Source organism: Spirosoma sordidisoli (assembly GCF_004138325.1).
Lineage (GTDB): Bacteria > Bacteroidota > Bacteroidia > Cytophagales > Spirosomataceae > Spirosoma > Spirosoma sordidisoli.
In genome coordinates this window covers 115344-165782 of record NZ_SBLB01000011.1, presented here as the reverse complement: position 1 = coordinate 165782, position 50439 = coordinate 115344, and the positions used below count along the sequence as shown (strand labels likewise).

Below are 50439 nucleotides of genomic sequence, written 5' to 3'. Positions count from 1 at the left end.
GTCCGGATCGGCTGCGGAAGATCAGGTGGGTCTGGTTGGTGTTGGCCCAGGGGGTGTTGGCCTGCCAGCTGAGGCTGACCTGCCGGTTGGCGGGTCGGGTGGTGAGCCGCACGCTGGAGGCCGCTTCGGTGACGTCGAGTCGGGTGAGCTGTCCGGTGGTGCTGGTGTAGAAGAACTCGACGCGGTAGCGGTAGGGGTTGGCCTGGGTGTTGAGGGGGGCGCTGGGGGTACCGCGGTCGACGAAGACGGTGTCGGGGTTTGGCAGCAGGCTGGTATTGATGGTGGCGATGGTGGCGAAGTCCTGGGCGTCGAGTCCGGTGGCCCGCTGGAGCCGGTACTGGTAGGGTCCTGGTAGGTCGCCGGGGTTGAGTCCGATGGGTCGGCTCCACCGGACGGTGATCTGTCCGTTGGTGTCGCGGGTGGAGTCGACGGTGACCTGGGTCATGACGGGGGCCAGCAGGGGGAGTTCGAGGCAGGCCTGGTTGGAGGCTATGCTCTGACCCCCATTGATGAACTCACCATTGCGGTCGGGATACTCGGCCACCAGCCGGTACGAATAGCTGACGCCCCGGCGCAGGGCGCTGGTATCGACGTATGACGTAGCTGTGATGGGTACCCGAATAATCTCCCGATAGCCGGTGCTGGCTGCCAACCCGGTGCTACAGGGCGGAATCTGAATGTTTTCGCAACCTTCTTTGCGGTATATGATCAGCTGTGTACCCGGAGGGCCACAGGTATACGGATCCCAGCTGAGCTGGATGGCTCGTCCGGTAGCGGTGGCGGTAGGTCGGGCGGTGAGGTTCTTGACCGATGGGCCTACGACCTGGATGCGCAGGGTCTGGAACGACACCAGCGAGTTGGTGCCCCGGGGCGGCACGTCGTTGACCTTGAAGGTGACGTCGTAGGGGGCTTCCCGAATCTGGTTGCAGTTAGTTTGCCAGCGGAAGTTGACCGTGGCGGGTTGTGCCAGGGCCGTGTTGGCCGGAATAAGCTGGGCATACTGCGGAGCGATGAGTTCGCCGGGAGCCAGCGGACGACCGTCCTGGCCCACGTTGAAGACACCCCCAAAGGCGGTGATGATGACCCGCTGTCCATCGGGATCGGTAGCCGTTACGGGCTGGTTGATCAGCGTACCAGCCTCCACGCAGAGGTCGGGCAGGGGGTTGATGCGGGGTCGGCGGTTGGGGTTGTCGACCACGATGATCTGCATGTCGCGGGTGGTCTCGCCGATGAGCACGCCGTTGCGCCACTCTTCGACGATGAAGGCGAAGTTGAACTGGCCTTCTTCGCCGGGGGCATCCCAGCAGAGCTCGCCCGTGCGGGAGTCGATCTGGAAGGTGGGGGTGCCACCCGTCTCGGAGGTGCGGCTGAAGCGGGTCGGGTCCTGGTAGGCCGGAATGAACCGACCGCGGCAACCGGCATCCTGCAGCCCTTCCTGCGGTACGCTCAGCCGATAGGCCAGGCTGTCGCCGTCGGCATCGAAGGCGGCCGGGTTGTGGCAGAAGCGCTGCCCCACCCGGGCCGAATCGAGGGGCGGATTGAGCATGATCGGCGTCGAGTTGAGACCCAGGTTGGGGGTAATCAGAATGGTGCTCGACACAAAAAAGCGAATCTGGTCCGACTGGCTGGCGGGGGGCAGGTTTTTGGTATCCCGGTTCCGGTTGGGTACCGTTACGGAGATGGTGTAGGGGTTAGCCGCCGGGTAGGTATGAACAACCCGATAGGTGTTGATCGATGAGGTTCGGTTATTGATAAAGACGCGGGGCAGGCGTTGAACTTCCTGAAAGGTGCCATCGCCGAAGCAGATGGTATACCGTTCTCCCTGGGCAGCGGCCCCGGCTCCGGCTGGTGTTTCGTCGTAGTAGGCCGTAAAGGTAATTTCGTAGGTGAGTGTGGTCTGCGAAATCCGTCGGGTAGTGATTTCCCCAGCCCGCACGTGCGTAGCCTGGCTAACGGTGGGCCAGAGGACCGCGCCCAAAAAAAGGGCAAACAGCCCGATCGAGTATAAGAAGCGCATAGAGTTATTCCATTTCACTTACAACGAATTCAGTTGCCGAAAGTGTAAATATTCGGCTGAAATTACTGCTTTTCTGCTGGTAAAAAATTGAGGCTGTGCGGAGACGGTATACGCGCAGGTATGTATCCGTTTTCGGCTCCGTCCGTTAAACTTTGTAAAACCCCGGCTTGTTGAGCAGGGTTGGCCAAAAGAACTGCAAAAAGATACCGACCTGCTGCGCAAACGCCCGCTGATTGTCGAGGTCGGCGAGCAGGGGTTGGCGCTGGCGCAGGTTGATCGCCATTTTGCCCAAAAAAATAATGGGAATCAGGGTTATATAGTGCAGAATCAGCACGAGGTACGCCCCCGGGCCGTACTGTTTCCGGACCCACAGGAGCTGCGATACCTGCACCTGCGGTTTGAACCGGTTGATATGAGTGACCACGTGCTGCTGGTGATCGGTACTGCTGCCGTACTCCAGATGAATGAACGCTGAGTCCGGTAACAGCAGCAGGCGGCCCTGTTTGCCCAGCCGGTAGCCCCACTCCACATCTTCACCGTACATGAAAAAGGACTCGTCGAGCCCGCCCGCGCGGGCAATCGTGTCGGGCCGCGTCATCAGAAAAGCCCCCGAAATCCATTCTACCTGAGCCGGGTCAGGGAACGAGGGGTCGGGCAGTCGTCGTTTCAGCCAGTTTTCGGCCGCCTGAGTCGGGGGGATAATGTAGAAAGCCCGGCGCATCTGCCCGAAGGTGGTGTACAGGTTGGGGCGCAGCTGCCGGTCGCGGCCGAGCTGGTGAGCGCCAACAGCCGCTACATCGGGTTGTTGGTCGAGCACCCGGACGCAGCGTTCCAGCAGGTTGTCGATCAGCAGGGTGTCAGAGTTCAGGAGCAGCACGGTACGGCCCGTGGCCTGGCGAATACCAAGATTATTGGCCCGGGCAAAGCCGGCGTTGTAGCCCATGTCATACCAGCGTACCTGCGGAAAAACGGCCTGGACCTGCGCCTGACTGTCATCGCCCGACTGGTTATCGACCACAATGACCTCGAATGTAATGCCATTGGTATGCTGATACACCGACTGCAAACAATCTATAATGAGCCGGGGAGTTTTATAATTGACAATGATGATCGATAAATCGGGCAAAACGAGAGACGTTATGAGTGACGAGCGATACCGGTATTAACGAACGAACGGGATCGCGGGGGCAAAAGTACGATCATTCGGTACTCACTCATCGCTGCTTACTCATAACGTGTGACCTAATAAAGTACCCAGGTATCTTTGCCGCCCCCGCCCTGCGAGGAGTTGACCACGAGCGAACCCTTCCGAAGTGCCACGCGGGTAAGCCCACCCGGAATCACGTTGACGCCGTCGCCGTAGAGAATATACGGGCGCAGGTCGACATGACGGCCTTCGGCATGATCGCCTACCAGACAGGGAACCCGGGACAGGGATATGGTTGGCTGGGCAATGTAGTTACGCGGGTTTTCCCTGATCTTCTGGCGAAACAGCTCATGGTCTTCTTTGGTGGCCTTGGGGCCGATCAGCATACCGTAGCCACCCGCTTCGTTTGCTTCTTTGACAACGAGCTGTTCGATATTGTCCAGCACATACTGGCAGTCTTCTTCTTCGCGGCAGATGTAGGTCCGTACGTTGGGGATGATGGGTTCCTCGCCGAGGTAGTACTGAATGATGCGGGGCACGTAGGCGTAGATCACCTTGTCGTCGGCCACGCCGGTACCGGGCGCGTTGGCCAGCGCAATGCGGCCTTTCTTGTACACCTCGAAAATACCCGGTATGCCAATCATCGAGTCGGGATTGAACGCTTTGGGGTCGAGGAACGTATCGTCGATCCGGCGGTAGATGACGTCAACGATCTGGAATCCTTTGGTGGTCCGCATTTTCACGTACCCGCCCGATACGACCAGATCGCGCGCTTCGACCAGTTCAACGCCCATCTGCTGAGCCAGGTACGAGTGCTCGAAATAGGCCGAGTTGTAAATGCCCGGTGTTAGTACAACCACCGTCGGATTGGGCCGGTCGGCAATGTACTGCAGCATCTGGAGCAGCCGCATCGGGTAATCGGATACGGGCCGAACACCCGTCTGGGCCAGTACTTCGGGGAAGGTCTGCTTGGTCAGTTCGCGGTTTTCGAGCATGTATGACACCCCCGACGGGCAGCGGAGGTTGTCTTCCAGCACCATCATCTGCCCGTCTTCACCCCGGATCAGGTCGGTGCCGGTAATGTGGCACCAGATACCTTTGGGCGGCTTTACGCCCAGGCAGGTCGGCAAAAACGACTTGCTCGATTCGATCAGATCGCGCGGTACAACCCCGTCGTTCAGGATGCGCTGTTCGTTATATACATCATCGAGGAACAGGTTGAGGGCTTTAATCCGCTGGATGAGCCCTGCTTCGAGCCGGTCCCACTCGGCCGATTCGATCACGCGCGGAATAATGTCGATGGGCATGATCCGTTCGGTGCCTTCGCCTTCTGAATAGACGTTGAAGGTAATGCCCATGCTCATCAGCGCCCGTTCGGCGGCATGCTGACGACCAATGATGTCTTCGCGCGATAGTTGTTCAACGCGTTGTTGAAACGGTAGGTAACCAGCCCGCACCAGCTCGTCGCGTTCAAACATTTCGTCAAAGAAATTCTCGGTCTGGTAATCTGAAAACGAGAAGTTGGCTGATGTCTGCCCCTGCGATTGGGTCATGCCATTGAGCGTCTGCGATTGTTCCTGCATGGCGGGTTTTTGATTAGTAAAGCAACAATATATGGCAAACCGTTCGCATCGCCAAACGAACCCTAAGTCGTGCTGGTTTTGTGCAAATTTTTACTGCCCATAGTACAGCCTGCCTGAATCTATTAAATAATGTTAATGTGATAGATTAAGTAAATTTTGCCTGTATTCTTGTGCCGATCATCAATCAACCTCTAGTGTATGAAAAACGTAGTCTGTTCATTAACGCTGCTGGTACTGGGTATATCATCGGCTACGGCCCAAACGGAAAAAGGGCGCTGGACGGTCGGCGCTCAGGTCGGGAACATCTCCTATTCGCCCGGCGAGAAACCGTACCGGATAACTAATTTTTCGGTATCGGTGTTGCCATCGGCCGGGTACTTCGTAGCTGACAATCTGGTTGTAGGTCTCTCTGTACCAGTTAACTACCAGCATTACCAGACGCGGTTTGCGACAGTCGGTAACACTCAGTATAGTATAACAAATACGCAGCTGGGTCTGGCTCCTTTTGTACGCTACTACGTTGGCTCGGCCAGACTTCGTCCGTTTATCGATGCTACGGTTGGCTATACACAGCAATGGTACCGGGCCCGCAATCTCAACGGAGTTAGTGAAAACCTGTACAAACAGGGTTCGTTTGCTTATGGCGGATCGATAGGCGCGGCCTATTTTATCAACAATACCGTCAGCCTCGACGCATCGCTTGGCTACCGCAAAAACAACGTAGTCAATACCAGCCTGGTCTCGACCGGTTATCGGGAACCGGGCACGATCGGACTCAATGTGGGCTTCCGGATTTTTCTGGGGCGCTGACAAACCGCTAAGCCCCGGTACAGGTCTCCTGCTAACTACCTGTACCGGGGCTCCTGCGCGGTGTGTTGTTCAGGGGAGCTACCAGAGGTAGTGAACGGGATTTTTGATTCGTTCGTCGTAGATTTTTTTTACGGCAGCCATCTGCTCGGGCGAGGGGGCCGGCCGATCGGCTGCCTGTATATTGGCGATCAGGTGCTCCGGCTTCGACGCGCCGGGAATGACGCAGCTGACGGCATCGAAGGTGAGAATCCAGCGCAGGGCGTCAACGGCGAGGCCATTCGGGAATACGGTCTTCAGCTCGTTGACCGCGGCCAGGCCAGTCTCGTAATCTACCCCCGAGAAGGTTTCCCCTTTGTCGAACGCGTCGCCCTGCCGGTTGAAGGTGCGGTGGTCATCCTGGGAGAAGATGGTATTTTGGTCAAACTTGCCCGTCAGCAGGCCACTCGCCAGCGGTACCCGAACGATAACGCCTATGTTACGCCGTTTGGCTTCGGTGAAGAACAGTTCAGCGGGCCGTTGCCGGAACAGGTTGAAGATGATTTGGACGGTAGTGACGTTGGGGTACTCGATGGCTTTCAGCGCTTCTTCTACTTTCTCGACGCTGACGCCCAGGTTCTGAATTTTACCTTCATCTTTCAGTCGATCAAAAACGTCGAACAACTCCGGCCGGTAATAGGCTTCGGTGGGGGGGCAGTGGAGTTGGATCAGGTCGAGGGTTTCCAGGCCCATGTTACGCAGGCTATCGTCGACAAACTTCCGCAGGGCAGCAGGCTGGTACGCTTCGTTGACGTGGGGTTGTAGCCGGCGTCCACACTTGGTCGCCACGTAGATCCGCTCCGACCGCGACCGCACGAGTCGACCAACGGCTTTTTCGCTTTCCCCATCGCCGTATACATCGGCCGTATCGATGAAATTGATACCGGCATCGGCGGCCGCGTTCAGGATGTGATCAGCGTTCTCGTGGCTGAACGGGTCGCCCCATTTGCCACCGACCTGCCAGGTGCCTAAACTGATTTCAGAAATAGAAAATCCGGTTTTCCCCAGGGTTCGGAACTGCATAGGAAATGAGTTGATGGTTGATACAATCTAAAATGTCTCCGGCATCAATACCGGGGAACTGATGTGTTGATTTCAATGGCCCCAGCATGAATGCCGGGGCAAATGTGTTGATTTCAATGTTCCCCGGCATGAATGCCGAGGCTAGTCATGGTTCGTTATGGTCGGGGCCCGTCGCTGTTCTGTCCATGACTAGCTCCGGCATTTATGCCGGGGGACCAATGTATTGATTTCAGTGTTCCCCGGCATAAATGCCGGGGCAAATCATGGTTCGTTTTGATCCAGATCTGTCGCTGTTCTGTTCATGACTAGCTCTGGCATTTATGCCGGAGGTTATTAATTCAATGTCCCCGGCATAAATGCCTGGTCTATTGATGGTTCGTTATGGTCGGAGTCCGTCGCTGTTCTGTTCATGACTAGCTCCGGCATTTATGCCGGGGGACCAATGTATTGATTTCAATGTCCCCGGCATTTATGCCGGAGAAAAAAATACACCAAACCGGTCGCCCAGCTCCGTCAGGCTCTGGATGACCGGGTCGAGCAGGGGAATGCCGTTCGAGAGCCGCTCGGCTTCCATTTCGCGCTCGGGGTCGCCGGGAATCAATACCCGCTTGCCTTCCACCGCCTGGGCCTGACGGAACCGCTGAATCCAGGTGTCCATATGGATTTTGAATTCACTGGCTGGCCGAAACGCATCGATACGCATGGCCCCGAAGAAGTGGCCCGTCCCTTCGCCGACGCCTTCATTGGCCTGCATGAACCCCGCCGTTGCAAACGGAGGAACCCACGGACCGTAGTTGGCGCCTGACAGCACACCCGAAAAAATATCGACAACGGCACCCAGCCCGTACCCTTTGTGGCTGCCGTGTTCGCGGTCGGTACCGAGGGGCAGCAGGGCGCCACCGTTCCGAATGGCATTGGCGTCGGTAGTGGGCTGGCCGCTGGCATCCTGCGCCCAGCCCAACGGAATGTCCTGGCCTTTGCGCTGCAGGATTTCAAGCTTCCCGTAGGCTACGGCCGTACTGGCAAAATCGGCCAGAAAGGTCGGCTCGGTAGCGGCTGGTATGGCCACGGCAATGGGATTAGTGCCCAGCATTTTTTCGAGCGCGAAAGTGGGCGCTACGAGCGGAGCCGCGTGGGTCATAGCCTGTCCAATCATGTCATGGTCGGCCGCCAGCAGGGCATGGTAACCCGCTATGCCGAAATGGTTGGAATTGCGAACCGCTACCCAGCCCGTTCCGGCCGTGCGGGCTTTGTCGATGGCAACCTGCATGGCCCACGGCCCTACTACCAGCCCCAGGCCGCGGTCGCCGTCGACAACGGCCGTAGACGGTGTTTCGTGAACGACCCGAATGTGCGGTTGTGGATTGAGCCGGCCGACGTCGTAAAGCCGTACGTAGCCCGGCAGGCGGGCTACACCGTGTGAATCGACCCCGCGCAGGTCAGCCGAGACGAGCACGTCAGTGGCCAGGCGGGCATCGGCCTCTGAGCAGCCGATGGCTATAAATATCTGTTCGGTGAACTTACGAAGTTGGTTGGCAGTAATCATGGGCGCAAAAGTAGCCAAAAGGGCCGGGCGTACCAGCCTGCATACCGTTAAGTAGGTGTCCGGAACAATCGGCACCGATTCCCGTTCTAACCCATTAAGTCCGGGATAGCCCGGATGAAACGTCTATTATAACTCAAGTTAAAACGTATGAAGATCAAATCATTTGCTACTGCACTTGCTCTTGCCGTTGTCTGCGCCACCACTCAGATGAGCTGCGATTCGAAAAAAGAAAACAAAGCCGAAGAGGTGCAGGACGCTAAAGAAGACGTCATCGAAGCACAGCAGGAAGGCGACACCGCCGAAGTGCGCGACGAGCAGACGGAGCTGGATTCAGCCCGGAAAGAGTACCGGGAAGCCGTTCGCGACTCGGTAAAAGACAAGAACAACTAAGGCATCCATGCCCCTGTAAAACCGGTCTCTGGCCGGTTTTTTTATGCCCGTTCCGGCATCAGCATGGCGCAGCGGGTTTCTTAAAAAATAAAAAATAGCTGACTTTGCCTGGCCCTTTCGCGTTATTGCAAACAGGACAACCTGTTTACTGTATGACGTGGCGCTCTGCTCGATTGCTGATGTTTTGGGTCTTTGGCTTAGTTGCCCTGACCGACTCCGTTGCTCAACCCCGCGATACCCTGACTACCGAACAGCTACTCGAACGGCGTGGCGGGTCCTTTGCGGCCCGGCTTCGACCGTCGCGGTACCTGGCGCTGGACGTGAACCCGACGCTGGGCGGTTTCCGGCGATACCGGTTCTTTGAGGGCGACGAGATTCGGTTCAAAGCGCGAGGTCAGAAATTCAGGGAAACGCTTTACGAGGTAACGGACAGTACGTTTGTGGTGCTGATGGCCAACGAGGTCATGAACCGCGACGAACCGGTGGCGTTTCGACTCGGGGAGGTGCAGAAAATATACGTTGACCGGCGCATACCGTTTATTACAGCGGCTGGTCGGCTGCTGCCTATTGCGGGGGGTGTTTACCTGCTGTCGAGTGTGGTCAACAATAACTTTCGGGCCCAGTCGGTCCTACCCGTTGCGGGGGGTATGGCGGTGGCGGGGGTTATTTTTAACCGCCTGAGTTCTCCCCGGATGCGGATCAATAACAACCACCGGCTGAAGGTATTACGCACATATTAATGCCTGGTCAGGCCGATTATTGATGAGCCAAAGGGTTAAAAAAAGCCAGTTGGCTCTTTATTCTATAGACCCTATTCTAGATTCATGAACGTTTTCAGAGGTGGCAATTGGCTGCTGCTGGCTGTGTCGCTGGCATTGGGTGGCCTGGTAGAGCCCGCGCCCCCCGATGAGCCGAAGCCAGTCACAGAACGGCGAGCCTACTACCCGCGGGTGATCCGGCTTCAGCACAAACCCAACCGACCGGGGCAGCTACTGGCCTCATTCGATACCGATGGGAACGGCGCCATGCTCTACACGAGTGCCGATGAAGGGCGTTCGTGGAAACCCCTGGCCGACCTCCGCGATACGACGGATACCAAACACTGCTGCAGCGGCCTGTGGGAGGTGCCGCAGCCACTCGGTACGGTAGCCGCCGGTACGTTATTCTGGGCGCCGTCAATGGGATGCTCCCGCGACCCGCGCTGCCGCTCATCGATCAACATTCACCGCAGTACCGACGGGGGTAAAACCTGGCGCTTTCACTCGACGCTGGCTACCGGCAAGGTCGGCCTGTGGGAGCCCGAGTTTATCGTCGACGCCAACGGAAATCTGGTAGCTTATTACTCGACAGAAGAACACCGCGCCGAGGGGTTTAACCAGCTCCTGGCCCATAAAGTCTCGACCGACGGGGGCCGAACCTGGGGTCCCGAAGTCCGCGACGTCGCCATACCGGATCAGCCCAACAAACCGATGCGCCCCGGCATGGCCATTGTGCGCAAACTGGCCGCCGGGTATGCCTGGCCCGCCCGCTACGTCATGGTTTACGAAATCTGCGGCATGGGCTGCGACGTGTTTATCCGGTTCTCGCGCGACGGTCTAACCTGGGGCAACCCGGCCCAGCCCGGCACCCGTATCGAATCGCTGGAGGGCCATCACCTGGCGCATGCTCCCTCTTTTACCACCCTGCCCGACGGGCGTTTACTCGTGGTAGGCCAGTTGCTGCTCGATGCGGCCAATAAGCCAGCCCCCGCCAGCGGAACGGTGCTGCTGGTGAGCAACCCGGCGGGCGCTGGCCCCTGGACCGAAACGCCCGCGCCGGTTCCCGTGCCGAAGGCGTATGATAATCCGTGCCCCAACTATTCATCGCAGCTCCTTCTGTCGGCTGATAAAAAGCGGCTGATCGAGGTGGCGCTGCGGTACAATGGGGATGTATGTACAGCGTATTCCTACTCTATTCCTTTCTCCCTGAACCGATAACCTATGATTAGTCTGATCACCGCGTCCGTTCGTAAGTGGTGGCTGCTGTCGGCTGTGCTGCTGGCCGGTCTGTATAGCGCTCATGCGCAACGCACGTTCACCAATCCGATTAAACCGTCGGGCCCCGATCCGTGGGTACTGCAAAAAGACGGCTGGTATTATTACATGAACACCACCGGCGCAAACCTGACCCTCTGGCGTACCCGCAACATAGCCGATCTGGCAACGGCCGAAAAAAAGGTTATCTACACCCCTCCGCCGGGTCAGCCGTACTCGAAAGAGCTTTGGGCCCCCGAAATCCACGCCCTCAAAAATGACCGGGGGCAGGAGCGCTGGTACGTCTATTTCTCGGCCGACTCGGCCAATAATCTGAGCCACCGGGTCTGGGTCATCGAGAATGAAGCCCTGGATCCGTTTGCGGGCGAGTGGGTGATGAAAGGCAAGATCGGCGATCCGGGCGACCATTGGGAAATCGATATGTCGGTGATGGAGTTCAACGGCCAGCTATACGCGGCCTGGTCGGGTTGGGAGGGGCCTACCAACGGTCAGCAGGACATATACATCGCCAAACTCAAAAACCCCTGGACACTCGACGGCGACCGGGTCCGGATTGCGCAGCCCGAACTGCCCTGGGAGCGCCATGGCGATGTGCCGCAGGCCTGGCAGAAAAATGGGGAAGTACCCAAAATCTACGTCAACGAAGGGCCGGAGTTCCTGCAGCACGACGGCAAACTGTTTCTGGTCTACTCGGCCAACGCCTGCTGGCTCGACTACTGCCTGGGGCTGCTGACCTACACCGGTAAGGGCGACCTGCTCGACCCCAAAAGCTGGCAGAAAAGCCCGCAGCCTGTGTTCGTTCAGGCACCCGAAAACGGCGTCTGGGCACCAGGACACGGTGGTTTCTTCCAGACCGCAGGCCGTAATGGAGAGCCCGTTCAGCACTGGATGATTTATCATGCCAACCCGTCGGCTACGGATGGCTGCGGTAATAAACGCGCCCCCCACATTCAGCCGTTTACCTGGAATGCCGACGGCTCGCCCAATTTTGGGAAGCCAATGCCTAAGATACCCATGCCTGTTCCGGGAGAATAAGGCCCGCTTCTGCTTTCAACCCCACAGGTGCATGACGCCCCTGACACATCTTACCCATATTTTACGCCTATAACCTATGCGAACATTCATTCTTCCGGCGCTGGTGGCCGCCCTGCTGCTGCAGGCCAGCTGCCAGTCGTCGACAAAAACCAAGGAAGCCGATACGGAGCTGGCCAATACCCCCGCAGCCGGATCGCCCGATGCCGATACGGCGTCTTCTTCGGCGGCTGTTGCCTTCAAACTACCCGATGCCAACGCCTTTGCGGGGGAGAAAGACGGCAAGGCAATTCAGCTTTATACGCTGAAAAACAAGACCATGCAGGTGGCCATCACCAATTACGGAGCCCGGCTGGTTGGGCTGCTGGTGCCCGACAAAGCGGGCAAGCTGGTAGACGTAGTGCCGGGGTTCGCGTCGGCAAAGGCCTATCAGAGCGAGGGTGGGGCGTTTTTCGGCCCCATTGTTGGCCGGTTTGGTAACCGCATCGGCAAAGGCACGTTTACCCTCGATGGTAAAACGTACAAGACGGAGCTGAATAACAACGGCAACACCCTCCACGGCGGCCCAAGCGGCTTTCATAACCAGGTCTGGACGGCCAGCCAGTCGGGCGATACCAGCCTGAAGCTGACGTACGTATCGAAAGATGGGGAAGGCGGTTTTCCGGGAACCGTTACGACCAACGTTGTCTACACCCTGACCGACAACGGCCTGCGCATCGACTATACCGCAACGACCGATAAAGCCACGCCCTATAACCCGACGAGCCACGGCTTTTTCAACCTCAACGGCGAGGGTAGCGGCACCATCAACAACCACGTGCTGATGATCGATGCAGACCGCTACTCGGTGGTCGACAAAGGCCTGATTCCGCAGGGAGAGCCCGCTCCGGTGGCGGGTACGCCATTCGATTTCCGGAAGCCAACGGCCATTGGGGCGCGGGTGAACGAGAAAAACGAGCAGCTGACGTTCGGCAGTGGCTATGACCACAACTTCGTGCTGAACAAAAAAGGAAGCACCGGCCTCACAAAAGGAGTGGAGATCACCGGCGATAAGTCGGGCATCAAAATGGAAGTGCTGACTACCGAGCCGGCCGTTCAGTTCTACGGCGGTAACTTCTTCAAAGGAAGCGATATCGGTAAATACGGTAAGCCCATCAACTACCGCGATGCCTTTGCCCTTGAAGCCCAGCACTACCCCGACTCGCCCAACCACCCGACGTATCCGAATACCATTCTGCGTCCCGGCCAGACATACAAACAAACGACCGAATACCGCTTTTCGGTGGCGAACTAAAAGTACCGTCGCTACGATCAGGTGGCGACGGTAAAATTTATCCGATAGCAAAGGCCCAATTGCAGCGTCGTCTGTCTTTTACGGATGATGTGATCTTTTAACCCGGTAAACTAATTCATGCGACAGTTATCAGTCCTCTTATTACTATTCATATCGGTTCTGACCTACGGACAGGAAACGAGCGCGCCCGGTCGGTGGTCGGCGGCCAAAGCCAATGCCTGGTACGCCAAGGAACCGTTTCTGGTGGGTGCCAACTACGTGCCTGCCAATGCGATCAACGAACTGGAGATGTTCCAGGCCGAAACCTTCGACCCGGCCACCATCGACAAAGAGCTGGCTATGGCCGAAGGAGTCGGCATGAACACCATGCGGGTCTTTCTGCATGATCTGCTCTGGCAGCAGGATGCCGAAGGCTTCAAAAAACGGCTTGATCAGTTTCTGGGTATCTGCGCCAAACACAGGATCCGACCCATGCTGGTGCTGTTCGATTCGTGCTGGGACCCGTATCCGAAGCTCGGCAAACAGCGCGACCCGGTGCCGGGTATTCACAACTCGGGCTGGGTGCAAAGCCCCGGTGCCGATGCGCTGACCGATGTGTCGCAGCATCCGCGGCTCGAAGCCTACGTGAAAGGCATAGTAGGCGCGTTCAAAAATGATAAACGGATTCTGGCCTGGGATACCTGGAACGAGCCCGACAACGCCAACGACAATAACTACGGCCGCAACGAGAAGAAGATCGAACTGGAGAACAGCCGCAAAATCGGGATCATTACCCGGCTGCTACCGCAGGTGTTCCAGTGGTGCCGGGCGGCCGGGGCTACGCAGCCGCTGACATCGGGCCCCTGGATTTTGTGGGATGGACACGACTGGAGCAACCCGGCGAAATGGACACCCATGGAAAAGGTACAGTTCGAGAACTCGGACATCATCACCTTTCACCAGTACTCGACGGCCGATGCCCTGACGAAACTACTCCCGGTTCTGCAGAAAATGGGTCGTCCCGTGATTTGTACCGAGTATATGGCGCGGGGTGTCGATAGTAAGTTTCAGACCCATCTGCCCATTGCCAAACAGGCCAAAGTTGGTATGATCAACTGGGGCTTCGTAGCGGGTAAAACCCAGACCTTTTTGCCCTGGGACAGCTGGCAGAAACCGTACGTAAACGGTCGCGAGCCATCCGTGTGGTTCCACGAAGTATACAAGCAGGACGGTACCCCCTACGACCCGGCCGAAACGGCCGCCATTCGGCAGGCTACCAAAAAGTAACGAATAATAAATAGATACCTGGCAACAGGTATTCATATGGGTCATGTTTTCTGTAAATTATTTTACTTACAGAAAATATGACCCATTTCTATGAGAATCAAATGTTTACTAGTTGCTCTGTTTGTATTGTTGGGTAATTGTGCTGACGTCATGGCACAGACGGCCGGCATTCGGATTACCTATGATTACCTGCACCCCGACCGAACCAGCTGGGTATACGTTCGGCCAGCGGGGGATACGCTGCGGGGCACCGGCCGAAACATCCGCGTTCGGCAGGAGACGCCCGTTTCTGTATCCGTTGTGAACTGCAACGTGGAGGTCATCCAGCCTGAAGTCAGCATCCGGCGGGGCGCCCGTGCCGACTCGGTAGTAGCAACGGGTATCAGCGATTTCTTTTCCCGCATCTCCGGCGTACTCGTGCCCGGCATGGGTCTCGATCTGCGAAACCTGTTGACCCCTAAAGCTCGGGGCGAAAAAGCGGGTAGCTCACTTATCTACGCGCCCATGCAGATCGACCTGTCAACGGCCGATCAGCTCGCCAACGCCAGTTTGGTAGATCTGGAAGGCCAGCTGCGTGACCGGCTGACCGAAGCCGAACGCTGGCGCTCGATCCAGACCCGGCTCCGGGGACTGCGCTACAACACGACCCTCCCTAAACCAGAATTGACCCGACAGGCCGACGAGCTGGTCCGGCAGCTGACGCCTACCGCGCTGCCGCTCCTGACCGACGGGAATACCGCCCGCCAGGTGTTCCGGCAGCTCGCCCTCGAAAATGCCGAATACATGAAATACGTACTCACCCTGTTTAAACGCCAGGCTACCCGTCAGCCGGTGTCGCGGGGCGATACGGATACGCCCTCGTTTAACTCGTTCGCCATTGCCGAGTCGGCCCGTATCTACGAAAAAACAATTACCGACGAACTGGCCGACCAACTCACCGCCACCCTGTACGAGGTGGTGACGCATTATTCGACCCTGCGGCAAAACACCTTTACGGCCTCCTGCAACGCCACGGTCAACAAGGGCAGCGAGGCTCTGCTGATTCAGTTTTACGATACAACCGTTCCCGACAAACGGAGGCTGGCCCGGTCGGAGCAGTTCCAGATCGATGCGCCGGGGCGGGTACAGCTTGTCACCAGCTTTGGTCTGTCGTTTATGGGCTACAGTCAGCCACCTCAGGCGTATGGGTTAATCGATGGGAAAATCAGCGCTACCGACCTCGACCGGTTTTCGCCGGCCATAACCGGCCTCTTTCACGTGTTCAAGCGCTCAACGAGTACCACCCGCCTGGGGGCTCACCTCGGAGCTGCCGTACCACTCAGCGATGCCAAGGCGGTTGGGTTTCTGATTGGGCCATCGCTCGCGCTGGGTGGCACCAACGTGATCTGCCTGAACGCGGGAATCTTTACCGGGCGCACCACCCAGCTCAGCAAAGGGCTGGCCGTGGGTGACAAATACAGCTCGACGAGCCTGCTGACCGTTAATCGATACGCGCTGGGGTATCAGGTTGGGGTTTCGTTCGTGTTTGGGCAACGGCGGTGAAGGCTGATCAGAGTATAACCCGCAGGCCCAGGTTGGCGGTCCGGTAAACCCCGGTGTTCTTACCGGCCAAATATTGGGTTACGAACCCCGTAATTCCCAGCCGCAGCGAGGGCTGAAACTGCAACCCTGTTCCTATCTGCGAACCGCGACTGGTCTGGCTGAACACTCGTTCGGCGTTTTTCGACAGACCAATGGCGTGATTCATGAGGCCCATCAGCCCCAGCCGGGGCGTAAGCTGAAACTGCAGCAGGGCCGTAAGCGGTATGGCTACGCTACCCGAAATCGACTTTTTGGGAATATTGTAGGTCAGACCCGGCTGGGCATACAAAAACAGCCGTCGACTCAGTTCAAATACATAAACGACCTGCAGGCGCAGACTGGTCAGGTTTTCATCGGGTTTGTAGATGGGCTGGTATACCGATCCCTGAACCAGCAGCTTTCGGTTGCGGGCAATGGGTTTCCAGCGAAAGCGCAGGCCCACGTGGGTAAACGCCTGATCGTTGACCAGGGCCGAATCGCGGCCGAAGACCCTGAACGGCGACGACTGCGGGTCAATATCGACCCGCAGGGAGGAGTACTGCAGATCGACCCCAACGTTGAACCGGCTGCTGGCCGAGGTGCCGTAGCTGATTTGCAGCAGGTTGACAAACTGGCTCAGCCGGGCGTTCAGATCCTGCCGCTCGGCATTGGAGGAGAACAGCTCGTTGGTCGTGAAGAGGCTGCCGAAATTATTGACCTCAACAAATCCTTTGGGCAGGATGATGGCCGACACGGTCGAATAGAAAAACGGATCGTTGTAGAGCGAATCGAGTTTCTGAGTACGGGTTTGCTGGGCGTAGCCTGTGCCTGCCATCAGGATCAGCGCTAACGCAAGAATATAGTTCATCATAACAAGGGGCAGAGGCTGCCCAGACTGAGTTAGTTCTCGGGACATAATCTGATCTGGGCTTTTCGGGAGGTGTTCGCTACGTCGGTCAGGTAGAATACGCCGTCTCTGGCCCGGCTACCCATCAGCACTGATTCGGGGTTGAGATTGCCAAATCTTCGTACTTCCATGATAACCAGGCCGGTATACAAGTCAGTATTTTTTCCTTCTTTGAGCGGGCCGCTGCTGCTGCTTAGCTCGAACTTCAGGGTGTACTCATAGCCCGGAAACCCGTCGCAGAAGCGGTATTTAAAATTCGGGTCGTTATTGTTGGGGTAGAAGTTTTTGAAGGTGTCATAAAAAGCAGGATCGCAGGCGCTGGCTGCGCTGGCATAATAAACCGTACCGAAAACACGGTAGCTTCGCTGGCCTATTGTTTCTTTCTGGTCATAACTGCGCTGGTTATCCGAACAGTCTTTGGTAGTGCACCCGCTAACGCCAGCGTTACAGTTTTCGTACAGAAACTGGAAGAAGGTGCGGCTGGTAGTCCCCAGTGTAGGGGCATGGGTAATGTTGAAGCGCTGATAGACCCAGGGATTACAAAGCCGCGACAGGAAATTAATGCCGGTGAGGTTGGTGGTGCCGGTACTGATGTTGCCCGCGTTTAAGCCGTCGCCCCCGGCTACCACATCGAACTGCACCCCCGGGCCGGCCCCGTTCTCATTGACTAACTGCACCAGACCAGACTGGGTGTTGGCCGGCACTTTCAGGGTAATCTCATCGGCCGCGATCCGGATAAACTGATCCCTCGCCACAGTCCCACTGGTGAAGCGCACCTGGCTAACGGTTCCGAAGTTAGTGCCCCGCAGCGTCAGTGCCGACCCCGGAATAACCCCGGTTGGTACGCAGCGGCTCTTGTCGATGGTAGGCAGGATCAGGTTCACCGTAAACGCGTTGCCGCTGCAGCGCTGGCCCGCGTCGCCGTTCACGCAGATGGTACCGGTAACGGCGTTTTCGGGTACCCGCACCCGTAACGAACCGCTGTTCTTGTCCAGAATCTGGGCCGGGGTCGATCCTCCTCCGCTGAACCGGACCTCAGTAACTGCATCCAGGTATTGACCCGTAATAGTCACCTCGGCGCCACGGCTTCCGTTGGCGGGGCTGAACCCGCTGATGACCGGCGCCCGGACCACGCTGAACCCGTCGCGCTGTTCGGCATCAACGAGGTTGGTTACCCGAATGGCACCGTCGCTGGCTCCATCGGGCACTTTGGCAATGATCTCGTCGTCGAAGTTCAGCTTAGGGTACTCGGTGGCCTCGCGCCCGCCAAAGGAAACCCTGGCGCCGTAGAGGTAATCACCCCGAATGGTGACCAGCCCGCCAACCACCTGCCGCCTGGGGCTGAAGTCGTCGATGCGGGGCTTGCGAACGATGGTGAAGTTTTCGCCGGAATGTTCGTCGCTGCCGGCTTTGTTGTGGGCGTAGATACGCCCGCGCAGGGCTGCGTCGGGTACTGTTACGGTGAGCTGGGTACCCTCGGCATTTTCGCTGAAGGCCGATTTAGCTACCGCCTGCCCGCCTATTTTAACGTCGTCGATCCGCTTAAGGCTGGTTCCCTTAATGATCAGCGACTGCCCGGCCCGGGCCCGGTTCGGGTTGATATCGGTAATGTTGGGTTTGCCGATAATCTGAAACTCGCTGGGACTCTCGGTGCTGTATCGGGTGTTGAACACGCGGATTTTTCCCGTACGGGCGTCGGGCGGAATCCGGACGGCCAGCCGCACCCGGGTGGGTGTCTCAACGTTTTCGGCGTTCTGAGACGATCCCTCGAAACGCACCGCGCACTCGTCGAAGTTCTGGCCCGACAGAATCACTTTCTCACCGACGAAGCCTTCGTTGTTGTTGTATTCCGACGCGACGCTGGTAACGCCCGGCGAGAGGATGACGTTGAAAACGGGGGTGTCGGTATACTCGCCCGATTCGTTGTTCCAGACCCGAATAGCCCCGTCTTTGGCAAAGGCGGGCACGCGGAAACTGATCTCGTCATCGTCGTTTTTCTCCAGGGCGACGGCCGTAGGGGTCTGATCGGTGGCGAAGAAGACGCGGGCTCCGAGCAGGTAATTACCCCGTATGGTAACCAGACCGCCCACAGGCGCCCGGGTTGGGCTTAGTTCAGTGAGTACGGGTTTGAGAACTACCGTCAGGTTACGGCCCGACGTGCCGCTGCCAGCCCGGTTGGTCAGGATAAGTCGGCCGGTGGTGGCATCGGCAGGGACGGTAAGTTTGAGTTCACTGCCTTCGGTGCGGCCGGTGATGGTGGCCGCTTTGCCGTTGAGGCTGGCCTGGGTAATGCGATGCAGGTTTCGACCCCGTACGGTGATGTCTTTACCACGGCCCTGGCGGTCAGGATCAGCCGTCAGCTCGGCCGGCGCCAGCAGCATAAGAAACTTCTGAGGAGCTTCGGTCGTGCCGCCGGGCGAGGTAACGGTCAGCGGGGTCTCGCCCGACTGGCTGCGCTCGGGTACGGTCAGTTCGAGCTGGGTGTTGCTGAGGACGCGCAGGCCGGTAGCGGGCGTGCCGCCGAAGCTGACGGTGGTTACGTCGAGCAGGTTCCGGCCCGTGAGGGTGAGCTTGTCGCCCCGGATGCCTTCGGTCAGGCTGAGGCCGGTGGCGTCGATGAGCGGGGGCGGAATAATGATCAGGCTATCGGGCGTGGTTGCGCTGAGCTTGTCGAATACCGTCACCGTCAGCCGGCCCGAGCTGGCGGTAGGGGGCAGGCTGAAGCGGATCTGGTTATCCTGAACGGACGTTTTGGTCTTATCGATGGGCTGACCGTTGAGGCTCACGACGCCATCGAGCAGGTTTTTGCCCGAGAGGGTGATTTCCTGACCAACAATGGCTCGTTTGGGCGAAAAGCCGGTTAGCTCGGGCGTGGCGGCCACGATGAAGTTGGCCTGGCTGGTTCCGCCGGCCGTTTCTACACTAATCGGTACCGGGCCGCGGCCGAGCGAGGGTACCTTAACGCTGATTTCGGTGGCCGACCCGGTGCCGACCAACTCGGCGGTGGTGTTGCCAAACCGAACGGCTTTGAGCTGATCCAGGTAGTCGCCCCGGATGCGGACGGTCGTTGCCGGCAGTCCGTTGGCGGGTTCGACGCTGCTGAGCTGGGGCAGGGGCTGGAGTACGGTAAAGGGGAGGGGGCTGGAGGTGCCGTCGGCGTTCTGAACCCGAATCGTGGTGGGCCCGATCGGCAGCCGGGGCAGGGTGAGTGTAATGGCGTTGTCGGCGCGGGTTTTGGTCGGTACGGTCTGGCCGGCGATGGTGACGGCAGGGTCCTCGCCGAACTGGCTGCCCGAGAGGGTGATGTCGGCGCCGATGGGCGCGGCCGTGGGGCTAACGGCGGTCAGCTGGGGTGGGTACTTCTTTTCTTTGCAGGAGACTGTACAGAATAGGATCAGCAGGTTGACCAGGATCAGTAGGACAGACTTGTTCATAGGCAGGTGGGGAATCAACAGGCATTACATGGACGTAAAGGCGTCACTTACAGTCACTACAAATCGTGGGGGTTGGGTAGGAGAAATACTTCAAATCTTTCTTGCACATCTTGAAGAGGGCGCCGTCCTGTACCGAATAGGCGTAGATGTCGCCGGTCTTTGTCATGTTCCCGACGTAGGTGACGGGTTTACCGTTGTTCCCCGCAACAACGATTACCGTACCCGTGTAGGCCGTATTCTGGCTGTTGCGTTCCAGCTTCAGCAGGTCGTCGGTGGCGATCAGGGCAGCCCCGGTCGTGTACCGGTACGCTACGTAGGTTTCGAACAAGCGCCCTTGTAGTTGCTCAGGCACGTAGCCTTTCATGTTGCAGCGGGAGGAGAAATATTTGAAGCCGATCTCGTAGCCGCGGTTGGGCGAACAGTAAAAAAACGAAGCCGGATCGCAACCGTCCGAAATAACTCCCGTCGTTATGGACCCTACATTGGTGGCAACATTACCGGTGTTGATGGCATCGCTGCCCGACAGTTTGCTGATGCTGTAGGGCTTGCCATGACCGTATTCGTTGTTCACCCGGACAGACGTCGCCGTGGCCTCGACCGGGACTTTGATCATACAGCTGCCCGACTCGTTTGACAAAAAGCTGGCGGCATTTACCGTGGCGGTAACTTCTCCGTTGCCGTTCATAAAATCGATGCCCGTCACCGACGAAAAATGAGTGCCGCGCAGGGTGAGTGGCCCGCCGGGAATCAATCCATTCGGAACGGGCGTCTGGCTGATGGTTGCCTGCGGAGCGCCGGTAAACCGACCTTCGTTCGATAGCCCGCCCGCGGTCTGTATCGTAATCGCTACGGGTTGGACAGACCCGAACTCCGGCGTAATAACAGTGACTACATTGTTGGCATTGCTCTTTACCGGAACCGTCTGGCTCCCGAATTTGACCGCTGTGATGTTTTGCAGGTTCTGGCCTCGTATGCTGATCTCGGTGCCGGCGCATCCTTTTTCGGGCACAACGCTGGTTATCGTGGGCGCTGGCTGCGGAACCGTGACGGTAAAAACGGACAGGCTGCAGAACTGCCCCCCGCTGTTGCGCAGGCAGATGCTCCCCGTAACCGCATTGGCCGGTACGACCACCCGCAGCGAGTTACCCGATGTCTGAAACGCAGCCGCCGAAGAGGTTCCGTTGCCGAAGCGCACCTCCGTTACATCGTTCAGGAAGGTGCCGCTGATGAGTACTTCACTGCCGGCCTGACCCGACGATGGGCTGAAGCCGGAGACGAAGGGCAGGGGCTGGAGTACGGTAAAGGGGAGGGGGCTGGAGGTGCCGTCGGCGTTCTGAACCCGAACTGTAGTGGCCCCAATCGGCAGTTGGGGCAGGGTGAGTGTGATGGCGTTGTCGGCGCGGGTTTTGGTCGGTACGGTCTGGCCGGCGATGGTGACGGCAGGGTCCTCGCCAAACTGGCTGCCCGAGAGGGTGATGTCGGCGCCGATGGGCGCGGCCGTGGGGCTAACGGCGGTCAGCTGGGGCGGGTATTTCTTTTCCTGGCAGGTGCTGAACAGACCGATAGCCAGTCCGAGTACTACTACGAAACGGTTCATGGTGTGGAGGAGGGTGTGATAAGCTGAAACGCAATACAATTAATACGTACCTGACCTTCTCATCGGGAGAAAGAGTAGTCAACTACCTGGCAATGAGCAGAAATTCACTATTGGATTCGTCGGAACCGAAGGAGCCCATTTTTACACTGGCTCCTATGCGGGTGATCGCACTCTGGCGTTCGATGTAGGATTTCAGGTCAGAAGCGGGCAGAATGCGGTAGTCGCTGCCGGCGGCCTCGTTCAGCTTTTGAATAAAAAACCGGGCGAAAGGGGAGTGTTTTCCTTTCTCGCCGTCGGCCACGGTTTCTTTACCGCCCGACGTCAGGTATTTACGGGTCTGGGGTTTCAGTTTGGTGAGGATAAAGGGCGTTTGTCCGCCCAGCTCTTCTACGTCGGCCCGGACTCCGCGTTCGGGGCCATCGCGTTTTAGCTCGTTGGGGTTTTGGGTGGCGAAATAGCTATCGAACGTTCCGCCGTAGCATACGTCGAGGGTGAGCAGTACGTGACGGCAGCGGAATTTGGCGAGTAAGTCCTGCAGGTAGGCGAAAGACAGGTGGTTGGTATACCCATCGTCGCCGGCTTTTGAATTGGTCATGACGGCGTATCCCTGCTGCAATACAGGATCGAAATCGCCATGGCCGGCAAAGAAAATGAAGAGCTGATCGTAAGGCCCGTATGACTGGCTGGCCAGCCGCCGGATCTGTCGAACACAGCTGTCTTTCGTTACGTTGGCGAGCAATGTGGTCCGGAAACCGAACTTATCGCGCAGCAGGGCTTCGATTTCGCGGGCGTCGAAGGTGGGGTTTGTGAGGGGGCGGTAGGCCGGATCGGTAAAGGTATCGTTGGCAATCAGCAGGGCGTAATCGACCCGGGCAGCCTGCGCCGACCCACCCCGAATCTGGTATGATCCGGGTGCCGACGTAGCCTGAATGAGTTGAGCATAGACACCGTCACCACTGAGTAAATTAAGCGTCAAAAGCAGGGTAAAAATCACAGAACGCATGTAGGAACCTGGTAATGGGTTGATTTACTGAAGGAAATGTACCTAATTAGACGGCGAATGATCCACACATAACCGCAACTTTACTAAATGGTAGGTAGACTGCTGGGACTGGTATTATTACCGATGGTAGTGGCCGGTCAGAAAATAGAGAACCTGCGCCACGAAGCGTTCGGGTCCGATGTCGTGATTCAGTATCAACTGACCGGCACCCGGCCCAGCCAGCAGTTTCTGGTCAAGGCAATTTGTCAGAACGGTACGCAAACCATTGCCCTGAACCATACGGAGGGAAATGGCGTGGGACGGGTACGGGCTCAGGACGGACCCGATCGGCAGATCGTCTGGCACGTGACCGACGACGTTCCCGAGCTGGTGGGCGATCATATTACGTTCACCCTGACGGCCGTTCCCGTCGAAGGCAGCGCGGCCGTGAGCCGGGGCGCCGAGGAGGTGGCGGCTCCGCTGTCGCTGGCCGACCGGCGGGCGGTGTTATACAACGAGCTGACGGGACAGACCGACACCTACCTGGAGCAGGTCTATAATGAAGTAACGGCTTTTAAAAACTTCGGGGAACGGGCTTTCGAGAGCCGCACCGATCTTATCCGGCTCGATCAGCAGATCCAGAGAACCAACGAAGCGTATGAGAAGCTGTTGCTGAATAAAGAACCCTTCAAACAGCGGATTCGTAGTCTGTGGGGCAATGAAAAGTTGAATGCCGACGCCGATCAGTTTTTCAGCCGGTCGCTCGATCAGATGCACCGAACTTTTCTGCTGCCCTTCAACGAAACCCTCAGACAAATCAACGACGTGGCCAGCGGTAAATTCAAACCACGCGAACGAACGGAACGCATCCAGCGCATCCGCATTGAACTCGAAATCCGCATCTCGCAGCTCCTGGCCGAAATTGAGTCGGTCAAGGGCGATGCCAAAGGCTTCTACACCAACCTTCGTTACTAATTTCTACTATGTCCCGATCTCTCCTGGTTGATTCGCTCGGCGCTACCATCGCCGTTTTTCTGGTATGCGGCCTGCTCAAACTGGCTGTCTTCAGCATTGGGTTCCTGGACCCCGTTCATAGCGCGCTGCATCATGTCGGGCTTGAGTTCGACAATCACATCCATGGCCAGACCCGCGCCCCGCTGGGGCCCTCGTCTTCGTCGATCTGCCTGGTCGATATCGGCAAAGCCAACCGGTCCGGGATTGCTGCCATGCTGACTGCCATTGCGCGGCAGAACCCCCGGCTGGTGGCGGTCGATGTGGTATTCGACCGGAAAAAAGCCCCGTCGGATACCAGTCTGCAACGGGCGCTGGCCCAGCTCCAGCAACAGCGTAAGCTGGTTATGGCCTCGTGGCTGGCTATCGAAGGAGAAGCGGGCCACGCCCGCAGCGAACTCCACGAGTCTGACGCGCCGTTCCGGCTGGGACCAACGGGCTATACCAATTTCGTAGCCGAAGAGTCGGACGGGGTGGTGCGTCATCACCTGCCTGCTCTGCCCCCCCTGGGCGACGCCCCCGGCGATACGCTGTCGTTTGCCGCCCGGATCGTGTCGATCGTGGCGCCGGCTACCTGGCAGCAGTACGGTAACCACCGGGCCGCCATGAAGGCCAACGAACCCGACTGGATTCTGTACCAGCAGGACCAGCGGCTGTTTAGCCGGTTCGACAGTACGGATCTGGCCCCCGGCAGCGCCCGGTTGCCCGAGCTGCGCAACAAAATTGTCCTGCTGGGGTCGATGGCGGGCGCGGCCGACCCGTACGTATCGGAAGATGTTCATCAGGTGCCGCTGGGCGACGGGACTCGTTTGACCGGGCTGGAGATTCACGCTAATATTCTGGCAATGCTGCTGGACGGCACCCATCTGCGAAAAATTCCCGACTGGGTACTCTGGCTGGTATCGTTCCCGCTCTGCTGGGTGCTGATGATGTTTTTTGCCTGGCAGTTTCAGCGGTATCATATCTGGTTTCATCTCGTTTTCAAAACCGTACAGTTCATCACCGCAGCGCTGATCGTGCTGGTGGCGCTGTTGCTGTTCCGGTTCGGGCATATCGAAATGAACACGCTGCCGTTGCTGGCTCCGATGGCTCTGGCCGTCGATGTGCTGTATTTCTACGAAGGGTTTGCCCGCTGGCTGACCAAACGATCCTGGCTTCCCAAACGCATTCCGTATACAACCTATTTCGACGATAGTCATGCACACCACTAAGCTCCTCTTCCTGCTGGTCGTCCTGCTAAGTCCGGCGGTTCTTTCGGCTCAATCAACGAAACAAACCGCGCCCGCAGCGAGTCGGGTACTTTATGCCGACGGCCCCGTTTCGTACCGCACATCGGCCCGCTCGCCCTGGGTATCCATCGGCCCGGCCAGTCAGAACCCGGCGCTGGCGGCTGCGTATACCATAAAACTGAACGAGCAGAGTATTCTGGTGCTGGAACAACCCGGCAAAGCGCCCGTCGTGATCCGCAACCGGCCGGGTGAGTTTACCGTGACCACCCTGTTGCAGTCGTCGGCCAGCGACGGGATCGGGCTGGCGCTGGCCGACTATTTCCGGTATCTGTGGCGTAACCTGACCCACCATCACGAAACGATCGACTCGTACGCGCAGGGGTATATGAAGCGCAAAGGGGTGGTGAGCCGGGGCTGTACCGTACCGCTCATGCTGACGCCCGACTACGGCGCGGTGCTGGCATCCGATACGTCGATGCAGTTTGGCTGGAAGCGCGACCCGGCGGCCCGGCGCTATACCCTGGCCATCTATGACAACTACGACGAAAAAGCCAACACCCTTTTCACAACCGAAACCGCCGATACTACCCTGGCTTTTAGGCTCGACAAACCTTTCATCGAAAAAGAGGTAACCTACTACTGGTCTGTTTATCCGGTCGGTAAGCCCAACTGCGCCCGGTATACGTTCTCGCTGCCAAAACCCGATGCGTTGCGTACGCTGGAGACGAAACTGGTAGCCCTGGACCAGGAGATGCAGACCAGTGCGGCCCTGGCTGCGTTCGTCAGAGCTACCCTGTACGAAGGAAACCGGTTTTATCCGGAAGCGTACCGGGCCTATTTTCAGGCGTACCGGCTGGCCCCGGCCAACGTGCTGTTTCGCGATGGGCTGGCGCTGTTTCTGGCCCGGCGCGGCATGACCCAGCAGGCTCATGCGCTGCTGGCCAGCCGCTGAATAAGAGGCTAAGGCTGATCAAGACCGGGGCTGACGGACCTCATGGGGTGGGTAGGCAGAGCTACTTATTTTTACCGATACAGACCTATTTGTTATGATCATAACTCTCACGCTCAACCCGGCGGTGGACATCAGCATGACCGTTGATCGGTTAATCCCCGAACAGAAGCTGCACTGCTCCCAACCCAGCTACGATGCCGGCGGGGGCGGTATTAACGTATCGAAAGCAATCCGTCGTCTGGGTGGCCAGTCGCTGGCGGTCTTCACCTCCGGTGGAGCCACGGGTATTCGGTTGCAGGAGCTGGTGGAACAGGAAGGTATTTCGTACCAGATCATCGGTATTCAGGAGCCGAGCCGCGAGTGCTTTGTGGTGGCCGAAACCGCCACCAACCAGCAGTTTCGGTTTGGAACGCCGGGGCCGGTACTGACGGGTGCCGAAGTCAGCGCCTGCCTGGCCCACGTGCAGACCCTGGCCGAACCCATCGACTATCTGGTAGTCAGTGGCAGCCTGCCGCCTGGTTCGCCGGCCGACCTGTATGCCACGATTGCCCGGTTCGCCAAAGCGCGGCATGTCAGGTTGGTGCTCGATACCTCGGGTGAACCGCTGCGGGCGGCTCTGGACGAAGGGGTATTTCTGATAAAGCCGAACCTGGGCGAGCTGGCGCGGCTGGTCGGCGTCGACCGGCTCGAAACGGACGAGATCAACCAGGCGGCTATGAATCTGATCAACGAAGGAAACTGCGAAGTGGTGGTGGTATCACTGGGGCCGCGCGGGGCGCTGATGGTCACCGCCGACGGGCATGAGTTTGTGCAGGCACCGCCCGTTAAAAAGATGAGTACGGTAGGGGCGGGCGACAGTCTGGTGGGCGGCATGGTTCACGCACTGGCCCAGGGAAAATCTTATGCCGACGCGCTCCGCCAGGGCGTGGCCTGCGGAACGGCCGCTACGATGAACCCCGGCACGGAGTTGTTCTACCGGGCCGACGCCGACCGGCTTCTGGACTGGATCAATCAACAACGTCAGATGCAGTTGTCGTAGGTAGTACAGGGGCAACCCGTAACAACGATTTGGGGCAGAAGAAGGAGCCGATGGCCTCTTTTTCTGCCCCAAACCGTTGATTGGTTACTGAAAGGCGGGCAGTTCAGTCATGTAGCGCCGTATGTCAGTCTTGAACGTCCGGAAGTCGGCGTGGAAACTGTCCATTTCGTTGCGCAGATACTGGTGGTCGAGCCGGGTTTCGGCGTCGAGAATACGACCCAGCCGTACGCCTTTGGCGACCTCGCTTTCCAGGGTGTCGATTTCGTGCAGCAGCCGTTTACTCAGTCGGCGGAAGTGGTGCAGCTGGCTGAGTTCGGCCGTCCAGGTCGTGTCGGCTTCGGCGCCGGCAACGGTGATCTCATTCAGCGTTCCCAGCAGCTCTTCCCAAAAGTTCACCTCCTGCAGGGCCAGTTCGAGCTCGTTGCGCCAAATGCGGTGCAGGAGGTGAACCTCGGTTAACTGGCGATATTTTGCTGGTTTCATACGCGGGGTCGGTTAGAGATAGGTAGCAACGGACAGGCTGTCCAGACTCGACGGCTGGACCGATACCGCTGGCTGGGTCACATCGGCGGTGCTCACGGTAACCGTATCGTACAGGGTAAGGAGGGGCACCCGGGGGTGGTAGGCCATCGACCGCGTTACGCTGTTGGTCAGCAGCACATCCAGTATGGTTTTGTGGTGGGGGAGCATCACCAGCAGATCAACGGCATGGGCGTCGAGGTAGGCGTAGATGCCGTGGCGCACCTCGTCGTCGTGAATGGTATAGCGAAGAGTAGACAGGTTTTCCAGCGCTTTTTCGACATACCGGCGGTTTACCTCACTGCTGTGGCTGTCGGGCTCGGCGGGATTCTCGATGGTGAGCAGGGTAAGCGCGGCTGCTTTCCGGGCCGCCAGATCAGTCAGGAACCGGAGCGACTCGGCATCGTTGACGGAGCGGTAGTCGGTGGCCAGTACGACCTGTTCGACCGGGCGAATAGGGGCCGACAGAGGTACGACCAGCACGTTGGTGGCGGCATGCCGAACCAGCCCGGTAGCGACGTTGCCGATAAACTCGCTGAAGCCAGCCCCCGTTGTGCCGGCCACGACGAGATCGAACTGTTCGTCGGCCAGCAGCTGTTCCACAACCCCTACCGGCCCGCCCAGCGCTACCAGCTTCTGATAAGTGTGGTAGCTCGGTACGGCTGGTTGCGTGAGCGATTGTTGCAAGTCGTGTAACGCCTGCTCGGCGGATTCGCGCTGTTCGGCCAGCAGAAAAGCCCCGTTATGGCTCAGGTCCGGTTCGAGCGGGAGCGCGTGCAGGAGCGAAAAACTGGCCGCCGTGTCGGCAAACAGCGCCTGCGTAAAGGCGATGGCATGGCGTGAGGCCGCCGAAAAATCGGTTAATAACAGGATCTTATACATGGTTGTGAGGAAAGGTGAGTTGATCGGCTTGTCGTTAGAGGGCGTAATCCAGGTTGGAGAGGTCGTCGATAGCCTGTGGCTTATCGCGGCTTCCGCTGTCGTAGAGGGTCAGCGTAGGTACGGCTGGCGCAAAGACCAGCGATCGGGTTACGCTGTTGCTGGCCAGAATGTCGGTCCAGCCTTTGTGTTTGGGGATACTGATCAGCAGGTCGATTGGGTGACCAGCCACGTAGGCATCGATACCCTGCCTGGCGGTAGGCGCTTCCAGCCGGGCGGTGCGTGGCTCAACGGGCGTCAGAAACTGCCGGATGCGTAGCTCCTGCTCGGTGGTGACTACCTGTTTATGCGGGGTGTCGATGGTCAGCAGGGTCAGGGTCGCTCCTTTCAGCGTAACGATATCCTTGACGGGACAAAGCAGTTTGCAGTCTGTCAGGCTGGCAAAGTCCGTAGCCAGCACGACCCGCCGGATGGGTCTGATCTGCGAGTCGACCGGCACCACCAGCAGGTTCGCGTTCAGGTACCGGACAAGCGTAGTGGCGGTATTGCCGAACAGCTCGTTGGTCCCGTCTTTCTTGGCCCCGATGACAACATAATCGTAGGTTTCATTGGCTAAGACATCGGTGACCGCATCGAGGAGTGGACCCGGACAGGCCGACGACCGGAATGTGTGCCAGTCGTTGGCGGTTTCCCGGCGCAGGCTGGCCACCAGATCGCACAAGGCGTCGGTAAAGGCCGCCCGGGCGGTTGTCGATACGTGTTTGGCGCCGTAAAAACTGTCAGGTTCGACCGGGTGCGCGCAGAGTAAATGAAAATCAGCGACGGTATCGCCAAAGAAGGCGCGGGCATAGGTAAGAGCCTGGCGAGACGCTTCCGAGAAGTCGGTCAGCAGTAAGATTTTTTTCATTGGTTACACCCCGTTTAGCAAGGTCGAAACCCCGGTTAGTTGATACAGGAAAGCGGAAACGAACTGAAAAGGGACAGCACTACCACCATGATCACAACCCGGCGCACCGCGGGCAAGGCAATCAGCGAGCCGGCCTGCCGTAAGGGCTGGTACATGCGTTCGGGTCGGCACTGCCAGCGGGGCATCGACCGTAGCAGGTGGCGGATGTGCTCCGGCGCGTCTTCTACCAGCAGACTCCGGCGGCTATGGTCCAGTACCGGAATATGTTCGTTCAGAAAGGCAAGGTCGGTGGTGGGCATGGTGCCCCGGCCCGTGTAAGTCAGAATGAAGCGTTGCGTTTTCATGCGCGATCCGGTTAATCGACAAAAATTTCCTTTTCTTCCAGATACTGCTGACGACCATCGGACCAGTTGAGCCGCGCCCGCCAGCGCCCCCTCGATAGCTGAGCCGTTGAAACGACGTGTCGGGGACGATCGGTAGGGGTGATAGCTACCCGAACTTCCTCATCAGTAGTGGCGGTGCTGAAGATGACGTCACCTTTGCGGAACGAGACGGGCAACACAAAGGCCAGTAGATGGGAGGATGGTTCAAAGGTCATGTCCGGGGGCGTCAACGAAAGAATTGACTCAACAAAGTTGGCCGGACTGGCCCGGTTGGGGTATGACGGGTATCAGCCCGGGCGCTGATAGACTTCAGAGCCGCTCCTGAACTCAGTCACCGGGCGCCCGTCCGGTAATCCGCATTTTTGCTGGCGTCGGAAACCCGCCCCGGCCAGCCGTGTCGGCCGGTGGCTGAACGGCTCTCTTCCCCCCAAACCAAAGACGGATATGCGTTATCGCTGGTGTATTGTATGGATAATCCTGGCCTCCGGTACGGCCCGCGCCCAGGTAGCCGGCGACTGGCTGCGGCTGCGGCAATATGGCCAGACCATTGGTGTCGACAGCCTGTGTGCCGAGCCCGACGAAGCCTGCCTGACCCGCTATTTTACGCAGATCGTGTATGGCCGTCGACCCCGCCGGCTGGGCTACCAGGGGGTGGCCGAACGAATCGACACCAGCCGGATCAGCCGTCTGACGCAACAGTTTCGGACCGGTGCCGACTGGTGCCCGCTACTCGATTCGCTCGAGTCGCCCGACCCGGCCTATCGGCAGCTGAAAGAGTACTGCCAGCGTTGCCTGATCGACGATTACATGACCGACTCGCTCACGCTGGAGCAAGTTTGGGAAACGCTGAACACCTACCGCTGGCTGAACCGGTTTTCGGCTTCCAGGCGAGTGGTGGTGAATTTGCCGTCGGCTACGCTTCGGGTCATCGATCCGGCCGGGCAAACGCTGCTCCACAGCCGGGTAATTGTAGGCAAACCCGCCACCCCAACCCCCAGCTTTACGGCCGAAATCAGCAGTGTGGTGGTTTACCCGTACTGGAACGTGCCGCGCTCCATCATGATAAACGAAATGCTGCCCGCCATACGGAAAAACCCGGTCGCCACGCTGGATGCCCTGAAGCTCCAGGTCATCGATGCCAGCGGGCGGGTGGTTGATCCGGCCGGGGTGAACTGGTTGGCCAGGCCGTTTCCGTACCGCCTTCGGCAATCGACCGGCTGCGATAACGCGCTGGGGCTGCTGAAGTTCAACCTCGATAACCCGTATGATATTTACCTCCACGATACCAACGCCCGTCGGCTCTTCACCCGGTCGAATCGGAGCCTGAGCCATGGCTGCGTTCGGGTCGAGAAACCCATACACCTGGCCAATCTGCTGCTCGGCTATACACGGTTCGGCCCGTCGTTCCTGACCAGCTGCCCCACCAACGCCAGCCCGAAAAGCATACGGTTCCCTGAGCCGGTGCCGGTCATTGTCGTCTATAACGTACTCGATATCGATGAGAGCAATGCCATTCGGGTCTACCGCGATGTGTACGGCTGGTGGCGACTGCCTTTGTAGGGTGGTGTTGCCGCCAACAAAAACCCCGTAGCGAACATCACTACGGGGTTATCTATTACACTGCTCTCTTCTTTGCAACCAACTAACCCCCTACACGGAAGGGTTTACCTGGAGACAGACCTGATCGGCAACGCTGCCGGGTGCGGATTATGCCAGCCGATGAACGCAGCTACGACCACCGAACGATCAGGTCTGATCTCGTTATGTTTTAGTACGTTCGCTCTGATCGGGTCTGGTCAGTTTTATACTGCCGCTGTCCGGGGTGATTTTATCGGACGGTGATCGGAGCGGGTAGCGGGTTCCCGTTTGTCATGGCTAAGTAGCCGGTAGAAGGCCAGGGCCATCAGCAGGGTAGCCGGAAAGGCCGCGCCCAGACCCAGCGGAGAGATGGCCATACAGAAAACAATACCACCTGCACAACCCAGCCGGAACCAGCGTCGCTTCATAAACATCGCGGCCGCAACACCCACCTGCCCGACCGCAATACTCAGCACCATAGGGGTAATAATCGGCTCGAACCCGCCCAGAATAAACCGGCTGTAGAGCGGAATGGCGTAATCGGCATAGTTCTGGTAGACCCAGGGGGTGTTGAGCGCGGTTCGGGTGTTGACCAGGGCGGCTGCCAGAAACAGCAGACAGAACACCAGGCGCGTCACGGTAGGCCACCGGTAACTGCCAATGACCTGCACAACCGCAAACCCATTGACAACGAAATAAGCAACCAGGAGGAGGGTATCGAGCGTTTTCATAAGGCATTAGGCGTTAAGACGAACTACTCTTTGATTTCGCTCCGGCCGGTCTTGCTGAGGATTCGGATGCGGTAAACAACCGGCGGTGGAGGCTGGGGTACCTCGCCCGTGGACGAAACCATGTCGCTGCGGGGCGCTACCCGACCGGGGCCAAGGCGCTGTTCGGCATAGACCCGATCGTCGCCGTTCAGTTCTTCATACACGCCCTGTACCACTACGCTCCGCCAGGAGGTTGGGCTGCATGCTTCATCGACTTCGAAACATACCGTGGGGTTTTGGCGCAGCATACGGGTTTTGGTGCCCTCGCGGGTTTGACCGTAGATGGCATGGCCGTCGTAGAGGTACGCAACGGGTAAAACCAGCACCTGCCCGTCGGCAGCGCAGCCAATGCGGCCAAAGAACTGCGTACTCAGCAGGTGTTCGGTCAGTTCGGGCGAGAGGTCGTGTAGCATGGCAGGCTGCCGTTTTACCGGTTTTAGAACGTCGTTCAGCACATCGACGCCCTGGTGATCAGGGCCGTTTGCTGGTTGTCGTAAAAGCTGAACTGGTTAAGCATGCTGCGGGCAATTTGCCGCAGTGCCTCGTCGGTCAGGAATCCCTGGTGGGCAGTCAGCAGTACCCGGGGGTGCGTTCGTAAACGATTCAGCAGGGCATCGGTAATGGGTTGGTCGGCATAGTCGTAGTGGAAATACGTCCGTTCGCCTTCGTACACGTCGGCTGCGTAGCCCGCCAGCTGACCCGCATCCAGGGCGTCGAGCAGGGCTTCGGTATGAACCAGTTTGCCGCGTCCGGTATTGACCAGAAAAGCCCCCGGCTTTAGCAGCGGCAGCGTTTTGGCGTTGATCAGGTAGGTTGTCAGGGGCGTTAGCGCGCAGTGCAGGGAGACGATGTCGGCCTGCTGGAGCAGCTCACGGAGGGGCACATAAACGACGCCCGATTCTACCAGCCGGCGGTCTGGACCGATATCATAGGCCAGTACCTTGCAGCCGAAGCCCTGTACGATATGCAGGAAGGCCTTGCCAATCCGGCCGGTGCCTATTACCCCCACCGTTTTGCCGTGCAGGTCGGTGCCAACCAGCCCGTTGATCGAGAAATTACCGGTAGTGACCCGGTTATGAGCTTCGGGCAGGTGCCGGATCAGCCCAAGGAGTAAACCTATGGCCTGTTCGGCCACTGAAAACGGGGAGTAGCCCGGAATGTGCAGGAGGGTCATGTCCAGATCGCAGAGGGCGTGCTGGTCAACGTTATCCAGCCCGACGCACCGCATACCCAGTACGCCAATACCCAGCCTCCGCAGCTGTTGCAGGACGGGGCGGCTCAGGTCGTCGTTGACGAAGGCACATACGGCCTGGTGACCAGCGGCTTTCGATGCCGTTTCGAGGGTCAGCGCTTCGGGTATGTAGGTGATCTGATGGTGGCCGCGCAGTTCGTCGAACCAGCGTTGTTCGAAAGGTTGGGCGCTGTAAAAGGCGATAGTCATGAGCAGGCGACTGGCTAAGTTGATGTACCAAAATTGAGATTAGTTCGACACTTAAGCCCTGACCATACTCACTGCCCAGCCTGACTTTAGGCAGTTTGCCTTACTAAGTATTTATTATTATATAATTGATTGTGAAATTTGTTACCAAATGGTAAGTTAGATTGAACCAGTGCCTCAAAGAGACGCAGCAGCAATTACCCTGGCGCCTATCTTTATGAAAATGAAGTGGATTCAACGAATCAATCCGGACCAATACCAGCGCTTCGTGTGAACCAGTATGGGATGAGTAATAATCACTAGATGACCCGATCCGCGTATCATCACATCTAAACAGGCGTATGCCGGTTTAGCCGGGGATTTTAGTTTCTTTTGTTACTATATTAAAACATGTGGTAACGTTGTTTCGTTAGTTTGTATGGCTTAATCTGCCCTTGTTCTTTATCCTAACGTGTAAAATCAATGCATTCTACCCAGCAACTGGCACCTGCCCTGTTACAGCGCGTATTGAGCGTGGCGCAGGATGGTGTCTTTGTGTATCAGATAATTCGTAATGCCCGTGGAGTACTCACGGACCTGCGGCTGACGATGGTCAATGCCGTAGCGGAGCAGGACATGGGGCAACCGGCCAACGAACTGCTGTGGCAACCGTTCAGCAGCTTATTTTCTGAACTGGTCCAGACGGAACTGATGGCGCAGTTTCGGCCGGTGATTGAAACGGGGCGGGGGGCTCATTTTACCACCCGGATCAGCTGGCCAGGTAGCAACCGGCTGGCCTGGCTCGACATGACGGTGGTGCGGGTCGACGAATACCTCCTGGCGTCGTATGTAGACATGACCCAACGCCGGGCCGAAGCCGAAGCCGCCCGGCTGAAAGCGGTGTTGCAGCAGGCCTTCGATATCGATAATACGGGTATTTCCGTGCTGGATGTCGTTCGTGATACCGACGGCCGAATCTGCGATTTTCGCTTCACTCTGATCAACGAGGCCGGTCTGCGGATGAGTGGGTTTAGCCGGGAGGAGTTGCTGGGCCGTACCTTATGGCAGCTATACCCCGCTACGGGTATCAACGGCATGTTTCATCAGTACGTATCGGTTTACGAGACCAATCAGCCCTACACCGGCGAACATTATTACCCGGAGTATGACTGCTGGCGCGATATCACCGTGGTTCCCGTCGATGGCGGAATCCTGGTTCGGTATGCCGACAGTACCGTTCGCCGGAAACTCCGCGACATCATTCAGCAGCCGGGCATACAGGTTCAGGATGTACTCCTGCGCGTACCCGCTGGCGTGGCGGTATTGCAGCCCATTCGTAGTTCGTCAGACCTGTTGTCTCCTATTGTCGATTTCCGAATCGATCAGGCAAACGCCCGACTGGCGAACTGGCTTGGGCGCCCTGATCTGGTGGGTCAGCTCCTGACGAACGTAGTTGCCACTGCCAGGGAGTCAGGGTTTCTCTGTCGATGCACGGCAGGTTATGAACGAGCCGAACCGCAAACCTGTACCACCCCGTTCGACATCGTTGGGGTTGTGCAGGTTTGTCAGGTGTCGATAGCCCGGCTGGGGACCCAGCTGGTGCTGGCTATACAGGATACAGTCAGCACCAGCCGGGGCGTGGCTCAAAAAGCCTGAGCGGGACGCCAGCGGCTTCCGTCAGCGTGGCCCCGGGTCGATTGCCGGGGCAAGAATCAGCCTGGGGGGTGATTTTCTTCAGTCGTAAGTCCGGGCCGGGGGGTGACCTTCGGGACGTATTGATACTACTGATTGTATGCAGGCTGTTTCGGATGTGGCGTTGTCTCCCGACCGCGGGCGAATTGCTTATTTTTCAATGGAGTTTGCCTTCGTGCAGGCGCTCAAGACCTATTCGGGTGGGCTGGGTTTTCTGGCGGGTTCGCACATGCGCAGTGCGTGGGCGCTGGGACAGCCGCTGGTGGCCATCGGTATCTTATGGAAGTATGGCTATTACGACCAGGCTCGCAAGCCTGATCAGACGATGGATGTGCTGTTTATGGAAAAACACTACAGCTTTCTGCAGCCCACCCATCTGCGCTTTTGATGCCGAAAACCTGTATCAGCTCCTGGAAATGGTTATTCTGCCGCTCTACTACGACCGTCCCGCCGAGTGGATGGCGATCCTGAAAGCCAGCGTTCGGGAGGTGCAGCCGACCTTCGATTCGGATCGAATGGCTGCTGAGTATATGGAAAAACTATACATGATTGGGCCGGCCTGATGGTATACGCGTTGGGGATTTATCAGGTGACTGGCTGATTTTTGTCAGTACAGATGTGCCAGCCGGGATTGATCTTTACGGAACGGCACACTTTCTGTTTTTTTGGACAAACAGGTGGATATAGTTTATTCATCGATTATGCAATCAAGCGATACACGACCCTTTCTGGTCCCCGCTAAAACAGCGGTTTTGTTGATTTTTATGCCTTCGGATGCCGACAGTCGTCAGCAGCGGGTGTCGCTGACGATACTCGCTGATTCGTTGCAGACGATGCTGGGCGATGCCGTACGGGTGCTTAAGATCGATGAAACCGCTCACCCTGAGGTCATGCGTAGTTTCGACGTCGAAAAACTGCCCGCGTTCATCCTCGTTCGGCAGGGCATCGAACTATGGCGCCAGGAGGGAACCACCGCCGAAGCTGCCCGGCTGGCCGAAACGACCCAGCAGCTACTGGAGACCTGAGGTAGATGTCTGCCGTAACCAGTATTTGTACCCTTCTATCCAGCAAACGCCCGCCAGCGATGCCAGCATGCAGTAGCCCAGCTCAGGCAGATCCGGTCGACTGAACCGGGCCAGCTGGCGGGCGGCTGGTAGCAGCAGGGATATTACCAGCAGCAGCACTGTCAGGCCCAGCATCAGCCAGAGCAGCCAGTTGGGCCGGCGCAGGGTGGTGAGAATCGATTCGCGGGTTGAGCGGCTCATCAGCGTGAGCCAGATATTACTTATGACCAGGGTCAAAAAAGCCAGCGTCCGAACCTCGTCCTGAGTCGACCCGGTGCGCATGCTGAGGTAGTAGACGAGGAGAACGGCCCCGGCAATGGCCAGTCCCTGCCCGATACTCAGCCCAAGTTCATGGGTGGTAAAGAAGGTATCGGTCAGGCGACGGGGCCGCTCTCGCATCAGATTACGCGCTGCGGGTTCGTTTTCAAACGCAATTGAGCAGGTTGGCCCCATCACCAGTTCCAGAAAGATGATATGTACCGGACTGAAGAGATTCACGTACGGCCAGTCGAAGAGCAGCGGCAGCACTACGGTCAGAATGATGGGAATGTGGATCGAGATGATATACCCAATGGCTTTCTTGAGATTCTGATAAATACGACGGCCCTGCGCAATGGCGCTGACCATACCACCCAGATCATCGTTGACCAGTACCAGCGAGGCTGCCTGTTTAGCCAGTTCGGTACCCCGACGGCCCATGGCAATACCGATGTGAGCCGCTTTGAGGGCAGGGCCGTCGTTAACACCGTCGCCCGTCATGGCTACTACCTCGCCGTTGGCTTTCAGCGCCCGGATTACCCGGAGTTTGGCTTCGGGAAACATGCGGGCGAAAATCGTCGTCTCACGGGCCTGCTGCTGAAGGTCAGCTTCTGTCATTGCCATCACCTCCGGGCCGGTCAGAATACGGTTACCCAGCGGCATTGACACCTGCCGGGCAATGGCGCTGGCCGTTTCGGGCGAGTCGCCGGTAATCATTTTGACCGCAATATGCGCCCGGCTGAACTGGCCGATAACAGCGCTGGCGTTGGCTTTGGGCGGGTTTTCGAGCGCGACTAAACCTTTACAGGTCCAGGTGAAGTCGTCCTGGCTGGCCGGAAATGGCGCATCGCCCCACTCGCTCCCGGCTATGCCCAGTACCCGATAGCCCCGGGCTGCCAGGGTATTGGCCTGCTGACGAATTTGCTCCGCATCGGCATCGGGTAACCGGCAAACCCGGATGATCCGTTCAACGGCGCCTTTTCCGGCTACCCGAAACGAACCCGCAGCGGCAGCGTAGACATGGGTCATCATGGGGGGTATTCCGTCGAGTGCGTACTCGTACTGCAGCGGTAGCCTGTCGGTTTCGGACTGGGCCTGGCAGGCTGTGGCAATGGCCCGCTCCATGGGGTCATACGGCTCGGGTTCGCTGGCCCAGCGGGCATACGCCAGTACTTCCTGAGCCGGTGCCGAAAGCACGCCGGTTATTGCTGTCAGCTGCTGGGTACGGTGGTCGTATACCTGGGCCACGGCCATGCCCTCCTGCGTGATGGTGCCGGTTTTGTCGGTGCAGATGACCGTGGCCGACCCCAGACTTTCGACGGTTTGAGGCTGTTTGGGCAGTACCCCGAAACGGACCATGCGGGCGGCCCCCAGCGCCATGAAACTACTGAACGCGACGGGTATTTCTTCGGGTACCACAGCCATCGCAATGGTCAGTCCCAGTAACAACGAGGACACCCAGTCGCCGGAACGGGCAAAGTTGACTGCCCATATCAGCACGAACGCAGCACTGCCAGTGAACGCCATACGTTGTACAAACCGACTGATCTGTTGCTGGAGTGGCGTTTTTTCTACGTCTATTTGCGCGAGTGACCGACCCAGTTTACCCAGTTCGGTAGACTCGCCGATGGCGCTGATTCGCAGGTAGGCGCTGCCCGTGGCCAGTACCGTTCCGGCGTAGAAACGGTCTGTGTCCGGTTGCGTTTTAGCCACCGCCACCGATTCGCCCGTCAGGATCGATTCATCGACGGTGCAGTCGTTGGCCTGAATCAACAACCCATCGGCCGGTACGGTCTGGCCTTCGGTAAGCCAGCAGGCATCGCCCGGAACAAGCTGCTCGATGGGAACCGACTGGAGCTGGCCATCGCGAAGCACCGATACGGCCGGCTGGGTCAGCTGTCGGAGCGACCGGAGCGCCCGATCGCTCCGAACGGTCTGATAGACCGAAATGCTGGCCACCAGCCCCATCGCGACTCCCAGTACGATTCCTTCCTGCCACTGCCCCAGCAGCACGTAGAGCAGGCAGGCTATCGCCAGCAGGATGAACATTGGCTCTGATACAATCTCAATGACCAGCCGCCAGCTCGTTCGGGATTCGGTCGTGGCTACCAGGTTGAGGCCATAGAGCTGCCGTGCCAATTGTACGTCGGTTGCAGACAGGCCGGTTACCGATGGGGTTGCGGAAGTAAGCATAATAGAGCGGATAAACGGGAAGCTGATTTTTATCAGGTTGGGGACTGACTTCGATCAGTCGCGGTATCGGGAGGAGCTATCAATTTTACGAAAAACCATTCGCTCCGCTTATTTATGAACAACACTATCGAGTCCCTGCAAACCTGCCGCAGCCAGCATCAGAACTGGGCGGCCTCCCTGGTGGAAAGCGAACAGGAAATAGATCAGCTGTTGATACTCCTGTCTGACCTGCCCAACGATAACTACCGGAGCCTGCGGGATTACTCGGCCGACTACGCCCAGGCACTCGGCCGGCTCAAACACCGTATCCATCACCTGCGTGCCGATGTGGTCTGTTCCGGCGACCGCTGCACATCGGCAACGGCCACAACGGCTGCCTGCACCGATCCGCGGTATGGATTGCCCGTTTCCAGCCCTACGCTGCTGACTAGCCTGTCGGCAGAATATACCCAGCTTAAAAACCGCTGCCATGCGTTCCTGGCCGAGCTGATGGGGCTGAATCTGATCTGAATATAGGGCTGCCGGATCGTTACCCTCCTGGGTCCGGGCCGGTGAATAACCTCCTGGCGAACCCGCAGAGCATACAATAGGAGACAACAGACCCGGCACCTAACGCTGAAAAGACAGGTGCCGGGTCTGTTGTATAGAGGCCGGTCGTTAAACGACAGCCAGCAGCGGAATATCGGTAAGCCGTGCCATACGTTCGGTATTGCCCTCGCTAAAGAGCCGTACGAACCAGTTATGCGGCTGCGGCAGCATCATAATCAGGTCGGCTTTGTTGGCATGGGCAAAGGTGAGCAGCGTTTCATAAACGGCATCACCCGGCAGAATGGTCAGCGTGTGGGGCACCGACGCCAGCAGTCGGCGGAGGTGCTCGGCCCGGCTCCTGACCGTTTCGTCTGACGGTCTTTCGTGGATAGACAACATATTGACCACACTGTCGAACTGGCGAACAAAGCGAAGGGCCGTTTCGAGGACGATCGCATCGGGGGGATTGTTCAGATCGACAGCCAGTACGATGTTCTTAATGGCCGCGTAACCTGCCGAGGGCGGAATCAGCAGCAGCGGGACATTTGTTTCGGATACCATGGCACTGGCGATACTACCCATGAGCTGCGCACTCTGCGGAGCCGACCCTACCGTCGACATGACCAGCAGGTCCGCCTTTTCGTGCCGGGTTATTTCCTGAATAGTCGGGATCACGTAGCCCTCCCGAACCAGAGATCGGATGGGTAAGCCGGCTCCGTACTGGCTGTGTAGTTCGTGGGCCAGCTGACTGATGGCTTGCTGGCCTTCGTCCCGCATGGCCGTGGCACTCAGCGGAAAGTCGCCGTTCAGCTCGGGCGGATTGGCCGGCCAGAAATGAAACACGTGAACCAGGACCAGCGAAGCACCCTGGTCGCGGGCCAACTGGGCGGCAACATGAGCTGCCCGATTGGCCCCGGTCGAAAAGTCGGTAGCCAGAACGATGGTTTTCATACCGAAGCGATTGGCAGACCTACAGTACGTTGATCAGGATAATGGCTACATGCAGCACAAAGCTGAACGCGAAGGTAGGCAGGATGTATTTAACCGGCATTGCCGACAAAATAGGGACCAGCACCAGCAGAAAGCTGAGGTTGCTGACCAGCAGCTGCCAGTCGCCCCCGCCGAAATAGAACATGGTCAGCAGGAGGGCGGGCGAGAGAATACAGCCCTGAATGATAAGAGCCGCAGCGGCCCAGCCGACCCGATAAAACTCGTTGCTGGCCACAAAATGCTGATAAGATGCGAGCCAGGTGGTAGCCGATGAAGAGGATGTTGCGGTGGTGGCGTGTGAGAGCGTTGCCATGGTTGTTGTTGGGTTTGTATGACACCACAAAGCAACACCGGCGGGCCTGCTCCGGTACTGACCTGAGTCAGCCACGGCCCTGATCCTTGTTGGGCCGGAACCTGATCAGAAATGGGCCGGAGTCAGTACCACAAACAGGCTTTGATCACGTCCTGCTCGCCCGATAGCATATGGCGGGTAAAACGCACGTCGTCGGGATTGTCGGGGTCCGCCACGGCCATATCTACCACACCCGACAGTCCCATCAGCCGACAAACGGCACCGAGGTAGCTGAGCTTGCTTACCCGCCAGAGTTTACTGCCCCGCTCTGACTGAATCCCCGCTGCCACAACCCGGTAGGTGACGGCCCTGGGCGTATTGGCCGACGGGCTGGCTATCTGCTTCTGCCCAAAACCAGCCGGGGTTTTCTGGTACCGGCGCTCCCGATCAAGTTCATAGGTGTTGTTGTTCTGCATAAAACGAATGGCGATCCCATCGGGGGCCTCCGTCAGCGACAGCCGGTTCGACGTCAGTACGTAGCGGGCTACCGATTCCAGTTCAACAGGCGTCAGCGTGCTGCTTTTCACGGAAACCGTAGTGGCCGACGGGCCATGGCCAAACGTCAGGGCGACCATACTGCCCGGGCGTAGGGTTTCCAGGATGCCCAGTACTTCCTGCACGTTACGGACCCCTTCGCCATTGATGGCCGTAACGGTCTGACCCACATAGCCTTTGAGTGCGTCTTTGCCGGGCGAGTCGGGCAGGATACCCGATAAAACCGGTACGGGTTGGGTGGTGGCGGCCTGGGGGCGTTCGTCGTCGTCGCTGATACGGGTCGTCTCCGAGAATTCGAGGCCCAGATACGCCCGCCTGACCAGCCCGTCGTTGGTCAGCACGTCGTTCAGCAGACGCAGCACAACGGAGGTCTCCAGGGCGAAATTGATCTGGGAGAGCCATACCGATGACCCGCTGGGGCCGTTGGCGAAGGCAATCTGCGAGTTGATGCCCAATACAGCCCCCCGCTCGTCGACCAGGGGGCCGCCACTGTTGCCCCAGATGACGGTTGCCGTTGTCTGTAAGAAGCCAAACTTACCCGTCAGGCCACCGCGCATCCGGTTTTTGGCGCTTATGATACCGTCGGTGACCGTATATGGATACTCGCCCTGCGGGTTGCCGATGGCGTAAACGCGCTCGCCGATCCGGGCGGGGGCCGACCGAAGGGGAAGCGCGGTCAACTCGGGGCCGGGTGGAGTCGTGAACGCCAGTACCGCAAAGTCGTAGAGCGCATCGCCCCCCACCACCCGGACGGGGTATTTCTGCTGGTTGATCGAAAAAACGGCCAGGCTGCCGGCTGCGTCGGTGGCTGACTCGACAACGTGCGCGTTGGTGAGTACGTATTTCTGGCCATTCAACTCGATGACGAAGCCCGACCCGCTGCTTTTGGCTCCGGCCAGACTCAGGGCTTTGGCGTAGGCCTGTTCGGGGTTTACGGTCCGGCCCCGCACGCCCAGGGGCCGGACACTGACACCGGCCGTCTGGTAGACGGCTACGGTAACAACACCTGACAACGCGTCTTCCAGAACATCAGACGAGCTTTGGGCCCGGGTCTGGGCCGACAGTATGAGCAGAGCAAGAAAGAGAAAAAGACGATACATACGGGTCAGGCAATGCTTATTGCGGGCGGGTTGGAACGATCAGAAAAGGGTATGAAAAGGAGCCAACGGCCGTTTCGGGAAGGGTTCCCTCGCCTTCGGTACCGCGCATGACGAGCTGGGCTATGCCAAATACTTTTTCGAGGACGTTGCTCAGACCGCGGGTGCCCCGATCGAGGCTGCGCAGGCCGACAACGTTGCGCAGGTCAAACTTTTCCAGCGCGGCCAATACTTTAAACGTCTCGGTACCAAAGGGGGGCGAAAAGTCCAGCCGGCGCGGAATGATGAGCGTTTTGCCCGGCTCGATTACGTAATTCTCGGGCAGGTCGTGATTGACGGATGTTTCTTTGGTTGGAAACACGACGCTTACGCCACCGTCGGGCTGGATATCGATCAGGCTGAAATAGACGCGTAGGGAGCCGGTATTGGTAATTCTGACAGATGCTTTGTCCGTCGGTGAAAACATCATCAATCCGTTCTGTAAAAAGCCAGCCCGGTTTAGGGTATCGGTGGCGTCGCGACCTCCGGGCTTGCTGGGAATAAGTTCCAGCTTGAGGCCGATACCCGGATAGCTTGGGTTGTAGGTTTGCAGGAATTTGCCCTGTGCGTAGTTCTGGACCCGCAGGCTGATCGTCTCGCCGTCGGTTGGCCGGTTCACGGGTATGGGCTTACCGACAACAAACCCATCGGTTGTTTTACGAACCAGCGCGTAGCTGACCCCCGCCGAGTCGAGCTGGGACAGGTACAGCTCAGAAGCTTTGACAGACGTCAGCTTAACGAGGGGCAGCGCCTTAAGAACGTTTTCGGCGGCCGTGCGCAGCGGACCGTTGCGGAGGCTGTCCAGACTGAGGGCTACGGAGAGGTCGCCAAACGAACGCTCGGTCACGAACACCCACTGCTTAAGTTGCTGATCGGCCGGGAGTGGTTTTTCGAGTCGGATGGTGGCCGAAAACATACCCGCCTGAACTACGGTGCCGGATAGAAACGAACTAGCCTGCATGGGGTCAGTCGTGCCGGCCGGGCAAACCCGCACCTGGGTGTCGACGTTGACCGTTTCCAGCCGGCCGGCCGCAATGATGAGCTGTTTTCCGCTGTCGGTGAGTTGCTGAATCGGGTAGTAAGGGACTTGTTGCACCGCTTTGCCACCAAACAGTTGGCGGTCGTAGTCGCCGTCGATCTCCGGGGTTTGCTGCGGAGCCACTAGTTTCATTTCGGCAACGATGCGGTTGAATAACAGTCGGTAGGTTTCGCTGGGGTTAACGCTACGCAGTACCTTATTGATCACGTAAGACAGCGAACCCACCCCTTTGTCGCTCCCATCGGGCAGTATGTATTCGTAATTCAGTTCACCGGCTTTGGCGGCCGAGATCACCACGTAAGGCGCCAGGCCGGTTGCCACGCCACCCCGGGCCGGAGAAGGAGCCAGAAACGGTTTGGCCACCTGACGACCCGGCGCTGACCGGACCTGGGGGGCTTTGCCCGACAGGTTGAACGGTTGGCTATTGCCGCGTATTTTGGCGATACCGCCCCGGCTGATGGTGCCGGAATGGCAGGCGTCGGCAATGAGCAGGATGTCGCCCGAAGCTCCCAGCTTGCCGCGGAGTGTCTCGATGAGCTGGTTCAGTTCGTCGTCGCGCAGGTGCTGACTACCGTCGTAGTTGGGTTTGGCGCTGGCGCTGGCCGGGGCTCCGTAACAGACAATCGCTTCGTCGTACCCATCCAGCTCGTCGTTCGAGTCGTCGGAAATCTGCTGCCCGTGGCTCGAAAAATGAATAACGACCTGATCGCCGGGCCGGCACTGACCAATCAGCGTGTTGAGGGCGTTGATGATACCGGTTTTGGTCGCTTTGTCATCCTGCAGCACCGTTACGTCCGTGAATTTCTGATAGGCCAGTGCCGCCCGGATCAGCGGTATGTCGTTGGCCGAGCTGATCGACTGCCAGCCACTGGCTCCCGGGTATTTTCCAATAGCAATGACGAGGGCTCGTTTGGTTTGCGCAAACAGGGGATTTACCAGGAGCAGCAGGCCGACCAAAGCCGCCCAGCCAGCTCGCACGATGCGGTTCGGGTGGAGATTCATACGGATTGAGATGAGCGGTACAGGAGGATCGGGAAGGAGGCAGGCCCCCTTCCCGACAAAAAATCGTGCGTACTGCGCTGGCTGATGCTAGCGTAAGGTGTACACGTAATTTTCGCGGCAGTCGCCCGATGCGCTCCACTCGCGGGTGCCGCCCGTAGAGACGCAGTAAATGGTCGTATACCCTGACCCAACCGTTACCGTGCCGTCGTCCCAGGGGGCCAGCGTGCCTTTGTAGTCACCGTCGACGTAAATCTTGATGTACAGGCCGGTATAGTTATCAAACTTAACCCGGCATAAGGCGCCCCGGGTTTTGGCCGGTCTGGGAACGGGTACATCCGTGGTGGGCACGTCTTTTTTGATGTTAGGATTGGCGCCCCGCGTTTTCGGGACAGCCTTGCCCGTTACGGTCACATTTTTGTCAGGCTTGTCCTGCGCAACGGTGGTGGTGCCGACCAGAGCGATCAGCAGGCAGGCAATAAAAACGAGTTGTGCTTTCATGGAGTAAACTAGATAAGGTAATAGATAGAAACGGGATTTGATCGGCGTAAGAAGCACGTAATCAGACAAGAATGCAAAAAACAGACTGGTGAATTGAGTAAGCGTTGTATTTCTACCTGTAAATACCGGAATCGACAAAAAAGTAACAGCTATTCCTTTGGTAATTAATATGTTAACTATACTTTCTCTATAAGTTATAATCACTATCTGTAATACGGCTGATTATAGCCTGCTCCTTTCGTCCGGGCAGCGGGTTGCCAGGCTCGATGGGGTGGGTGGATATAGACTGGTATTTATGTAGATTAAATATTTATAACAGAAGCGACCTGCTGCGGGCTATGCAGCGTACTGGACTATTGCTTAATTTCACCCACGGGAACAGCCTCTCTTTATATTGCTTTGCGTACGCTTATGAATAGCAGTGGTTCTGGCTGGACGTGGTACGTCCTCGTACTGCTATGCCTGGGGTCGATGGCCGGGCATGGTCAGTCGGCCGACAGTTTGCGGCAGCGGGCTAATGCTATCTATCGACAGCAGCCTGCCGAAGCCCTGCGGTTGTTTGGTCAGGTTCAGAAGCTGGCCCGGCAGCAGGGGAAGTTTGACCTGGCGGCCAATAGTCTGGTCGACGAGGCTACGGTCTACTACGTAAACGATGACTATCGCCGGGCTACTACTGTCTGCCGGGCGGGTCTGCCGCTGACTCCGCTGGCCGATAGCACCCGCTTCAAACTATGGGCCAGTCTGGGCGAAATGTACCACCAGCGAAACCGTCCCGATTCGCTGCGCTGGTTCTGGCAACGCGCCGATTCGCTGCTGCTGGTTCGCCCGGCGCTGGAGCGTGAGGCCCGCACTTATGTGGCTGCCTACTGGGGCAATCGGGGTACCGCTTCCGTAGAGCAGGGCGACTACCGACAGGCCGAGCGGTGTTTCCAGAAACGGCTGCTACTCCTGGCTCGCCACACCACCCCGGCCCGGCAGGCCATTGCCGAGAATCAGTTCGCGCTGTTTTACCGGCAACTGGGGCAGCTCGGTCGGGCCGACTCGCTCTATACCGCATCGGTCCGTCACTATAAAACGCCCGACCTGAATCGGGGCTGGCTATTGCTGGGCCTGATCGAGTGTCGGCTACAGCGGCAACGGACCGATTCTGTCTGGGTGTTCATACGCGAAACGGAGCGGCTGGTCAAACAGGCCGGTACCGACGGCGCCGAACTGTCTGCCTACCTCGATCAGTCGTTGGGTAAGTACTGGGAGCAGCAGCAGCAGTTAGGCCGCGCCCGAACATTTTTTGCGCGCTCTGTTGCCACAGGGCAGCGGCTGGGCGGGTCGAGCCGGGTCGGGTGGCGGGGGCTGATGGCGCTGAGCCGGATGGCCTGGCTGCAGCAGGACGTATCGGGGGCGCTAACGTTTATCCAGCAGGCTATGCAGGCCAACAGTTTGCGCTTTCGGGCTACCGATCCGGCGCAAAACCCAGCCCTGACCGACTTCCTGAACGGGCCTGACCTGTTCGAGTCGCTCTGCTGGAAAGCCCACCTGCTGCATGCCGCCAAAACGATGCCTAACTCGCTGCAGCTGGCCAACCTCACCTATGATCGGGCCTTTGCCCTGAGTGATCTGCTGCAGGCATCCTACAGTGCCGAACTGACCAAGCTGTTCGTGCAGGAAAAGCTCCGCCCGGCTTACCGGGAAGCGGTAGCGGTAGCGTATGCCCAGTACCGACAACGGCCCGACAAGGCCACCCTGGCCGCACTGTTACACCGGCAGGAGCAGGGTAGCGCGGCCGTACTGCGTGAAACCCTGCAGGCCTTACAGCGCGACTATGCAGGGGTGCCGGGCTATCTGCTCGAAGAAGTGCAGCGGGCCAAAAACCGGCTGGCTGCGGCCAAAACGGCCTGGGCCGAACGAGATGTGGCGCATTCTACAGGGGCCGGAATCGTGGCTGTCAATGCGGAACTGGTCAACGCCGAGCTGGTCTGGAATCGGGCGTACCAAAAGCTGCGGCCCTATACGTCGGCCCAACCGGGAGCCGACAATCTGAGCCGCCTGCAACAGCAACTCGCCCCGGATATGGCTTTTTTACAGTATAGCCTGACATCTGACTCGCTACTGCTGACTGTCGTAAAGAAACACCAGATTCGGGTGATGCTGCTCCCGATCAGCGGTGCCCAGCTGAACCAGCTGGCCGAAACCGTTCGGCATGAAGCCTACCGAAATCCCGATCCGTTTCAGTATACGGGACATACCGCTGCCCGGGCTCTGTTTAGGCGGGTGCTGGGGCCGGTCTGGGCCGACCTGGCCGGCGTTCGGCGGCTGGTTATTGTGCGCGACGGACCCCTGCATTACCTGCCTTTCGAAGTGCTGGAGACGGGACAGCGTCCCGATGATTACCTGCTCAGGCATGCAGCCATCACCTACGCTTACTCGATGGACAGCTACGTTAGAAGCCCCCGCCAGCGCCCCGACGGCTCGCCCGATGTACTCAGTATGGCTCCTTTTGCCGTTGATCAGGCTACGCTTACCCTTATCCAGCAACGGGGGTACCAGTCTCTCGACCGGTCGGAAGCCGAAATCGGGTCTGCTGCCGGCACGCGCTCAACGGCCGCCAATGCCAGCAAAGCCACCTTTCTGTCACTATTTCCCGACCATCAGGTTCTTCACCTGGCCACCCACGCCCGGGCCAGCGACAACGACCCCGGCGATTCGTACATCGCGTTTTTCCCGCAGGATTCGTCACACCGGCTGTATGCCCACGAGCTGGGCCTGCTGGACCTGCGCCATATCCGGCTGGCCGTGCTGTCTGCCTGCCGAACGGGTAGTGGCAGTCTGCACGGGGGCGAGGGCCTGCTGAGTCTGAGCCGGGCGTTTGCATCGGCGGGCTGTCCGCAGGTTATCACTTCACTCTGGAATGCGCATGATGGTACTACGGCCCGGCTCTCGCAACTGTTATACGAAGAGCTGGCGTCGGGCCTGCCAACCGATGTGGCCCTACAGCGGGCCAAGCTGCGGTTCATTGAGCAGCAATCGTCCGGTGGGGCGTTTAGCCCGCCCCACTTCTGGGCGCATCTGGTCCTGATGGGGACTAACCAGCCCGTTTTTCCGGTTCCCGGTCCCTGGCCAACCGGCTGGCTGGCTGCTCTGGGAACCGGGCTATTGGCTATCGCTGGCTACATCCGGTACCGTCGGCGTCGTTCACGCTGAGCGGCCGAGTTTCTGCCAGCGGATCTGCCACCACACTTTCCAGCGATCCGATGTACTGATGGGATAAACGGACTGGCCGCTCTGGTCGAGCAGCTGGAACGTGGCGTCGGCATTGTCGGGCTGCCGGTTGAGCAGGTAGGCATTCAGCAGGTGCCACTGTACGGCCTGTTTGAAATAGGGGCGGAGACTGTCTACCCGCGCCAGCTTTTCCAGATTACCGATAGCGAGCTGGGGCTGACCATTGGCCAGATACGCCTGCGCATCGAAGAACTCGCGGTAAAAAGTCCGCTGCTGGGGCGTAAGGTCAGGCCCGGCTACATCGTCTTCCGATTCGCGGTAGCGCTGCGTCAGGGTCACATCCTGGCGGTAGCTTTCCAGATCGACCTGGCTGAAGGTCAGGTAGCTGATGACCAGCAGGACGCAGGCTACCAGCACACTGGCCAGCCTGCCCCGCCCGAGCCGAAGACGCTGGATGGGTTTAGGGGGCGCAGCCAGTTCGGCACGAACGGCGTTCCGGACTGTTTTGGCCAGGGCCAGTTCACGCAGCGCTTTATCGGCTGCGAGCAGCTGAGCACACTCCCGGCTGAAATCAGGGTCGCGTTTGAGTTCCTGCTCGAAAATAAGTCGTTCGTCGGCGGATAGCGTACCCCGGTGGTAGGCTTCCATCCACTCCCATTGCTCAAGTTGATTAGTTGGTCGCATGTTGGATAGATACTAGCTGGTTCAGATCAATAGTACTGAAGTACTTCATCGATTACAGGTTTTTCGCCTTTTTATTCGTTGCCGTCCCGTTTTTCGCCCCGGAGCAGCGCCCCCAGGTATAGCATGCACCGATACTTACGCACTTTGGCCGCTTTGGCCGAAGCGTTGACCCGGTGAGCAATCTCATCGAACGATAAATCGTCCCAGTAAAACAGCTGCAACAGCTCCTGGCAGGCTTCGCCCAACTGGCTGAAGGCCTGCTGCAGTGTAGCCAGCCGTTCGGGTTTATCCTCGGCCGTGGGCTCTTCGGTCAGGTCGTCGAACTGGCTCAGCAGGCCCACCTGTTTCCGACGCTTGAGGACCTTGAGCCATTTGTTGCGCATCACCTTATACACGTACGCATCCAGCGTTGCCTCTGCCCGGGGCTGGTAGTGGCCCGAACGCAGCTGAGCCCATACCGCCAGTACCGTTTCCTGGGTGAGATCAGCAGCATCTTCTTCACTGCCCGAGTTGTCCAGCACATGCCGACGAATGACCGCTTTGACTTTATGGGTTAGCTGGTGGGTGGCCCACTCAACCCGACGTTTGTCGTCGGAGCATATGGCTTCGTATAAGGTCTGATCGGCACTCGACATGCGGTAGGGTGACTGTTTACTGGGATATTCTCCTTTTGCCGGAAAAGTAACGGAAATAGTGAGTGGGGGGTGTGATTTTTTTCCGCCCCCTGCAATCTACTCTCGAAAGCCAGCTCCGAAAGCTTTTTAGCGGACGTCCCCGGAGCCAGCCTTCAACAAACCCCAAAACGCCCGCAAGGGTAATAACATGAACAAACGACCATTGGCTTCGGCTTCGGGTTGGGTGGGTATGTTCGGGGTCGTGTTGATGCTGGCCATGGGTGCCTGTGAATCAGTTGCGGTTGACCCCGCTCCGGGTGAGGCTAAACCAGCCGTCAGAACAACGACTTTCGACGAAGACCCCCCAGAAAAACCAACAAAACCTCCAGGTGGAGGTTAGTTAACGATAGCCGCCATACTACGGGAGTGTAGTATGGCGGTTTTTTTAGTAGCTTTGGACAGTAGCCTTCTGTTCCACACCTGATGTCCACATCTGTACCTTCCGACGAAGCCTTTGTTCGTCAGATTGCGCCCGTTGTTACCAAAACACTGGCCAATGAATTTGCTGATCTGCCCGGCCAGGCTGCTGCGGCTATTCTTCGTCAGACCCTGGCCACCTGCCTGATCATTCGACGGAAGGCAACCAAACAACGACTGAATCCATCCCTGTTTGCCCGGCGCGTTACCCGCGAGCAGGTCCTGAGCTGGCTGGCCGCTGACGGAAGTCCGGCTCAGCAAACGTCAGCGATGAGCCGAATCATGGCCGAAAACCGGGAGGCCGTAGCCCGCTACCTGGCGCAGTTCCGGTTCCGGACGACCGACGTTGCCGACGAAGTACTCAATGACTCGTTTGCTGCCTTCTTCACCAACCTGGCCGACAGAAAGCCGGTCGAAGCGCTGTTGTCGACCTGCCTGATCAGCATTGCCCGTTTCAAAGCCCTGCATCAGCTTCGGCAGGAACGCACTGACCCGGTTGAGCAAACGAACTGGCTGGAAACCACATTCCTTACTGTCGATGAGGCCGATATGGGTACTATGACCTGGCCCCTGACAACCGCCGATGACGAACCGATCAGCATTGACCTGCCGGTGACGACAACCGACGGCCGTTCCGGCACCATCCAAATTGAAGTTTCGAGGTTCCGGACCTGGCTGGCCGATTGTTTCAGCCGACTCGGTGCGGCCCGTCAGCTGTTGTTTCGCCTGCGGTACAAATACTGGAGTGAGCAGGAGTTGAAAACTATGTCAATGGACGAGGTACAGGCGGTCTTCGATGACCTGGATATGACCGAAATTGCCGCCAGAGCAGGCTATACCAATGCGCACACGGCCAGCGT

The 50439-nt window shown here is 58.2% G+C and carries 44 protein-coding genes and 1 pseudogene (1 of these 45 cut by a window edge); 20 read left to right on the top strand and 25 right to left on the bottom strand.

The window, feature by feature from the left end; all coding sequences use genetic code 11:
• The 3 genes from EQG79_RS27840 to EQG79_RS27830 form a co-directional block, all read right to left on the bottom strand.
• On the bottom strand, window positions 1–2017 hold a 2017-nt coding region (locus EQG79_RS27840), incomplete at its 3' end, for a fibronectin type III domain-containing protein (protein WP_129606033.1).
• A 145-nt stretch (window positions 2018–2162) separates the two neighbouring features.
• Window positions 2163–3143: a glycosyltransferase family 2 protein gene (locus EQG79_RS27835; RefSeq protein WP_077924511.1), complete on the bottom strand. Its 981-nt coding sequence runs from the start codon at window positions 3141–3143 to the stop codon at window positions 2163–2165.
• A gap of 116 nt (window positions 3144–3259) precedes the next feature.
• Window positions 3260–4747, bottom strand: coding sequence for a circularly permuted type 2 ATP-grasp protein (locus tag EQG79_RS27830; RefSeq protein WP_129606032.1), 1488 nt, complete (start codon window positions 4745–4747; stop codon window positions 3260–3262).
• Window positions 4748–4945: 198 nt separating this feature from the next.
• On the opposite strand from EQG79_RS27830, the gene EQG79_RS27825 reads away from it, so the two are divergent.
• Window positions 4946–5557, top strand: a complete 612-nt coding sequence (locus tag EQG79_RS27825; protein WP_129606031.1) for an outer membrane beta-barrel protein — start codon at window positions 4946–4948, stop codon at window positions 5555–5557.
• A gap of 78 nt (window positions 5558–5635) precedes the next feature.
• Here the strand turns inward: EQG79_RS27825 and EQG79_RS27820 are convergent, their stop codons facing one another.
• The gene (locus EQG79_RS27820; protein ID WP_129606030.1) at window positions 5636–6616 is read right to left on the bottom strand and encodes an aldo/keto reductase; all 981 of its coding nucleotides are present in this window, start codon (window positions 6614–6616) and stop codon (window positions 5636–5638) included.
• 469 nt (window positions 6617–7085) lie between these two features.
• The gene (locus EQG79_RS27815) at window positions 7086–8162 is read right to left on the bottom strand and encodes an Ldh family oxidoreductase (RefSeq protein WP_129606029.1); all 1077 of its coding nucleotides are present in this window, start codon (window positions 8160–8162) and stop codon (window positions 7086–7088) included.
• A gap of 147 nt (window positions 8163–8309) precedes the next feature.
• Between EQG79_RS27815 and EQG79_RS27810 the strand changes: the two genes are divergently transcribed.
• The 7 genes from EQG79_RS27810 (at window position 8310) to EQG79_RS27780 (ending at window position 15719) form a co-directional block, all read left to right on the top strand.
• Window positions 8310–8552 (top strand): hypothetical protein, encoded by a 243-nt coding sequence (locus EQG79_RS27810; protein WP_077922049.1) that lies wholly within the window; start codon window positions 8310–8312, stop codon window positions 8550–8552.
• 152 nt (window positions 8553–8704) lie between these two features.
• Window positions 8705–9292, top strand: coding sequence for a hypothetical protein (locus EQG79_RS27805; protein ID WP_240699474.1), 588 nt, complete (start codon window positions 8705–8707; stop codon window positions 9290–9292).
• A gap of 84 nt (window positions 9293–9376) precedes the next feature.
• Window positions 9377–10528 carry a sialidase family protein gene (locus EQG79_RS27800; protein ID WP_129606028.1) on the top strand — a complete coding sequence of 384 codons (1152 nt, stop codon included), beginning with the start codon at window positions 9377–9379 and terminating at the stop codon, window positions 10526–10528.
• A gap of 3 nt (window positions 10529–10531) precedes the next feature.
• Window positions 10532–11620: a glycoside hydrolase family 43 protein gene (locus tag EQG79_RS27795; RefSeq protein WP_129606027.1), complete on the top strand. Its 1089-nt coding sequence runs from the start codon at window positions 10532–10534 to the stop codon at window positions 11618–11620.
• A 76-nt stretch (window positions 11621–11696) separates the two neighbouring features.
• Entirely contained in the window at window positions 11697–12911 is a 1215-nt protein-coding gene (locus tag EQG79_RS27790) for an aldose epimerase family protein (RefSeq protein WP_129606026.1), read from the top strand.
• A gap of 117 nt (window positions 12912–13028) precedes the next feature.
• On the top strand, window positions 13029–14177 hold the full coding sequence (locus EQG79_RS27785; RefSeq protein ID WP_129606025.1) for a cellulase family glycosylhydrolase: 1149 nt from the start codon (window positions 13029–13031) through the stop codon (window positions 14175–14177).
• Window positions 14178–14327: 150 nt separating this feature from the next.
• Window positions 14328–15719, top strand: coding sequence for a hypothetical protein (locus EQG79_RS27780; protein WP_129606024.1), 1392 nt, complete (start codon window positions 14328–14330; stop codon window positions 15717–15719).
• Window positions 15720–15726: 7 nt separating this feature from the next.
• Here EQG79_RS27780 and EQG79_RS27775 read toward each other — a convergent pair whose 3' ends face one another.
• The 4 genes from EQG79_RS27775 to EQG79_RS27760 all read right to left on the bottom strand — a co-directional run bounded on the left by EQG79_RS27775 (window position 15727) and on the right by EQG79_RS27760 (window position 22678).
• Window positions 15727–16608: a hypothetical protein gene (locus EQG79_RS27775; RefSeq protein WP_206445615.1), complete on the bottom strand. Its 882-nt coding sequence runs from the start codon at window positions 16606–16608 to the stop codon at window positions 15727–15729.
• A 29-nt stretch (window positions 16609–16637) separates the two neighbouring features.
• Window positions 16638–20078 (bottom strand): IPT/TIG domain-containing protein, encoded by a 3441-nt coding sequence (locus EQG79_RS27770; protein WP_129606020.1) that lies wholly within the window; start codon window positions 20076–20078, stop codon window positions 16638–16640.
• Between the two features lie 43 nt (window positions 20079–20121).
• Entirely contained in the window at window positions 20122–21675 is a 1554-nt protein-coding gene (locus EQG79_RS27765; RefSeq protein ID WP_129606018.1) for an IPT/TIG domain-containing protein, read from the bottom strand.
• A gap of 82 nt (window positions 21676–21757) precedes the next feature.
• Entirely contained in the window at window positions 21758–22678 is a 921-nt protein-coding gene (locus EQG79_RS27760; RefSeq protein WP_129606016.1) for a caspase family protein, read from the bottom strand.
• Window positions 22679–22765: 87 nt separating this feature from the next.
• Here EQG79_RS27760 and EQG79_RS27755 point away from each other — a divergent pair, with 87 nt between their 5' ends.
• The 4 genes from EQG79_RS27755 (at window position 22766) to EQG79_RS27740 (ending at window position 26888) form a co-directional block, all read left to right on the top strand.
• Complete coding sequence (locus EQG79_RS27755) at window positions 22766–23632, top strand: hypothetical protein (protein WP_077922039.1); 867 nt, start codon at window positions 22766–22768, stop codon at window positions 23630–23632.
• Window positions 23633–23640: 8 nt separating this feature from the next.
• Window positions 23641–24879, top strand: a complete 1239-nt coding sequence (locus EQG79_RS27750; protein ID WP_077922038.1) for a CHASE2 domain-containing protein — start codon at window positions 23641–23643, stop codon at window positions 24877–24879.
• Window positions 24866–25849, top strand: a complete 984-nt coding sequence (locus EQG79_RS27745) for a hypothetical protein (protein WP_077922037.1) — start codon at window positions 24866–24868, stop codon at window positions 25847–25849. Before EQG79_RS27750 ends, EQG79_RS27745 begins: the two co-directional genes overlap by 14 nt.
• 94 nt (window positions 25850–25943) lie before the next feature.
• Entirely contained in the window at window positions 25944–26888 is a 945-nt protein-coding gene (locus EQG79_RS27740; RefSeq protein WP_129606014.1) for a 1-phosphofructokinase family hexose kinase, read from the top strand.
• Between the two features lie 84 nt (window positions 26889–26972).
• On the opposite strand, the gene EQG79_RS27735 is transcribed toward EQG79_RS27740, so the two are convergent.
• From EQG79_RS27735 to EQG79_RS27715, 5 genes are read right to left on the bottom strand one after another with little or no spacing between them, the layout of a single operon-like run.
• Window positions 26973–27371: a hypothetical protein gene (locus EQG79_RS27735; protein ID WP_077922035.1), complete on the bottom strand. Its 399-nt coding sequence runs from the start codon at window positions 27369–27371 to the stop codon at window positions 26973–26975.
• A gap of 12 nt (window positions 27372–27383) precedes the next feature.
• Window positions 27384–28289 (bottom strand): universal stress protein, encoded by a 906-nt coding sequence (locus EQG79_RS27730; protein ID WP_129606012.1) that lies wholly within the window; start codon window positions 28287–28289, stop codon window positions 27384–27386.
• 34 nt (window positions 28290–28323) lie between these two features.
• Window positions 28324–29193: a universal stress protein gene (locus EQG79_RS27725; protein WP_129606010.1), complete on the bottom strand. Its 870-nt coding sequence runs from the start codon at window positions 29191–29193 to the stop codon at window positions 28324–28326.
• Between the two features lie 35 nt (window positions 29194–29228).
• Window positions 29229–29537, bottom strand: coding sequence for a hypothetical protein (locus EQG79_RS27720; protein WP_077922032.1), 309 nt, complete (start codon window positions 29535–29537; stop codon window positions 29229–29231).
• Window positions 29538–29548: 11 nt separating this feature from the next.
• Window positions 29549–29791, bottom strand: a complete 243-nt coding sequence (locus EQG79_RS27715; RefSeq protein ID WP_077922031.1) for a hypothetical protein — start codon at window positions 29789–29791, stop codon at window positions 29549–29551.
• Window positions 29792–30020: 229 nt separating this feature from the next.
• Here EQG79_RS27715 and EQG79_RS27710 point away from each other — a divergent pair, with 229 nt between their 5' ends.
• Entirely contained in the window at window positions 30021–31136 is a 1116-nt protein-coding gene (locus tag EQG79_RS27710) for a L,D-transpeptidase family protein (RefSeq protein WP_129606008.1), read from the top strand.
• A 242-nt stretch (window positions 31137–31378) separates the two neighbouring features.
• Here the strand turns inward: EQG79_RS27710 and EQG79_RS27705 are convergent, their stop codons facing one another.
• From EQG79_RS27705 to EQG79_RS27695, 3 genes are read right to left on the bottom strand one after another with little or no spacing between them, the layout of a single operon-like run.
• On the bottom strand, window positions 31379–31885 hold the full coding sequence (locus EQG79_RS27705; RefSeq protein WP_129606006.1) for a hypothetical protein: 507 nt from the start codon (window positions 31883–31885) through the stop codon (window positions 31379–31381).
• Between the two features lie 23 nt (window positions 31886–31908).
• On the bottom strand, window positions 31909–32337 hold the full coding sequence (locus EQG79_RS27700) for a pyridoxamine 5'-phosphate oxidase family protein (protein WP_077922062.1): 429 nt from the start codon (window positions 32335–32337) through the stop codon (window positions 31909–31911).
• Window positions 32338–32372: 35 nt separating this feature from the next.
• Window positions 32373–33365, bottom strand: coding sequence for a 2-hydroxyacid dehydrogenase (locus EQG79_RS27695; RefSeq protein ID WP_077922028.1), 993 nt, complete (start codon window positions 33363–33365; stop codon window positions 32373–32375).
• A 459-nt stretch (window positions 33366–33824) separates the two neighbouring features.
• On the opposite strand from EQG79_RS27695, the gene EQG79_RS27690 reads away from it, so the two are divergent.
• From EQG79_RS27690 to EQG79_RS27680, 4 genes and pseudogenes are all read left to right on the top strand, one after another.
• Window positions 33825–34997, top strand: coding sequence for a PAS domain-containing protein (locus tag EQG79_RS27690; protein WP_129606004.1), 1173 nt, complete (start codon window positions 33825–33827; stop codon window positions 34995–34997).
• Window positions 34998–35133: 136 nt separating this feature from the next.
• Window positions 35134–35418 (top strand): annotated as a pseudogene (locus EQG79_RS27685) (hypothetical protein); the annotation flags it as partial.
• Between the two features lie 31 nt (window positions 35419–35449).
• The gene (locus EQG79_RS31130; RefSeq protein ID WP_165358966.1) at window positions 35450–35596 is read left to right on the top strand and encodes a hypothetical protein; all 147 of its coding nucleotides are present in this window, start codon (window positions 35450–35452) and stop codon (window positions 35594–35596) included.
• A 138-nt stretch (window positions 35597–35734) separates the two neighbouring features.
• The gene (locus EQG79_RS27680; protein ID WP_077922026.1) at window positions 35735–36058 is read left to right on the top strand and encodes a thioredoxin domain-containing protein; all 324 of its coding nucleotides are present in this window, start codon (window positions 35735–35737) and stop codon (window positions 36056–36058) included.
• Here EQG79_RS27680 and EQG79_RS27675 read toward each other — a convergent pair.
• The gene (locus EQG79_RS27675) at window positions 36044–38548 is read right to left on the bottom strand and encodes a cation-translocating P-type ATPase (protein ID WP_129606002.1); all 2505 of its coding nucleotides are present in this window, start codon (window positions 38546–38548) and stop codon (window positions 36044–36046) included. The genes EQG79_RS27680 and EQG79_RS27675 overlap by 15 nt on opposite strands.
• A 114-nt stretch (window positions 38549–38662) precedes the next feature.
• On the opposite strand from EQG79_RS27675, the gene EQG79_RS27670 reads away from it, so the two are divergent.
• Window positions 38663–39058, top strand: a complete 396-nt coding sequence (locus EQG79_RS27670) for a hypothetical protein (protein WP_077922024.1) — start codon at window positions 38663–38665, stop codon at window positions 39056–39058.
• Window positions 39059–39205: 147 nt separating this feature from the next.
• On the opposite strand, the gene EQG79_RS27665 is transcribed toward EQG79_RS27670, so the two are convergent.
• The 5 genes from EQG79_RS27665 to EQG79_RS27645 form a co-directional block, all read right to left on the bottom strand.
• Complete coding sequence (locus tag EQG79_RS27665; protein ID WP_129606000.1) at window positions 39206–40027, bottom strand: universal stress protein; 822 nt, start codon at window positions 40025–40027, stop codon at window positions 39206–39208.
• A 19-nt stretch (window positions 40028–40046) separates the two neighbouring features.
• A complete protein-coding gene (locus EQG79_RS27660) occupies window positions 40047–40379 on the bottom strand; it encodes a hypothetical protein (protein WP_077922022.1) in 333 nt (110 codons plus the stop codon).
• Window positions 40380–40501: 122 nt separating this feature from the next.
• A complete protein-coding gene (locus EQG79_RS27655; RefSeq protein ID WP_129605998.1) occupies window positions 40502–42013 on the bottom strand; it encodes a S1C family serine protease in 1512 nt (503 codons plus the stop codon).
• Window positions 42014–42029: 16 nt separating this feature from the next.
• Window positions 42030–44090 (bottom strand): caspase family protein, encoded by a 2061-nt coding sequence (locus EQG79_RS27650; RefSeq protein WP_129605996.1) that lies wholly within the window; start codon window positions 44088–44090, stop codon window positions 42030–42032.
• A gap of 87 nt (window positions 44091–44177) precedes the next feature.
• Window positions 44178–44588: a hypothetical protein gene (locus tag EQG79_RS27645; protein WP_129605994.1), complete on the bottom strand. Its 411-nt coding sequence runs from the start codon at window positions 44586–44588 to the stop codon at window positions 44178–44180.
• Between the two features lie 411 nt (window positions 44589–44999).
• Between EQG79_RS27645 and EQG79_RS27640 the strand changes: the two genes are divergently transcribed.
• Window positions 45000–47786 carry a CHAT domain-containing protein gene (locus EQG79_RS27640; protein ID WP_077922018.1) on the top strand — a complete coding sequence of 929 codons (2787 nt, stop codon included), beginning with the start codon at window positions 45000–45002 and terminating at the stop codon, window positions 47784–47786.
• On the opposite strand, the gene EQG79_RS27635 is transcribed toward EQG79_RS27640, so the two are convergent.
• Both EQG79_RS27635 and EQG79_RS27630 read right to left on the bottom strand, forming a co-directional pair.
• Window positions 47778–48488 carry a hypothetical protein gene (locus EQG79_RS27635; protein ID WP_129605991.1) on the bottom strand — a complete coding sequence of 237 codons (711 nt, stop codon included), beginning with the start codon at window positions 48486–48488 and terminating at the stop codon, window positions 47778–47780. The genes EQG79_RS27640 and EQG79_RS27635 overlap by 9 nt on opposite strands.
• Window positions 48489–48559: 71 nt before the next feature.
• Entirely contained in the window at window positions 48560–49123 is a 564-nt protein-coding gene (locus EQG79_RS27630) for an RNA polymerase sigma factor (protein WP_077922016.1), read from the bottom strand.
• Window positions 49124–49585: 462 nt separating this feature from the next.
• Here EQG79_RS27630 and EQG79_RS27625 point away from each other — a divergent pair, with 462 nt between their 5' ends.
• Window positions 49586–50439, top strand: the 5' portion of a protein-coding gene (locus EQG79_RS27625) for a sigma-70 RNA polymerase sigma factor region 4 domain-containing protein (RefSeq protein ID WP_077922015.1). 70 nt of this gene lie beyond the right edge of the window; the window shows 854 of its 924 coding nt (coding positions 1–854); its start codon is at window positions 49586–49588; its stop codon lies off the right edge, out of view.

Bases quoted from the DNA above. Each gene is read 5' to 3' on its own strand.
- EQG79_RS27705 (WP_129606006.1), bottom strand. From the start codon at position 31,885: ATGAAAACGCTCGATACCCTCCTCCTGGTTGCTTATTTCGTTGTCAAT.
- EQG79_RS31130 (WP_165358966.1), top strand. From the start codon at position 35,450: ATGGTTATTCTGCCGCTCTACTACGACCGTCCCGCCGAGTGGATGGCG.
- EQG79_RS27760 (WP_129606016.1), bottom strand. From the start codon at position 22,678: ATGCGTTCTGTGATTTTTACCCTGCTTTTGACGCTTAATTTACTCAGT.
- EQG79_RS27770 (WP_129606020.1), bottom strand. From the start codon at position 20,078: ATGAACAAGTCTGTCCTACTGATCCTGGTCAACCTGCTGATCCTATTC.
- EQG79_RS27645 (WP_129605994.1), bottom strand. From the start codon at position 44,588: ATGAAAGCACAACTCGTTTTTATTGCCTGCCTGCTGATCGCTCTGGTC.
- EQG79_RS27775 (WP_206445615.1), bottom strand. From the start codon at position 16,608: ATGATGAACTATATTCTTGCGTTAGCGCTGATCCTGATGGCAGGCACA.
- EQG79_RS27740 (WP_129606014.1), top strand. From the start codon at position 25,944: ATGATCATAACTCTCACGCTCAACCCGGCGGTGGACATCAGCATGACC.
- EQG79_RS27695 (WP_077922028.1), bottom strand. From the start codon at position 33,365: ATGACTATCGCCTTTTACAGCGCCCAACCTTTCGAACAACGCTGGTTC.
- EQG79_RS27730 (WP_129606012.1), bottom strand. From the start codon at position 28,289: ATGTATAAGATCCTGTTATTAACCGATTTTTCGGCGGCCTCACGCCAT.
- EQG79_RS27670 (WP_077922024.1), top strand. From the start codon at position 38,663: ATGAACAACACTATCGAGTCCCTGCAAACCTGCCGCAGCCAGCATCAG.
- EQG79_RS27650 (WP_129605996.1), bottom strand. From the start codon at position 44,090: ATGAATCTCCACCCGAACCGCATCGTGCGAGCTGGCTGGGCGGCTTTG.
- EQG79_RS27785 (WP_129606025.1), top strand. From the start codon at position 13,029: ATGCGACAGTTATCAGTCCTCTTATTACTATTCATATCGGTTCTGACC.
- EQG79_RS27800 (WP_129606028.1), top strand. From the start codon at position 9,377: ATGAACGTTTTCAGAGGTGGCAATTGGCTGCTGCTGGCTGTGTCGCTG.
- EQG79_RS27805 (WP_240699474.1), top strand. From the start codon at position 8,705: ATGACGTGGCGCTCTGCTCGATTGCTGATGTTTTGGGTCTTTGGCTTA.
- EQG79_RS27810 (WP_077922049.1), top strand. From the start codon at position 8,310: ATGAAGATCAAATCATTTGCTACTGCACTTGCTCTTGCCGTTGTCTGC.
- EQG79_RS27790 (WP_129606026.1), top strand. From the start codon at position 11,697: ATGCGAACATTCATTCTTCCGGCGCTGGTGGCCGCCCTGCTGCTGCAG.
- EQG79_RS27690 (WP_129606004.1), top strand. From the start codon at position 33,825: ATGCATTCTACCCAGCAACTGGCACCTGCCCTGTTACAGCGCGTATTG.
- EQG79_RS27710 (WP_129606008.1), top strand. From the start codon at position 30,021: ATGCGTTATCGCTGGTGTATTGTATGGATAATCCTGGCCTCCGGTACG.
- EQG79_RS27750 (WP_077922038.1), top strand. From the start codon at position 23,641: ATGTCCCGATCTCTCCTGGTTGATTCGCTCGGCGCTACCATCGCCGTT.
- EQG79_RS27630 (WP_077922016.1), bottom strand. From the start codon at position 49,123: ATGTCGAGTGCCGATCAGACCTTATACGAAGCCATATGCTCCGACGAC.
- EQG79_RS27725 (WP_129606010.1), bottom strand. From the start codon at position 29,193: ATGAAAAAAATCTTACTGCTGACCGACTTCTCGGAAGCGTCTCGCCAG.
- EQG79_RS27660 (WP_077922022.1), bottom strand. From the start codon at position 40,379: ATGGCAACGCTCTCACACGCCACCACCGCAACATCCTCTTCATCGGCT.
- EQG79_RS27665 (WP_129606000.1), bottom strand. From the start codon at position 40,027: ATGAAAACCATCGTTCTGGCTACCGACTTTTCGACCGGGGCCAATCGG.
- EQG79_RS27755 (WP_077922039.1), top strand. From the start codon at position 22,766: ATGGTAGGTAGACTGCTGGGACTGGTATTATTACCGATGGTAGTGGCC.
- EQG79_RS27795 (WP_129606027.1), top strand. From the start codon at position 10,532: ATGATTAGTCTGATCACCGCGTCCGTTCGTAAGTGGTGGCTGCTGTCG.
- EQG79_RS27680 (WP_077922026.1), top strand. From the start codon at position 35,735: ATGCAATCAAGCGATACACGACCCTTTCTGGTCCCCGCTAAAACAGCG.
- EQG79_RS27640 (WP_077922018.1), top strand. From the start codon at position 45,000: ATGAATAGCAGTGGTTCTGGCTGGACGTGGTACGTCCTCGTACTGCTA.
- EQG79_RS27720 (WP_077922032.1), bottom strand. From the start codon at position 29,537: ATGAAAACGCAACGCTTCATTCTGACTTACACGGGCCGGGGCACCATG.
- EQG79_RS27780 (WP_129606024.1), top strand. From the start codon at position 14,328: ATGGCACAGACGGCCGGCATTCGGATTACCTATGATTACCTGCACCCC.
- EQG79_RS27675 (WP_129606002.1), bottom strand. From the start codon at position 38,548: ATGCTTACTTCCGCAACCCCATCGGTAACCGGCCTGTCTGCAACCGAC.
- EQG79_RS27825 (WP_129606031.1), top strand. From the start codon at position 4,946: ATGAAAAACGTAGTCTGTTCATTAACGCTGCTGGTACTGGGTATATCA.
- EQG79_RS27830 (WP_129606032.1), bottom strand. From the start codon at position 4,747: ATGCAGGAACAATCGCAGACGCTCAATGGCATGACCCAATCGCAGGGG.
- EQG79_RS27655 (WP_129605998.1), bottom strand. From the start codon at position 42,013: ATGTATCGTCTTTTTCTCTTTCTTGCTCTGCTCATACTGTCGGCCCAG.
- EQG79_RS27820 (WP_129606030.1), bottom strand. From the start codon at position 6,616: ATGCAGTTCCGAACCCTGGGGAAAACCGGATTTTCTATTTCTGAAATC.
- EQG79_RS27735 (WP_077922035.1), bottom strand. From the start codon at position 27,371: ATGAAACCAGCAAAATATCGCCAGTTAACCGAGGTTCACCTCCTGCAC.
- EQG79_RS27700 (WP_077922062.1), bottom strand. From the start codon at position 32,337: ATGCTACACGACCTCTCGCCCGAACTGACCGAACACCTGCTGAGTACG.
- EQG79_RS27715 (WP_077922031.1), bottom strand. From the start codon at position 29,791: ATGACCTTTGAACCATCCTCCCATCTACTGGCCTTTGTGTTGCCCGTC.
- EQG79_RS27815 (WP_129606029.1), bottom strand. From the start codon at position 8,162: ATGATTACTGCCAACCAACTTCGTAAGTTCACCGAACAGATATTTATA.
- EQG79_RS27745 (WP_077922037.1), top strand. From the start codon at position 24,866: ATGCACACCACTAAGCTCCTCTTCCTGCTGGTCGTCCTGCTAAGTCCG.
- EQG79_RS27765 (WP_129606018.1), bottom strand. From the start codon at position 21,675: ATGAACCGTTTCGTAGTAGTACTCGGACTGGCTATCGGTCTGTTCAGC.
- EQG79_RS27635 (WP_129605991.1), bottom strand. From the start codon at position 48,488: ATGCGACCAACTAATCAACTTGAGCAATGGGAGTGGATGGAAGCCTAC.